A 49,262-nucleotide genomic window follows, 5' to 3' on the forward strand; every position below is an offset into this window, starting at 1 on the left:
AAGGCTAAAAGCTGGGTGGGATGAAAAATATTTATCAAAACTTTTACAGGATAATGATTTTTAATGCGTCTGCCCTGTCAACTGCAATACATAATAGTCATCTAAAAGAAATTAGATTTATGAGCATACTTTATAAAACCACTCGTTTTGCGGATACTTTTACCGGCGACAAAGAAACGAATGTACGGGTACAACTATTATCATGGGACACTTTGGATACCAAAGCTTTTGTTGAATACTTAGCTGACAAAAACAATATCACCAAAGGCGACGCATACAAAAATCTAAGTATGGTACTGGAGGGAATAGAGGCCATTCTGAAAGATGGAAATATTGTCAATCTGGATGATTTCGGCAGTTTTTCTCTGAACGGCAGTTTCTGCGAAGACAAAGAACCAGGTGAAAACCACCGTGCAGAATCCATAGAGGTGAAGAATGTTGTATTCAAAGCTGAAAAACGTTTGAAAAAAGCGATAACAGCAGCCGGATTCGAGAAATATAATCCGGGAAGACACAACAAACGAAAATACTAAAACAACATGGAATACGATAGAATCTACTCCATCCGAAAAGGTGAATACTTTGCGGATGCATTGAAACGTGCCGGCAAAGACTTCATCCCGACCAATTGTATCATTAATAAACTCCTTCCCGGATTGGGAGCTACACACTGCGAATTGACGGCACCCCGAAAGTCTATCATTATTGAGCCCAACGTACCTGTTATTGAGTCTAAAGCAAAGGTACACAAAAACTCATTGGCTATCTATAAAGGAGTCAGCGTCCGGCAAATCACAGACTTTCTGGAGAAGAACCAAGACAAACATTACAAACTGTTGACTACTCCCGAAGGCTTCACCAAAATCAAAGAAGCCATGCTGGCTGTAAATATAGATATGTATACAGAGTGTTTCATCTTGTTTGATGAATGTGAAAAGCTAGTGCAGGACGTGCATTACCGTGATTCTATCCGCGAACCGATGAATGATTTTTTCCATTTTCAGCATAAGGCATTGATTTCGGCCACTCCCATCGTACCCGAAAAAGACAATCGCTTCGACAGTTTCATGCGGGTACTGATTCAGCCGGATTACGAATATCGTCAAAAGCTGAAACTAATCACCACCAACAATGTTCTGGAAACTTTGCAGGAGGTGATTGAAGCGAAGCGCGGCACGGTCTGCATCTTCTGCAACAGTATTGATTCGATAGATAGTTTCTACCGATTGATTCCCGAATTGAACAATGCCTGCACTTTCTGTAGTGAAGACGGACAATACAAACTATGGAAAGGCAACCGACGCAAAAAATCAATGATGATTACTGAACTGGAACGTTACAACTTCTTCACTTCACGTTTCTACTCCGCGGTGGATATCATATGTAAAAACCCGCCACATGTGATTCTCATCAGTGATTTGCATGGCGCAACCCAATCGGTTATCGATCCTACTACCGAAGCCATTCAAATCATCGGACGATTCCGAGGAGGAGTAAATACCGTGACACATATCGCTTCCATCCGCCCGGATCTGGAATGTATGTCAACCAATGAAATTGATAATTGGATACAAGGCGCTTCCCATATCTTCAACGGATGGAAAACTCAACTGGCACAAACCTCCAATATTGGTGAATGTACTCTGTTGCAGGAAGCTATCGGAGAAAATTCATATCTCCCCTATCTGGATGCGAATGGAAAACCTGATCCGTTTCTAATAGCAAATTTATATGAGAAAGAGCAAGTGAAGCGACTATACACGTCCACCGATCTGCTTTGCAGTGCCTATCAACAGACTGATTATTTTATATTCTCTCATGAGGAACGTCTCATGCCGGTTTCGGATAATGAACGTATGGCAATCCAGCATCGCCTGGCAAAAAAGAAACGGGCAGAGTTGATCGTCCGTAAGCTGGAAGAAATGGAGAAGATGAGCCGCACTACTGACAAGAAAGTACAAAAACGCTACCAACGTATGCTGGGAAATCTGCTTACTACGACCAATGACAGGTATATATACGATTGTTTCTGCCGATTTGGAGGAGATTTCATTCGTGAATCTGACTATAATGAGAATAAATTACGGACTGCATTGAATGTAAGCAGTGAGCATACGATTAAACAATCAGGGCAGATGCGTAGCTCTATCCAACGTACTTTTCCCATAGGTTCGGAGCTTTCCGTTCAGGAAGTGAAAAGTATGCTGAAACAAGTATATAAAAAGATGGGACTGAATACGGGACGAGGGATCACAACCAAAGAACTGGAACAATATGCAGAAATAGAAAAAGGATGGAAACACGACAATAGAACAATCAAAATACTGAAATTCAAATAATTGGCAATAAAATGCAGTTTTCCTTCCGAAAAAAGCAGAAACTCCGTATATGTTTCCTGTAAACTTCTCTTATTTTCGGCTATTTTCAGAGATAAGTCATTGATTATATGATCTGCCACATTTTTGTTTCTCCCCGTATAATACTTAAAAGAAAGACGAAAATGTGGCAGAGAGTTTCTTTAAACGTCTGCGGGCAAACAACGCCAGAACAAGTACGAGGCATACACCCAATCCCCATATCCACAACAAGAAATCTCCTCCTTCGGTTTTTCCATAAGAATGCAGACCGCTCAAATAGTAGTTCACCCCAAACCAAGTCATTATAACCGAAAGGACGGCAACAACGGAAAGCAGATTAAAACACCAGGTAGTCTTTCCTTTCAGGAGAGGAATAAAGCGGATATGAAGCACCAATGCATAGACAACGATTGAAATCAATGCCCAGGTTTCTTTAGGGTCCCATCCCCAATATCTGCCCCAGGAGACATTGGCCCAGATAGCTCCAAGAAATGTTCCGGCAGTCATAAAGAACAGACCGAGAATCATTGCCATTTCATTCAGTAGCGTCAGTTCACGGATGCGGAACAAGAGTTTCACCCGGTTGGTGGCGGAAAGTAAACTCATCAATACAAGATTAAACAACCCTGTCAGCGCACAAAGAGCAAAAAAGACGTAACCGATCATAATGATAGCGACATGAGACATCAGCCAATAAGATTGAAGTACCGGGACTAAAGGAGTGATTTCCGGATTCAGGTGATTAAGGCCTGCTACAAAAAGCATGATTCCGCCCAATAGTCCTGCCAATGCGGGAAGAATACGGAATCGGCGGGCAAACAGGAGTCCGCTACCTACCAGCATCCAGGAAGTACATATCATCGACTCGTAAGCATTCGCCCAAGGGGCATGTCCGCAAATATACCAACGTAACAAGACACCTGCCGTATGTGTGAGAAAAGCGATTGTCAGAAGAGCAATCAGAATACTGCTAATTTTTCTTCCCCATTTAAAGTCCGCAATAATCTCTCCGCAGGCAATGAAAAGTAGGATACCACCCAAAATCAAGTAAGCCAGACGACACCAGAAAAATAAATCCAATTGATTATAGAGAAGTTCGGCTTTCACTTTCCGGTTGTCAATAGCGGGGACTTTAGCCTTTGCTTGTTGGTAGACATTCATCATTTCAACTACTTTGTCTGCTTCCTTCCAGTTGTTGGAACGAACTCCATTTCCTAGCTCATAGATATACCAGTCCATGATTTTAGTTACAAATAGAGAATCTTTCCCATGAAAAGCGCTCAAGTCATCACCCGGTGAATACCATTTTCCCTGCAAATCGTTTCCATCCGGAAAAAGCGGTAACAATTGGTGTTGCATGATGCGATATACGATGTTTACCGATTCATCCAGTTTTAATAAATCCGAGTCCAATCGTTTGCGCTCCGTAGCCGGTTTAGCGTAAATTGTGTTCAGTTCATTCGTCAGGATATAGTTACCGTCTGCATTAAATACATCTTGCCAGGCGATGTATTTGCCATCTCTGCCGAAGCGTTGAAGAAGTTCTTTATTATCAACTTTGATAAAAGGAAAAGCTCCCCATTCATCGGGAAAAGAAAGTAGATTCAAAAAGAATTGATCTGAATTAATGCCATTCAGTTTATCGGCTCCATACAATTTGCGTAAAATGGCAGATGTGTAACTGTTGACGGGTTCGAGACGTCCGTTAGGGTTAAGCACCACCAGACTGCCAAACTTTTCGGCATGTGAGGAAGAAACACAAGGTAATTGCGAAACGAGGAGAGATTGTTGTGAAGAGGCAACCGGTTGTTGTGCAGACAATGCCTGCATATTGAAGATACCGGATACAGTCAGAAAGAGCAATAAGCAGAAAGGGGTATTCTTTTTCATTTCTCCCAATTCTTTACGCAACCGCCCGAAACGGGATTTCTTACTGAACAATGTCAAGACAAAACCTACCAGTAAAAGGAAATATCCCGTATATGTAAGCTGCATACCGGGACGGTCATAGCTCACAGATAACACAGTGCCTTGTTCGTCAGAATCGAATGAAGACTGAAACAGACGGTAACCATCCACATCAACCACTTTATTCATTCGTATGGTTGCCTGTAAAGGAGATTCATTTTCTCTCTTAATCACCAGGTCACTTTCATAAGACATCGGACTATGGGAACCCGGATAACGCTGCAACCGGAAATCTTCCAGAGTTACAGAGAAAGGCAGGGAAGCATTTTCCATCCCTGTTCCTTCCTCTTTCATCATGCTATTTGCCGTTTCCCCTTCACGGATATGCATGATACCCGTCACTCCTACATAGTGAGTGACAGCAGCCCCCAACCAGATAAAAAGAAAAGCTCCATGAAAAATCAGACCGCCTTTACTAATTCTCTTAAAATAGCTTCCCTGAAGGAACATAGCCAATAAATTAGCTGCCTGCAACAACTGCAACAGTATAAACCAGGGGGCATAATAAAAAGATTCACGGGCAACGGCAGGACCATAAGAGTTTTCCACTAAAGTGGCTACCGCCAATATCAGGGCATAAAGTCCCGCTAATATGTACATCAATACCGGTGAAGCGATCAGTCGAATCAATTTCATCTGTTTTTCTTTTATAATAAACAATGCTTTTATAAATGAGGCTTTTATAGATAAGCAATTCCTTCAATTTCTACCAGCAATTCCTCTCTGCATACATCCGCATAAAGATATACGATAGGAATGTCCGGACAGAGTTTATCCAAGTCTGCTTTCACAGCTGACGCATCCTCTTCATTCTTGAGATATACACGAAGAAGCCCCAACTTACCGGAATGTTCCGGTAGTTTCTCCCTACCCTCTTCCAAGCCAATCAAATGCTGGATATTTTCAAGAGTGATTTCCGTTTGAGAGAGAACATCTCCGGTCGTTACACTTTCCTCGCCACGGATAGCAGCTGTGCCGGAAATATAAATCACCTCCTGCCGACGGTCGGACAGCGACTTTCCTCTTTCAAATTTAGGAGTTCCCTTCTTCCCATCCGCCCGATGGCTAATCAACACCTCATCCGAATAGACATGAGCAGCCCGTTGCCAGTCGTTATCTAAAGGAGCAATATCCACTTCTCCACTGACAGCATTGAAATCAATCAGAACGCCGCCATGCTGTGTGCCAATCCCCGTTGCCGCCGGATAACCTGATTCCCACTCCGAAGAAGCATAGAACAGGGTACGCACATCATTGAAATCCTGATAACACTGATTGCCATGTGCAATATCCGTGATATTTTCCAGATAATTCCACTGACGGACAATGTCGCCGAAATTCATCTGTTCCGCCTTTAAGATTTCTTCTGCCTTTCTGAAAGCCTGTTCCGATTGTTCGCGAACAGGAAGATTCAAATCATCTGCGTAAAGTCCCCCTACTATTATTTCCCGATAGTGAGGAGTCATGATCCGCAGGTAGCGGACAGAGGAAGAAGTGATTTGTTCCTCTATGGTGACTGCCTCATCCGTAATTTCCACCAACGAATGTACCTCCAATACCAAGTCTGCTACCAAAGGCTTTTGAGCCACCAGCGAAACCACCGGACGGGGAGAAACGAAATGCCGCTCCACCCATTGTTCCAGAAAGGAACGCTGAAACTTGTATTCCTGATTATCCGTACAGCGTGTAAAGAGTACAAGACGGAGCACCCTCTCTTCGCGGACAGCGGATGAAAGTAATTCCTCCGCCATCTGTTCCCAACTGTTTCCTGTCGTTTTATACAAATTACATGTGATTCGATGATACTTCATACTGCAAATTTCAATGTTTTTTCTGATGAACGATACTTATTAATGATAGGAGGTAACACCTGCCGGAACGTCCATGCTATAGACAGATGACATCGTCTTCAGCCCCGGAGTATTCTCCAAAGAATAAAGCACTTTCTTTTGACGGTCTACCAACAACATGTGTACTTTCTCTTTCGGATTCACATGTCCCGTCCAGTTCGTTATCAGGATGCGTCCGTCAGAAAAATACTGAAAACCTCCCAGAAACTTCAACGGTTTTCCGGGAATATCCGCATTCGATAATTCCCAAACAGTCTTTCCATCTGCCGTTACTTCGATAATTCTCGGATTCTGGTCTTTATCTGCTACGGCAATCAGCGTATGTCCGTTGGGCAGACGAGTCAGAGAATGCGGTCCGCCGGGAACATCCAGTTTCCACACCTCTTTGCCGTTCGTGTCATATTCCGTCACACATTGCGGTCCGTAATGTGCTACCAGAAAATGCCCGTTATCCAAGCGACGTGCATTACGCATAAACGCAAAACCTTTCTCTTTCACTCCCTCCGGCAGGATGCAGACTTCTTTCACAATCTTACCTTTAGGAGAGATTTCCAGCATACGTCCCGTGGTACATTCGCCCACAAACGTATTGCCGTTCTTCAACCGCTGACAGGCAAAAACCGGACTTTTAGACTCGTAATGGAAGATTGTATCGTTCTGACGGGTCATTTCGAGTACCCCGTGCCCAGTGGTGAAAAGGATATTGCCATTAGGCAATACCCATAAATCATTAGAATCGGGAGCTTTGTGCTGCCATACAATCTGATTGTTTTCCATCACAAAGACGATTCCCTGTGAATAATCTGTTCCTGCAAACGTCCGGGTCTGTGCCAACAGGGATGCAGAGAACAGAAATGTCAGAATCACAACATATATTCTTGTCATAAATATAAATTCAAAAATAGTTTTATATAAAAGATTTTTCAGGCACGGATTACACGGATTACGCGGATTTTATTTTCTGAATCCAATGATAGTACAGCTTTTAAACCGTGAAATCCGTGTAATCCGTGCCTAAAATCATCAATGAAGTTCACTACAAAGACAGTACGTATTCCTCCAACTCTTCCAGTTCTTTATCAGAAACAGGCTTATGAGGTCCGTGTACCTTTAACATATCTTTCATCGAATAGCTACGACCGTCATACAGATAAGGAGCCGTACGCCAACATTCGTTCAGAGCAGGAACGTCCATAGCCAGTCCTTTATCAGATCCGGTAGTCCAATCCACTTTATACTGCTTCAGATCCGTATAGTATTCTCCGGAGTGGCAACTCGCACAGTTTTCTCCAAATATCTTCTTTCCTCTTTTCGCTTTCGCAGAAAGTTTACCATTCTCAAGATAAGGGCTTGGCAGAGGCTTCAGAGATTTCAGATATTCGTCGATAGATTCGTAGATCTCATCATTTCCCTCCATAAACAGGATATATTTCACTCCCGAACGAACGGCTACTTCGGCATTTTTACGAATACCGGTCGCCATACAAGGCGGAGTCTGATGGGAAAGCAAGAGTGTTTTCGTATTCTTCGGATTACCCATGCCATCATTCAGCAAGTCCCAGTTAAGCCCGTCCATGCGTGCATCATTCGGATGACAGGTTGCACAACTTTGCCAGTTCTGGAAACAAATGGTTGCATCATGGAAGTACATATCTCCCTTACCAACTTTAGTGAATGCCAATGGAGTACCCAGAATCTGCTTCTGCACATTCTTACCGTTCAAATCCATAGACACCAATTCCGACGTATAATAGTTGGCAGTATAAATTTTACCTCCCGTAGCTACGACCGAACGCGGCCCTTTTCCCTGTGTAGGAATGAAGTCACGGATGCCATACAAGAATCCCGCATCATTAGGTATATTGCCCCACGCTTTCATGGAAGGAGTAACCATTTCCCCTTGTTTCGCTTTCCCAAGACGTTCATGCAAAGCAATGCGATCGATACGCACCAATTCCTGACTACCGGCAGCAGCTACTATGATCTGCTTATCATCCGGGGTAACAATTACCGACCACGGATTGGCTGCTCCTTTCTGTGGAGTGTCCAAGATGACGGAAGTGAGCCACTTTCTTGCCTTCAAATCAATGATGGATAATGTATTTGTAGCCATCCATCCTCTATCCAGCTGATTGGTAGGCAACTGATAGCGGGAGATTAAATGAGTGACATACGCAAAAGTATGATTCTTATCCACCGCTACCGACTTCACATCCGTAGAACCGTTCGGCAACATAACACGTCCCGAAACCTTTTTCGAAAGCACATCTACCATATCGAGCTGTACTGCAATCGGATAAGCCGTAGAAGGCATTTCCGGCAGATTATTGGCTATCAGCAGACAGGAATCACCTGCAAAAGCAGCCATCGACACCGGTTCGCGGCCGACAGCTATTTTAGTTTTCACCTTACGGGTGGCCGGATCAATCTCCCAAAGTTCGTTGTTGAACCGCTGCGTCACCCAAAGAGATTTAGACAACGGATTATATAGAATGTCCGAAGGAGTAGCTCCGCTTTTTGTTTTGGATTGTACGGAGAGTTTCTTTCCATCCAGTTCGTACATGGTGCCGTAGTTTCCGTCACATACTACCCAGAGTTTACCATTCGCATCCTGCGTCATGGCATTGACAGGAGACGAGAAAGAGACTTTCTTTTCCATTTTCTGTCCGTCGGACGACATCTTGATGAGTTCACAACCTGCCCTGTTTGTTACAAACAAGGATTTCCCATTGTCTGCCAGAAACAAACGGTCCGGTGAAACCGTCGTTTCCGCTTCTTGCCAAGACGCACAAAGAAATATGGCAGCCATACCAACAGGTATCAATATCTTCTTTTTCATTTTTTCTCTTGTTTAGTTTGAAGGGATTGAATGTATTGACGAATATTCTCCTGATCTTCCGCACGGGCTGCTTCCCGCTTCTTATCATAATAGTTATAGAAGTCGAGATCCTTTTGCGACCAGTTGTTCGCTTCACGGTAGTCTCCGATAAAGGGCACAAGCAAGTCAATCCAGAGAGCTACTTTTCGTATTTCCTGCGGAGTCAGTTTGGTTCCTCCATGTCCGCTTTCCAGACGTTTAATCAGATTGCTCTTGTTGGAACCTGCAAAATAAGGAGGCAACAGCGTAGGTTCGGACAAAGCGCTGATCCAGTTTACTTCCGGATGGTGTGCGTTGCCTCGCCATGCTCCTTCGTCTTTTTTCTTAGTGGCATGCGTCAGGTTCAAATAAGAATCGGTATATTTTCTTTTACTTTGTTTATCCATTACCTTCAATTCACCTTTCAGGCTCATCGGTTGCTTCACTCCATCGTGACAAGAGATACAATGTCTGTCCCAGATAGGTTGAATTTCTTTCAGGTAACTGAAATTGCGTTCGCCCATCTCATCTTCCGGAGCCAATACTTTGACACCTTTGTCCATTGCCATAGATACCGGATGCCCTGCTACGGGAACCGTGTTCTTATGTTCGTGGCATCCTACACAACTCTGCACTTCGTTCGGCTGCAAAGTAGACCAACTACGCATTGTTTGCACTACACGCCCGTTTTCGTCCAATGCCTGGAAATAAAGCGGCCGGCGTGCAGGAACTTTAAAGAATGCGGAACCGTCAGGATATACTTCCGTCACTCCCAACACTCTCTTCACATCCCAGGCGGCATTGCCCACTCCTACCGGAGAACTCATGATAGCTCCTCCACCTTTATCATTACCGTTCACTTCACCTACACCTGCTGCACGGAACTGGATTTCCACCACACGCAACTGTTTGATAGTTCCTGGTTTCACACCTTTCAATCCATTACCCTCGTAGATATTCTGCATATAATATACGCCTTCATTCTTTGTATAATCTACCGAAGATGAACGGCGGAACGGACGTTTACGGGGAGCGACCAACACAGGCTGGTTGCAGGATATGCGTGCGTCGGATACGAGTAATTCACGTTCTCCGTCCGCATTCATCCAATAAACACCAAATTCCATCGGATGTCCGACGTAATAACCCAACGGAGTATACGATATTAAAAATTCCGTCTCGCTCAATGGAAAAGGATGCTGGAACTGATCGGTAAACTTTCCATAACCGTCAATACGTTCCGGTTCCGGCTTATGTACCGGAGCTACGAACATAACACCTTCATTCTCATCACGTCCGGCTTCAGGATCTATGATACCCAGTTTGCCATGTTGAGGAGTATGGTGACCCATAAAAACTCCCATCAACTTACGAGTACCGGGAATCTGACGAATCTGTGCCACCGTTGTCGGAAACCAGCTATTCATTCCGTAATATTCAGCCTGTCCTGTTCCATCGGGATTCATTTGGAACAAAGGCTGCGCCCATATCTGGCCGCGGTCATTGTAATCCCAGCGAGTATAGACCACCCGACCATCATCCAACAAAGTCGGTGTTACCGTATGCACCTGGTCGAAACCGACCTGACGCATATAACGCCCCTCCCTGTCGCAGAGATACATATTGCTGACTTCCGTAAACCAGCAGTCTACCGTACTTCCGCAACGGGTAGAGTTGAACAGGATATTGTCATCCGGCAAGTAAATGCCTTCAATGTCGGCATGTCCTTTTCCGAAAGTCAACTGTTTGATTTCCCGTGTCTTTAAATCCATTTCATACAGATGGAAGTCGTCTTCCTTGCGGGATTTCTTCCAGGAGAAAAGCAGATGCTGACCATCAAAATGAAGATTCGGATCACGCACTACTCCTTCTTCATCTGTCAGCATGGTTTCTACTTCCGCCCAAATTCCATTCATCTTCAATTTCGCCAACGCACCGCCCGCAATGTAGTTGCATTCAGCACGGGCATCCGACACTCCTTCGGTATAAGCAAAGAAAGAGGGACGCAACGTTCTGTACTTTGTAAAAACAATCTCCGGTTTATCTGCAGTGAAGGCTTCCAAACGCTTGATACGTCTTTGTTCACACGCTTTCAGATAAGACAGGAAAGCCGATTCGATGCTTTCCGGTGTATTAATCACGGCAGCTTTGATGTTCAGCTTCTGTAAACGCACGGAAAGTTCCTGATTAAAACTCTTGTTAAACCAGTCTACATCACCCGTTGTTCCATCCTGTAGCCACCAATCGTAATAGACCGGATAGGCACGCCTCAATCTCCGGTGCACGGCTTTTATCTTGTTTTCTGTTTCTTCCTGATTACCTTTCTGTTTTATCGCCTGAATTTCCGCGTATTTCTTCTGAATCTCGACGATAAAACCTTTCGCGTCGGTAGGCTGAGGGGAAGTGTCTTTCGTCTGCCATGCTACGATGGAGAGGAACACACAGCATGCCATCCCACACTTCAACAGCTTCATTAATTTCGATCTTATCATTTTATCTTCTTATTTACCTTAAATTTACCTTCCTGAAAAGAGGACGATTACAAACCTTTCTTCAGTTCCTTATAGGATTCTATAATCTGAATACCGCTTGATGTACCGATACGGGTAGCGCCCGCCTGAATCAATGCCAACGCAGAATCCAGATCGCGAATACCACCTGCTGCTTTCACTCCGATAGTAGGTCCTACCACACGACGCATCAATGCTACATCCTGCACCGTTGCTCCTGCCGTACCAAATCCGGTAGAGGTTTTCACAAAATCCACTCCGGCTTCTTTAGCTATACGACATACGGTTTCTTTCTCTTCATCCGTCAGATAACAAGTTTCAAGAATGACTTTACAGATCACACCGGCAGGTTTGCAGATAGAAACCATGTCTTCAATCTCTTTCTTTACAATTTCAGTCTGTCCTTTCTGTAAAGCACGAACATTAATGACTGTATCTATTTCAGTAGCACCTTTGGCAATGGCATCACGGGTTTCAAATGCTTTGCACTCCACTGTATTCTGTCCCAACGGAAAACCGATAGCGGCTCCTACACGCACTCCCGATCCTTCAAGCAACTTCACACAAATTTCTACTTCCGCAGGATTGATGGCTACCATTGCAAACTGATACTGACGGGCTTCCGCACAAAGTTTCTCAATAGGTGATGCATCACCGAAAGGTTTCAGAAATGTATGGTCGATCATACCTGCCAACTGCTCTACTGATAATTCTGCAATCACTTCGTTTATATTCTTCTTTTCCATTATTTTGAGTCGTTTAATAAGTTATTATAAATATACAGTTTCTTAAAAAATCAATACGCATTTCAATACTTCACCCCGCTTCACGGCAACAAAGGCTTCTTCTATTTCTTCTATCGCAAAGCGATGCGTGATAAAGTCGGATGCAGAAAGTCTGCCCTCTTCAATCCATTGTGCCAATGTGGTCATTGCCGCCTTTTCTTCGGAACGGGTAGGCCATTGATGCATGTGCAGGTCGAAGTTATAAGGAGCTTTCGATAAGTCGAAAGTTGGATTCTTAGTCATAACGCCATAGACACACACATCTCCACCCATCTTCACCAATGGTAATACGGAATTTACGACTACATCCAGTCCTACCGCATCAATGACAGCATCATAAGAGCGATTAGCCGCAGCAATAAATTCCGGAGTACTGATTTCGGCGGGTGTATATCCGTTGTCTGCTCCCATCCGGCGGGCTACTTCCAGTTTAGCGGGAAGCATATCGACAATGTCAATCTGTCCCAGACCGAACAATTTACCCAACTTCACAAAGCTCAATCCTACAGGACCGGAGCCTACTACAATCACCTTTTTCCCCGGAGTCAGATTGAAATCCTTGAAAGCTCCCAACACTTCGCGCCAGGTACAAGAAATGACCGCTTCTTCCGGTTGCACATGAGAAGGAACTGTGTTCTGAATCTCAAAACTGTCCCAGCATCCCTGTTCGGGGGTAGCCAGTCCCTCTTCTTTCAGTACCTCAAAGTCGTTCACTACCACATATTCGCTGAAACCACCCCAGCCGCTATTGATACCTTGCGCGCCAAAATCGGAAATAAGACCGCCAATAGCACGGTCGCCTACCTTAAAGTTACGTACTTTTTCACCGACAGCCACTACAATTCCGGCATTTTCATGCCCCAAAGCCAATGGATAAGTATCCACTCCGGGGAATTTTCCGGCTATCAGTTTACTGTCAGTCGCATTACACAAAGCGACCATTTCCGTTTTCACCAATGCCTGATAAGCATTGATAACAGGAGTTTCCACCTGTCGTATTTCTATTTTGCCAGGAGCCGGCACTATTACTGTTTTCATTCGATTATTAGGTTTTATACAGATTATAATTCAGTTTTTGCAATTTCAGTATACATATCGCACAAGGCGTGATAAGCTTTATCAAAAACAGGCATCCAAGTCTCATACTTCTTCACGTTTTCCTGAATCGGCTGCACGGTCTGTTCAATACGGACAAAGCGGTCTATCACAGAGAAGTCTTTAAAGACTCCCGCACCGATACCTGCCAGAATAGCTGCTCCCATCGAAGTAGCCTCTTCCAGATAATTAGGTACACGGATTTCCGCCTGATAAATGTCTGCCATCATCTGACGCCATACAGGGTTTTGCGCACATCCTCCAATCACCGTCACCTGGTCGATGGGAACGTGTTTGCGGAAGATATTGACGATAAATCCCAAATTGAGAGTAATTCCCTCCATCACAGCACGTAGCATATCACCATGTGTATGCCCCAGCGTCAGACCGATAAATGCTCCTTTGGCATCTACATTCCAACGGGGAGTACGTTCACCAAGCATATAAGGTAAGAATAGGAGTTTATTGGCTCCTATCGGAGAGGAAAGGATCTGTTCGTCAATCAGTTCGAACACGCTACGTCCGAGTTGAGCAGCCAATGCCTGCTCGTGCTGGCAGAGTTGGTTAATCATCCAGTTGTAGGAAGAGCCTGCCGCCTGCATCGTTCCCGACGGATGCAGCATGCCCGGCACTACGTGCGCCCAATTCATGGTGCGGCGTTGTTCGTCTACAATCGGCTTTTCTACTGTCAGAGCTACCCAAGAGGAAGACCCCAGATAGTTGTATGCGCTACCCGGAGCCACACAGCCGACGCCTACTCCGGCACAACTACCATCGCCTCCACCACAGATTACGGGTGTTCCGGCAAGCAGTCCTGTTTCACGGGCAGCTTCGTTGGTCACTTCACCGATCACGTCAATAGACGAACGGACTTCCGGGAATAAGGAAAGATCGAGTCCGGCAGCTTCTATGATTTCTTCACTCCATTGCCAACGGTTCAGGTCGTATGCATTGGTACCCGAAGCATCCGAGGGATCTGTGGCTAGAGTGCCGCAGAGGCGGAAGTTGATATAATCCTTGGCATTCAATATCTTGGCTGTCTGTGCAAAGATTTCCGGTTCGTGCTTCTTTACCCACATCAGTTTCTCAATAGAATAGGAAGCGCTGATCCGGTGTCCCGTGATTTCATAGAAATGAAGCGGGTCTATCTTTTCGGAAAGAATAGTCTCTTCTTCCTGCGAACGCTGGTCGCAATAAAGCATATGAGGACGAAGCGGGTGACCGTTTTTATCCACACAAAGACAACCCATCATTTGTCCGCTAAGTGCCACACCGGCAATATCATTGGGAGATACCAGTTGGAGAAGTGCCTGCGTGGTATCTACAATCGCTTTCCACCAATGGAACGGATTCTGTTCCGCCCAGTTGCCGGAAGCGTAATCTGTAGGGTATGCGGCTGTACGTGAAGCAATCAACAATCCCGATTCGTCGAATAAGGTTGCTTTATTACCGCTGGTACCCAAGTCATGTGCTAATATATACATATATATTCTTTCTTCTTTTCAGTTAATTAATTCAGAGTGCCGCATTCGTGTATCCGGTAAGTCCGACGAAAATACCACCGACGATACCGCCCAGGATAATCACCAGCCAACGGGGAAATGCTTCTTTCATTAGTCCCCCACGCGTGCCTTTCGGTGCGCAAAGTACATCGGCCAGAATGAAGCCCATCGCAATCGCCCATCCCATATCTACCCAGGGAGCACTGCCGCGATTTCCCTGATGAATCAAACTGAATTGCATCGGCAGACCTTCAGCATCATTTAAGAGTCCGGTGGAAAAACCAAATCCGGGCAGTTTGTGATTGACTATCCAAAAAGTACCGATAATAAGGGCGGCCGCCATAAATCCACCTATCGGACCAAAGTCCTTTACTAATTTAGGCCAACTCATCAACACGGTAAAGGTGACGGCAAAAGCTCCGAAAATAGATGTGATGATTCCGGCATGATACATGCCGAAGAATTCATTATAAGTCTGTAACCATTCGCTCATTGTTCTTTCCTCCTTAATTTATCTTCCGGGCACAATCGCACGAACGGATTTTCCATACTAATATTCCTGCCAAGGCACCTCCTATCAGACAACAGATTAAGGTAGGTACTGCATAAAAGAAATTGGTGATATCGCCTTGAAAGCGGACAATTCCCCAGGCAATTCCGGCAGAACCGATACACCAGCCCTGATCCAGCCATATTTTTCCCGGAGGATTCAGAATAGCTCCATGATAATGGTTCATATACCACATAATGCCGATAATCAGTGTGGCTGCCAACCAGCCTCCCATCAGACCGTATGTCTTCCAAAGTTCCGGCCAAATGCCAAATGCAAATCCGCCACAGATAGCAGAGCCGGCAAAGGTCGATAGATATTGTTTCATATAATTGATAATGTGTTTTTTAGGTTTATAATAGTAGTTCGGGGTTGTTTATTTATTCCAAAGACAACTTAGCCAGTGTGAAAGGCTTGTCGTGTTTCGTGTTTACCTTATCCGGTCCGGTCACCAAGTCGAAGCAAGATACAATCACCTGTCCGTTCCATACGATAGGTTCGCCCGGCTGATCCAAACCTCCGTCGCTTCCGTCACAGTCAGGACTTTGAGCAATACGCTGAATTTTTCCGTCTTTATCAATACATGCAACTGCATTTGCCGAGAAATCCGCTACCCAGATTTTACCTTTATCGTCTATACACATTCCGTCCGTGGTACGTAACTGGGTGGTATCTTGCGCCCATACATCATTACTAAGTACATTCCCTTCCACATCCATCTTTATGCGATGAACAGCTCCATCACCGAAGTTCCCTACAAAGAGGTCGCCCGCTTCGTTGAAAACAATTCCATCCAGTCCATATTGCACTTCCGGGTTCTTTGTGATAACGGTGGTAATAAGGTTTTTATCTTCTAATGTATTAGTCACTGCCACATCACGGTCATTCATATCAAAGCAATATACCCCGCTGACCAACAATCCCGAAGGATCTTTTATCTGTGATAATGAACTCTGGGTGACGTACAATTTCCCGTTACGGATACGCAGTCCGTTAGGATGCTCCATACCGGATGCCACAGTGATTGTTTCCTTTAATTGGTCGTTTTCAAACTTCAGACGAAGAACACGTCCTTTATTCTGTGCTTTCTCTGTTCCGCTCCAACCCTGATTGTCGCAAATAAACAGATCACCCTCTTCATTAAAGGCAATCCCCATCGGAGAAGCCCAGCCGGTTTCTTCCAACACCGGAACATCCATCCATTTCGCAATCTCGCCATTTTTAGTGATGCGCATCAGACAAGCAGGCTGCGTGATATCTGCAAAATTCGGACAGGCCAGAATCAAATCTCCATTAGGAGCGATAGCCATTCCATCCGGAGTCGGACAACAATCCGGTAATTTTGCAAACAATTCACTCTTCTGCGGAAGAGCATTCTCACCACTTTTTTGTTTCGGAGAAGTACATTGAATACAAGTTGCTCCTATCAAAGAAGCTGCCACAAGAGATAGTAAATAATACTTTTTCATGGTTAGATAATACAAATGTTTATGTTTATAATTTGAGCCCGTCAGTTCGGTACGCAAACATACTGGTATTTATCAGCAAAGAAGGAAAATGACAAATCAATAAAGGACAAAAATTGTTCAAAATGCTGGGAAAAGAGCCGGTTTGAGCTGTAAATAGAGAGATTACCAATCAATCTCTATTTTTTCAGGCACGGATAACACGGATTACACGGTCTTTAGTGTTGTCATTGCCGCGAAGCAACCGCGTTAATCCGTGTAATCCGTGCCTAAATTATTATATAGACTAATTATGAACACATACTTATATATACCTTATATTATAAAAGCAGTCGGCACTTACTTCCTATGCAATACTCTACTTTCCCCTCCGTTCATGGCTAATTTAGGCTAAAAAGAACATTTTCTCATAAAAAGTTTTTGTAATATCAGAGTTAATCGTATTTTTGTGTACAATTTTGGTGTAGTGATGACAGAAGAAGAAAAAAAGTTATTGAATTCCTTTGAAACGCAACTCCGGCATTTGATTTATTTACACGATGAACTAAAGCGTGAAAATGCCGAGTTGAAGAAGCTTCTCGATAATGAAAAGCTGAAAAACGAGAAGGTACAAGCTCAATACAATGAATTGGAAGTCAGCTATACAAACCTAAAAACAGCTACGGCAATCAGCCTTAACGGCAGCGACGTAAAAGAGACGAAGCTGCGATTGTCAAAATTAGTGCGTGAAGTCGATAAATGCATCGCTTTGTTGAATGAATAAGAAGAAGATGTATGAACGATAAAATAAAGATAAACCTGCAGATAGCAGATTCAAACTATCCGCTAACCATCAACCGTGAGGAAGAAGAAATGGTACGGGAAGCCGCCAAGCAGGTAAATATCAGGCTTAATAAGTATCGGGAGGTTTATAAGAACCTGGAACCGGAGAAAATTATTGCCATGGTAGCCTATCAGTTCTCGTTAGAGAGACTGCAATTGATGCAACGTAATGATACCAGCCCCTATGTGGAGAAGGTAAAAGAACTGACAGAATTGCTGGAGGATTATTTTAAGGAGGAATGAATCCTGACCGGCTATTCACTGATAAGAGATAAAACAACCACGCACTGCACAATATCCAAGCAAAAGTATATGCTTTGATATTTGGCGGTGCGTTTTTATTTATATACTTAAATTAAATGTAGAATGATAGCAATAATAGCAACAGCAATTGCCTGCTTCATCGTAGGAGGAATCCTTTCATATATACTATTCCGGTATGTACTGAAATCCAAATACGATAATGTCCTGAAAGAAGCGGAGACGGAAGCGGAAGTAATTAAGAAAAACAAGCTGCTTGAAGTAAAGGAGAAATTCCTGAATAAAAAAGCAGATCTTGAAAAGGAGGTAGCATTGCGGAATCAGAAGATTCAGCAGGCGGAAAACAAACTGAAACAACGTGAAATGGTTCTTAGCCAGCGTCAGGAAGAAATCCAACGCAAAAAGATGGAAGCCGAAGCTGTAAAAGAGAATCTGGAAGCGCAACTTGTCATTGTCGATAAGAAAAAAGATGAACTCGACAGACTGCAACAACAGGAAATCGAGAAACTGGAAGCAATCTCCGGATTGTCTGCCGAGGAAGCTAAAGAACGTTTGGTAGAATCACTGAAAGAAGAAGCTAAAACGCAAGCACAATCATTCATCAACGACATTATGGATGATGCCAAGTTAACTGCCAGCAAAGAAGCGAAACGGATCGTTATCCAGTCTATCCAACGGGTAGCTACGGAAACTGCCATCGAAAACTCTGTTACGGTATTCCATATTGAATCAGATGAAATCAAAGGACGTATTATCGGACGTGAAGGACGTAATATCCGTGCTTTGGAAGCTGCTACCGGCGTTGAAATCGTTGTTGACGACACTCCGGAAGCAATCGTTCTTTCTGCTTTCGACCCGGTTCGCCGTGAAATTGCCCGCTTGGCACTGCATCAGCTTGTGACCGACGGACGTATCCATCCGGCCCGTATCGAGGAAGTGGTAGCTAAAGTTCGCAAACAGGTGGAAGAAGAAATTATCGAAACCGGTAAACGCACAACCATCGACTTGGGTATCCACGGTCTGCATCCTGAATTGATCCGTATCATCGGTAAGATGAAATATCGTTCTTCTTATGGTCAGAACCTATTGCAGCATGCACGTGAAACAGCCAATCTTTGTGCTGTGATGGCATCTGAACTGGGATTGAACCCGAAGAAAGCGAAACGTGCAGGTTTGCTGCATGATATCGGTAAAGTGCCTGATGAAGAACCGGAATTGCCGCACGCATTGCTGGGTATGAAACTTGCCGAGAAATACAAAGAAAAACCGGATATCTGCAACGCTATCGGTGCTCACCACGACGAGACGGAAATGACCAGCTTACTGGCTCCTATCGTACAGGTATGTGACGCCATCTCCGGTGCACGTCCGGGTGCACGTCGCGAAATCGTAGAGGCTTACATCAAGCGTCTGAACGATCTCGAACAATTGGCAATGGCTTATCCGGGTGTAACAAAGACATATGCTATCCAGGCAGGGCGCGAACTCCGCGTGATCGTTGGTGCGGATAAGATTGACGACAAGCAGACAGAAAGCTTGTCAGGCGAAATCGCTAAGAAGATCCAGGATGAAATGACTTATCCGGGACAAGTGAAGATTACCGTCATTCGTGAAACACGTGCGGTTAGTTTCGCTAAATAAAGCAACTATTCAAAAGAAGATTCATATAAGGGCGAAGAAATTCGCCCTTTTTTAGTACACGACTATGGAAAAGTATCAAATTGAGATTTGTACCAATTCAGTGGAAAGCTGTCTGGCTGCACAGGAAGGTGGTGCCAACCGCGTGGAATTATGTGCCGGAATACCGGAAGGCGGGACAACCCCTTCCTATGGTGAAATAGCCATTGCAAGAGAAGTATTGGCTCATACCCGCCTGCATGTTATTATCCGGCCACGTGGAGGAGATTTTCTTTATTCGGAAATGGAAATCAGAACAATGCTGAAAGACATCGAAATCGCACGAAAATTGGGAGCGGACGGAGTTGTATTCGGTTGCCTGACAGCAGACGGCGAAGTAGACTTAACATCAATGCAGATTCTAATGGAAGCCTCTAAAGGGCTGTCAGTCACCTTCCACCGGGCATTCGACGTATGTCGTAATCCTCAAAAAGCATTGGAGGAGATCATCGAGCTGGGATGCAACCGTATTCTGACTTCCGGTCAGCAACCTACGGCTGAACAAGGTATCGGTCTTTTAAAAGAATTGCAAGGACTGGCTGCGGGAAGAATTACGTTACTTGCCGGCTGTGGAGTAAATGAAAATAATATTGCACGGATTGCGGCAGGAACCGGAATCAATGAGTTTCATTTCTCGGCACGCGAAAGTATTCAAAGTGAAATGAAATTCAGAAATGAAGTTGTCTCAATGGGAGGAACAGTACATATCAACGAGTACGAACGAAATGTGACTTCCGTGCGAAGAGTCAAAGAAACAGTGGAGGCTTTATATAAAGGAATGTAAGTGATCGCCTCTCTACTATATACTAAGAAATGGTGAACATACAGCTTTAAGCCTTTTGTTCACCATTTCTGTTTTGCATTACCACCAGCGGTATCAAGAAAAACTGCTATACCTTTATTTATAAATAAGGAATCACCGTAATATAAATACCTGTAATAATAGCCGAAGTAATTACTCCCGAGATATTAGCTCCCAAGGCATCTCCCAAGACGAATGAGTCCGGATTATCTTTGCTTACAATCTTTTGTGCAACCTTTGCGGTAGTCGGCACACAGCTAACTGCTGCAATACCGATGACCGGATTGTAATTACCCCGTTTAATAATATACATGATATATCCTCCGATTATTCCTCCGATACCGGAAAGTAATAATGCTACAATGCCTAATACTAATAGTTTCAATATCTTCGGATCGAGCAGCAGATGTGCATCACAAAGTACACCCAGCAACACGCCCAACATAAAAGTCGATCCATAAAGCAACGGACCGCTCACAAAATCATAGATGTGTTTCATACCCGACTCACGAACAGCAACCCCCAGGAACAAAGAGAAAAACAAAGGAGAAGCTACCGGGAATAAGAAACAGAGAATAGCACAAAGAACAGCAGAGAAAGCCAGTTTTACTTTAGCATCGTAATTCTTCGGAGCTTTCTTTGTCACCATCTTAATAGCACGGAAACGTTTGGGAACCAACAGCTTCACAAGGTAAGGATAGCCTCCATATGTCAATCCTAAATAAAGATAGGCAACCACCGTAATAGGCACAAACAAATGCTTTGCCAATGCCAGTGAAGTAAACAAGACCATCGGTCCGTCTGCTCCACCTACCATCGCCACTGATGCACTTTCTTTGAGAGTCAGGCCGAAAGCGGAAGCAATAGGAACCGTCAGGAAAGTACCCAGTTCTGCACACAGAGCAAGGAATATACTAGCAAATGGTTTCTGAAGCAAGAATCCGACATCCAGAAGCGCCCCGATACCCATAAAGACAAAGCAGGCTATGAGCCCATTACTAAACGTCAGGGTGTAAACAGGTTGCAGGAAATCTATCTGCATGGTATTCATTAATTGATCCGTATCTGAAAGCATCGGATCGAGAAAGAGGTTACCCAGTGTGCCGTCGGGCATCATCAGTGTTCCGCAGTTGATAGCCACCATTCCGAGTCCCATCGGAATCATCACCATAGGTTCGAGGATACCTTTCCAGCCCAAATAGATCAGTAACAGACCGAGAAGTACCAGAAAAACTCTTGCAGAAGCAAGCACCCATCCGCTTGCCATCATTGTACCAATACCTTGAAATAAGGTAGCAAAATCTATATTTTCCATAAATTAGTTTTCTTTCATTGTTTGTTGTTAGTCAGTTTCTTTGAGTTCTTCTTATTGGCATGTACCTGCTCTTCTTCCCGAAGAAAAAATTCACGGGTATCCTGCGAATAATAATAATTAACCAGATTATTTTCCGAAGCTCCCGGACTCACTCCATGATAATAGCCGGGATAACCAGTAAAGTTCCTGTCAATCCCCCTACTATAGTCTTCACGAGAATCTCCTAAAGCATCTTCATCTACAATAGGTATTTGCCGGACTAATCTTTCCACCTTCTGCCGATGCTGCCGCCAGCGTCGTAGCCGGAGTAGCTCCAAACGGTGGGAACTATAAAAATCAAATGAATCAGCCGCATAGGCAATCAACTTGATGACCGCAGCGACAAAAAAACCGATGAGGAAAGTAAGCCCCATCATCGCAAGAGTAGATAGTAATAAATGAATCATAGTAATATAAAAATTAGGTTGTACAATCATATTCAAAATAAAGAAGAGGCGCCCAATGGTGAAACCATTATAAAATTTAGACACACATGAAAGTTAATCCCACTGGGCATTCCTCATCACCATATAAAAACAATCGGCAGATATTATTTGCCTGAAATCACTTCGGTATATATCCTAGTTTTTATACGACGTAACTCCCGTTTCACAACGGAAAACACAATATTTTAATCCTTAAACACCTTATCATTAGTATTCAGGAGGTATATCATTCAACTGGGCTTTGGTAAATACGGGACCGTCTTTACAGACATACAACTTCCCGACATTACACCGTCCACATTTTCCAACACCACATTTCATCCGGTTCTCCAGGGTGGTATAAATATTCTCATCGGCAAAGCCTAACTTCTCCAATACAGGAAAAGTGAACTTTATCATCACCGGAGGTCCGCAAACTATTGCCACAGTATCTGCACTGGCAGGTGCAGCAGCCTCAAGCACCGAAGGTACAAAACCGACTTTTCCTGTCCAGTCGGGAGTCTCCCCCCCGGGATCAACCGTAGTTATCAGATTGACATCCGGACGTTTTTCCCATTCTTTCAGCTCTTCTTTATATACCAGGTCGTTAACAGACTTGGCTCCGTAAACAATCGTTATATCTTTAAAATCTTCCCGCCTGTCCAATGCATTCCAGATGACGCAACGCATCGGCGGAAGTGCTATACCACCTGCAACGAACAACAGATTCTTTCCTTTCCACTCGTCCAACGGAAATGTGTTTCCGAAAGGTCCGCGAAAACCGACGGTAGCTCCTTCTTCCAGTTTGGCAAGTCCGGTAGTCACCCGTCCTGCCTGGCGGAATGTACACTCGATATATCCTTTACGAGTAGGCGATGAAGCAATACAGAAAGTTGACTCTCCTTCACCAAACGCAGAGTATTCACCAAACTGTCCGGCTTTGAAATGAAAGGCTTCTCCTTCCTTCTCGTCTTTAAATCTTAACCGGAAAGTCTTCACTCCCGGAGCTTCATGGGTTATCTTCTCAATCACCATCAGGTGCGGAAGATATATATTCGACTGCTCATTCATGGCTTGATATTGATATTAAGTGTTCAAGTATATTCATATCTACCGGGCAGGCACGCGAACAACGTCCGCATCCGGTACAACCGGTTTCCTGTATCCGTTCAGGCATATAGGAGAACTTATGCAAAATGCGCTGACGCCAACGGGCGCTTTGTGTCGGACGCGGATTATGTCCGGACGTATGGAGGGTAAACAGCGAAAAGCCGCAAGAATCCCAACAACGGACACGATGGCCGGACGAACCTTTGGCATCTTCCTGAATATCAAAACAGGCACAGGTTGGACAAACATAAGCGCATGCGCCACATCCCAAACAGCGTTCGGACTGTTGTTTCCAAACAGGACTGTCGAATGCTCCCGCCAACTTCTCCCGTACATTATCAACATTGAAACGAATGGGAACGGATGCCAGATATTGTTCCTTATCTATTTCTTCGGCAGGTGTATATTCTTTCACAAAGAATTTAACCAATGCTTTGCCTTTTGCTGTCAAGACTTCCACCAATGCACTCTGATCCGGCAACTCCGTAATCTGAATATCACTGCCGGCAGTATTACCGGGCCCCCCGTGAACGGAAGTACAGAAACATGATTCATCGCATTGTGCACAACTGAAGCTGATTAATGTCATTTTCTCCCGCCGGGCATTATATAGTTTATCTTTATAATCCCAATTAAAAATACCGGAAAGGGGTGCAAACCCTGCCGCATCACAAGGACGGATTTTCCAGAGAATCATTTCGGGAATTGCATTAATATCCGCTTCCTGCAAAGTAGCTTCTTTCCCGTCTTTCTGATAAGAGAACAGTACTTCTGTTTTCGGGAACGCAAAGCGTTTAGCCGACTGAGTAGTCTGCACATAGTCCGTCGCTACCTCATCGTAAGAAGTCACTCTTTTGAAGTCTACTTTATCTCCTGAACGCACAGGAGCAAAAATATGCATTTCCTTTTTCACCATCTGGTGAAACCATTCTTGCAGACTGCTTTTACTGATATGTAGATTTTCCATTACTTTCTTTTAATGTATAAAGTTCTCTTTATCTTCTGCCTTGAAGGTAGAAAGTACATTTCCCGCAGGATTGATAGCACCGGGAGCAACCCCGAACTCGTCCTGAATGTCTTCCATCATACTTTGTGTCATCAAATGAAGAGGAATCCCCACCGGACAAGCTTGCTTACAAGCGCCACAACCGATACAGCGTCCTGCCATGTGCATCACGCGGTTAATCTGCCACTCCATATTTGTCAGCGGAGCAGACCAGGGTTGTACCCACTGCGGACAATTGACCTCCACAATACACCAGCTGCAATAACACAACGGACAGGCAGCCCGGCAAGCATAACATTTGATGCATTTCGACATTTCCCCCATCCAGTATTTCCACCGCTCTTCACGACTCATCTTTTTCAGACGATCAATCAGTTGAAGATTCTCCTCACTAATAGTCAAGGGAAAATCTGCCAGATATGTTTTTATTTCATCGAATCCTTTAAACTGGATAAGTTCTCCATGTCCGTCAACGGTCAGTACCAGAAGATTATCTTCTTTCAACTGGTTTTCGAATGCCAATTGAACAATCGTCCGTAATGCCGGAACCGTAGCTGTTATAGCCACTTTGCCTGTTCCTGTTAATTCCCGTTTTGTCAGATAGACTGCGATATTATTCGTGCAACGGTCGTCCAGTATCAGTCTGTCGGCATTTTCTGCCTGCCGGCAAAAGAGAGGACGTGTTCCGTGATTTCCTTCTTCATAGCCTATCACAAGATTCACTTCTCCTTCTTGTAACAAAGCAACTGCTTTTTCTGTCAGTTTACTCATAGATAGCCTCCTTTTCCAAATAGTCCGAAGCTTTCTGATACTCCAGATAAGGTCCCAGTTCACGGATTCCGGCAACTGTTTCATTCACCAGATCAGCCCACTTGGCTCCCTCCGCCGCCGACACCCATGAATAACGGATACGACGTACATCAATACCCAAGAAGTCGAGCAGTCCGCGGAATACAATCCAACGACGACGTGCGTGGAAGTTTCCGGATGTATAATGACAGTCATTCGGATGACAACCTGAAACGATAATTCCATCAGCACCTCCGGCAAAGGCTTTCAACAGTAACATAAAGTCAATTCTTCCTGTACAGGGGAAGCGGACAATTTCTACATTAGCCGCATACTTCAACCTGCTCGTACCTGTCAGGTCTGCCCCGGCATACGTGCACCAATTACAGACAAAAGCTACAATGCGCGGTTCAAATTCCTGATTATTCTCGATCTTATTTTCGTTCATAGCTTACTCTCTTTTTAATGGTTCAGCAATGCCATCACTTCGGCATAGACCTGTTCATTGGAATATCCTTGTATATCAATAGATTTGGAACGGCAGAAAGCAACACAAGTACCACAACCCTGACAAAGTCCGGGATTTACTTTAGCAACTGTCTTTATTACATTCCCATTCCTGTCTTTTATTTCTTCACGTTCGATAGCCTGATAAGGACAAGCTGTCTGACACATGAAACATCCTACGCAAGTACTGAATAACGGAGGGGCAGTACGATTGACAACGGCTATCAACGGCTCACGAACCAGATTTGCCTGTGAAAACAATCCTGCTACTTTCACAGCGGCTCCCGAAGCCATTCCCACTGTTTCGGGAATATCTTTCGGTGCCTGACAGGCTCCTGCCAGATAGATTCCGGCTGTATTCGTTTCCACCGGTTTCAGTTTGGGGTGAGATTCGGCAAAGAACTGATAAGGGTCATAGGAAATATGCATCTTCTGCGCCAGTTCTTCCGCTCCCTTGTTGGCGACTCCCGCTGTTGCAAGCACTACCATGTCAGCTTCTATCTCGACAGGTGATGCTCCCAACAGGGTGTCTACTCCTTTAACAATCAATTTACCGTTCTTCTCATATATGCGGGCGACGCGACCACGGACGTAATTCACTCCATCCTCTTCAATGGCACGGCGCACAAATTCTTCATAATTCTTTCCTCCGGCACGAATATCCATGTAGAACACGTACGATTCGCCACCATGTACCTTGTGCTGATAAAGCATCGCATGTTTGGCAGTGTACATACAGCATATCTTAGAGCAATAAGGAATTCCTTTGGCCGGATCACGGGAACCGGCACAGGCTACAAATACAATCTTTTGAGGAATCTGTCCGTCAGACGGACGGCGAATCTCTCCGAATGTAGGACCGGAAGCCGATGCCAGACGCTCAAACTGCAATCCGGTAATGACATCTTTGTATTTTCCATATCCATATTCAGGGAAAAAGTCGGTATTCAATACATTGAATCCCGTAGTCACTACAATTGCTCCGACTTCTTCGGTGATAATACGGTCCTCTTGTCCGAAATGGATAGCCCCCGTAGGACATAGCTTTTCACAAACTCCGCATTTACCATTGCGATAATGGGTACAATGTTCTTTATCAATCACCGGTTTATTGGGCACTGCTTGCGGAAAAGGAACATAAATAGCTGTACGCATTCCCAAACCGGCATTAAATTCGCTCGGTATCTTCTTGTTGGGACATTTAGTCGTACAAAGTCCGCAACCGGTACATAATTTCTCATCAATGCTCTTCGCTTTCAGGCGTATACTGGCTTTAAAATTACCGATAAAGCCTTCCACATGCTCCAGTTCGGCATACGTATAAAGAGTGATATTCGGATGCTGCGCTACTTCCACCATTCGGGGAGTAAGAATACACTGCGAACAGTCTAATGTAGGAAAAGTTTCCGAAAGCTGTGACATATGTCCGCCGATGGACGGTTCTTTCTCTACCAGAATGACCTGATGTCCGCAATTGGCGATGTCCAGACTTGCCTGAATTCCGGCAATTCCTCCTCCAATCACCAGTGCTTTTTTGGTGATAGGAACCTGAATGGGGACCAAAGGATGATTCCGCTTTACTTTTTCAACCAGACTTTTGACAATATCGACAGCCTTACGGGTAGTTGCCTCCCCTTTCTCATGTACCCAAGAGCAATGCTCACGAATATTAGCTATCTCGCACAGATAAGGATTCAATCCGGCTTCCGCACATGCCCTCCGAAAGGTAGGTTCATGCATTCGCGGAGAACAGGCAGCAACGACAACGCCATCCAATCCATATTCTTTAATGGCGTTCTTAATCAATGTCTGTCCCGGATCGGAACACATATATTTATAATCGATGGCATAGGCAACGCCTTCCATTTCTTTTGCCGCCTCGGCCACTTTTTCGCAGTCGACAGTTGCACTGATATTTTCACCGCAATGGCAGATAAAAACTCCTATTTTAGACATACTTCCGCCTCCTTCAAATTTACAGCTACAAAATGACGTCCCAGTCCCAATTCCTTGGGAGTCAGTCCGACAGCCAGTCCGATAGCCTGTGTGATATAAAGAACCGGTATGGTAACAGGTTTTGCCAGATAGTGGTTGATAGCAGGGCGACGCATATCCAAATTAGAATGACACATCGGACAAGCCACAATCACGGCTTCCGCTCCCCGGTCGTCAGCATCTTTCAGAATATTTCCCGAGAGACGTCCTACAAGGTCTGTGCGAGAAACGGACAAGCCCGCACCGCAACACTCCGTTTTGAAAGCCCAGTCAATAGGAGTGGCACCAATCAGAGACATGATTTTGTCCATGCTTTGCGGATCTTCCAAACGGTCGAAGTTTAATATTTTATGGGGACGCACCAGCAAGCAGCCATAGTAACAAGCCACTTGATGAGCAAAAGGACGTACTATCTTCTCTTTTAATGCATCCAGCATATATTTCTCTATCATCTGGATGACATTCAATATTTTCACATGACCGAGGTAGCGCATTCCAACTGTAGTCAGTATTTCATCCTTCAATGCTTCATTGTGCATTAATTCGTATTGAGCCACACTCAACCGATTGTAACAGGAAGCGCAGGGGACAACGATTTCTTGAAATCCCTGTTGTTCTGCCAAAGCCAACACACGGGTAGGTAAGGCAAGAGACAATTGTTTGCTCATGGAGTGAGCAGCCGTTGCACCGCAACAGTTCCAGTCTTTCAACTCGATCAGTTCGAGTCCCATCGCCTGTGCCAGTGCTTTGACTGATTCATTATATTCACGAGAAGTTCCGTTTAGCGAACATCCCGGATAGAAACCGATTCTCATAGTTACTTTTGAGTCTTTTCAATGGTTTGTGCAAATATCTTTTTGATCATATTCTCATCTTTTACCCGTTCCGGAAGAAGGTTGAGCTTCCCTTTGACGAACATAACAGGAGCCACATTCAAATCCTGTGTCAAACGTAAGGTACGGGCTTTAAAACCTGCCACCAATCCAACCTCGTAGAGTCTTCCTGTTCTTTTTACTGATTCGAGAAAAGCGGAATGGAAAGCTACAACAGGGCGTGACTCTTTACTAATGCATCCTTCTTGACGGGATTTCTCACGCAGATAGTCCATCACTTCAGGAATGTTTATTTCTTTGGGACACCGGGCAATACAGTTTTCGCAATTCAAGCAAATCCAAATGGCATTGGAACTTAACACGCGACGGTCATTTTGAGCATTTTTTGTCTGCAACAACCGGAGAATATAGCTGGGAGCATAATCCATCTCCTCTGATAACACACATCCGGCCGTACATTTGCCACACTGGTAGCAATAAGACACATCAATACCCGTCTTTTGTTCCAAGTCACAGGAAATACATTCTTTGTTTTCCATGTTGACATGAATAAAATAGATAATAATAAAAATAAAGGAAAGAGTGGCAGAGAGGTATCAGAATAAGACACACCTCACCCAACCAAAAGAAAAGAATATTGTCTAAATGAGAATATGCGCCAATGTGTAGACGTAATACTTACACGAATATTTAGTGTAATTGACATCAAGGTCGGTATGACCCAAACGATTCTCCGGAAGCTGAACATTCAGAGAGCTCAATATCTGTATAATCACAGTATTTGTATTGAACTTCAAGTTCTTGAAAGGAACAATGCTTCTCGGAAAAGAGATATTATCAAAAATGCAGTCACTGACTTTACAATTGGATGTCTCATCAACAAACTGCGAATGCGTTTTTTTACTTGACTTATCGAAGCCGGCAGAAGAGACACAACAACATGACTCTACTTTATATTGCATATCATTAACCCGGATTTCAGTTTCTTTCTGAAATCCCTGCAAATCTTTATCGGAAACATTACTAAATCCCAATACCAGAAATGCGCATGCTAATATGCAAAAAATATACTTAGTCATAATTTGTTGCAAACGTAATCATTCTTTTCCGAAAAAAGCATATTAAGAGCAAGAATTAACGATTATTCATACAGCCTCTTTCCTATAATCCATGTACAACTTTCATCAATTGTTCCCCTAAACCGATTGTATATCCTTGAGAAACAAAGACTATCCTATTAAATGTGTCGGCAATAATAAAGACCGGCAGGATGGAATTATTCAAGTTCATAGCTGCCACAATTTCTTTCCGAATGCTGTCATCAGTATCAATACCGTAAGTGATGGTAGACGGAAGTCCCTTGAATTCGTCAGCATTAAATTTCTTGTATTGTTCTTCCGAAGGGAAAAGAAAGACCATCTTACGCCCCCACTGTTCAAAATCATTGCCTAGAGCGGCTATGTCTCTTAACGCATGATTGGTAGGTTCCTGCCCTGCCCCGAGAACAGCCACCACAAAATAGCCACGACCGCAGGTTTGCAAAATACTTTGCAGCCCGGTGTCACCGACCGGCCGATAGATCGCTTCTGAATTAAAATTGCCGATCACCTGTACCTGATCTTTGCTTTCACGCATCACAAGATCAACTGTCGTTGTCTTACCCGGTTCTATCGTAAAAAACGTAATGTTGGAAAGCACTGCGCCACTTGCCAGACGGGTTCCGGTCACCATCATATAATAGCCTTCATCAAACTCTCTCCCATATCTTAATAAATTATGCCATGTAGTCCCATCCCCCATATCTGTCTCTCCTTCGTCATAATTCAACAACTGGAAGGTACCATCTTTAAACTTGGAAAGAGTGAAATGCGAATAATATTTAGGATTATCTAATGAACGGATAGGCGTATAGGTAGCTTTCAATACTCCTTTTTGGGACAATGCGGATTCTGCTGTCTCGAAATCGACATCTTCCGGAGCAAATTCTTTATTTAAGACCTGTACCTTTCCGGTCACTTCATCAATCCGGGCAGACGCCCATCCCATGCTCCGGCAAGCTGCTACAAAGAAAATATCACGTGACTTTTCATCAGCCACCCGTGCTTTCCACACACCCATCGGAGAGATCGGAATCTGTTGGGAATTCAATTCATTATTGATTTTAATTTCTTTTCTACACCATTCTATTAATACCTTAGGATCACGCTTCATGCTATCGGGAACAGACTGGTAAACAGTTTTTTCAATCGCTTCGCGAAGTACCTTTTTATAAGGAGTCAGCATTTCATTGGCTACACGAGGAGGATTGAGGTACATTCTTTTAAAACGTTCGGTATCTATCTTTTCCCAATCCGAAAGATTCGTTTGCAAATGATCATTCAATACATCCAGAGTTACATCACGGAGGTCTTTTGCCGAAAGACTCTCTAATATCCACATGGCACGTATTTCTTCCCATGAGACAGCATCTTTCTCTTTCCTGACAGGCAAAAGGAAGTCTTTCAATGTTTGGTAGTTTCCGCGCGAAGCAACCAGAAAGTCTGCCAGTTTTTCTTTCTTTTCCGATTGTAAAGCATTTCCATACAGCTTGTCTACCCACTCTTCGGCTTGTTTTTCCGTCATCATTGTTGCCACATACGCATTACGGATGGAGTCTTCTTGCGCCATTCGCCGATCATTCTCTGCACGCTGTTCGGGAGTGACTTCGGGGATATTCGCCCCTTCTACCGGAGGAATAAGATCCATTGGCAAGGAATAAGTTTCCCCTTCTTTCTTATCTAAAGAGAGATGCAATGCATTGTCTTTTCCAAAAGATAATTTAGCATAGCCAAATCGTCCGTCACGGGATGCCCAAACCAGCATATCTCCTTTACCGGCAGTCAGGCTGGCTTTCCCTTCTGCATCTGTATACTTCGTAGCTACTGTATAGAACTCTGCATAATTGTATATCTTAAATTCAACTTTAGCGTCTGCTACCACTTGTCCTTCGGCATCCGTCACCGTCACGATAGCCTTAGCGGTAGGCGCATAATTATCAATCACATTGATTTCCGTATAATTCGGCGTTTCAAGCATCATTTCCTCCGGACCGTTATAACGCCCGAAGACTTTCGTATGCATCAACATTCCCCGACTGGCAGGAGCATTGAACCATCCCAGATTCAAAACCGGCTCCGGCTCACAGGCTCCGAAGAAATACCAATGTCCATCCGCCCATGCTTCCACCCAGGCATGATTATCATCCGTATGCGCCCAACGAGGCGTATACACCTGACGCGCCGGAATACCAACCGCCCGGAGAGCAGCTACCGTAAATGTAGACTCTTCACCACAACGCCCATACGCCGTCTTGACGGATGCCAATGGCGAACTGGTACGCGCATCACTCGGACGATAGACTACTTTCTCATGACACCAGTGATTCACCTCTAATATAGCCTCTTTCATCGGCAGCCCCTTCACCCTGTCTTTCAGCTCGCCATAAAACACACGACGGGAATCGTCCAGATTCTCATTATTCACCCGGATCGGCAAAACAAAATGACGGAACACTTCATCGGGAATCTCCTTTCCCCAAGGCATTTCGCTATGCGTCTGCTTTGACAGCCGGACATTTTCCAGATAATAATCTCCTGAATAGTCCGTCACATCCCCTATCGGCATATAAGCATAGAGAAACATCAATGCTTCGCGCTCGTAGACTGATAAAACAGAATCGGCAAAGATCGCAAATAAATCTCCATGAGGAAGTGCCTGTTTTTTCAGTTCAAAGTCTTGAGCCACTTGATTCCGGTAGGCTTCTTCTTTGAGAAAATGAGCGTTGTTACAAGCAAACAGCACAATTGACAAAATCAGGATGCACAAAAGATGGGTGAATGTTTTCATACGAGTGTTTGGTTTATTCTAATAATAAGGTTGCTGACTGACAAAAATACAAGAATATTTTCTGAAAGCCTAGATAAGTACATAAAAATGTGATAGATAAGAATAATATTGTCATCAACGGAGAATTGCGGGCATTTTGTAACAGGTTTGTAACATGGACCGTGTTCGAACCCTTATAAAAAGAAAATTCAAATGAAAAAGAAGATTTTTATGTTTTACAGCATATAATTCAAAAACAATTCGTATCTTTGCAGTGTTATTAGAGAAAACAAGATGTAAAATCGCTCTTCAAAACGTGGAGGGCAAAAAAAGAGGAAACAAATTATGAAAAAGAATGCAAATGAAAAAATTATGATGTTACAGTACCGTATTAAACGCTATCAAGCAATGGGAAATGGTGCTATGTGTCAAACCTTGAACGGTAAACTTCAAAAACTGCTGTCACAGCAGGTTGTCATGTAAATAAACACACTAATTATAATAAATAGAGCGAGGAACTTTCGAGTATCCTCGCTTTTTTTATACATTTGCAGAAGAAAGATAATAAAACACATTATGAAAAAGCTATTTATGTCGGTTGCGCTGCTTTTACTAGCCGTAACCTCTTTTGCACAAACACCCGGTTATGAATTCACAACCGTTGTATCTCACAAAGCAACACCTGTCAAAGATCAGGGCTCCACAGGAACCTGCTGGTGCTTTGCCACCGCTTCTTTTATGGAGTCGGAACTGCTCCGTATGGGAAAAGGAGAATATGATCTCTCGGAAATGTTTATCGTCCGCCAGAAGTACATGAATCAGATCGAAGACAATTACCTGCGTCGTGGTAAAGGAAGCATTGGGGAAGGAAGTTTGGCACACACTTTCAAGAATGCTTATAAGAAAGCGGGAATCGTTCCGGAAGAAGTATACACCGGACTGCTAAACGACAGCAAAGATCATAACCACGGAGCATTGTCACGTTACCTCAAAGCATTGGTGGATGCAAATATTGCTTCTAAAAAGCGTACTCCGGAATATGATGCGCTCATCAACAATCTGTTCGACATTTATTTGGGCAAGCTTCCTGAAAAGTTTACTTATAAAGGCAAGGAATATACGCCTCAATCTTTCACTGAAAGTTTGGGATTGAATATGGATGATTATATCGAGCTGACCAGTTTCACTCATAAACCTTATTATGAAACCTTCTCACCTGAAGTGCCTGACAACTGGGAGAATCAACCGATGTATAATCTTCCGCTGGACGAACTGATCGGGGCTATTGACTATGCATTGAACAAGGGATATACCGTATGTTGGGATGGTGATGTCAGCGAACAGGGTTTCTCTTTCAAGAACGGAATCGCCATCAATCCGCAAGTAGAGGACGTGAAAGATTACTCAACTACCGATCGTGCCCGTTTTGAAGCTATGCCTAAATATCAGCGTATGGATGAAGTGTTCAAGTTCGAGCATCCTTATCCGGAAATCAATGTTACACCGGAAATCCGTCAGGACGGTTATGAGAAGTTTGTAACGACCGATGACCACCTGATGCACATCACCGGCATTGTAAAAGACCAGAATGGTACTAAATATTATATTACCAAGAATTCCTGGGGAGCAGAAAGCAACAAATCCGGAGGTTATCTGAATATGTCTGAAAGTTATGTACGTGCCAAAACTATTTGTGTCATGGTTCATAAAGATTCTCTGCCAAAGGGTTTGAAGAAGAAACTCGGAATCCAATAAGCCGCTTGGTATCACCCTAAATAGAGGGTTGATTATTCTATGGATGTCTATATATTAAGTATGTGTTCTTAATAATTTAGGCACGGATTACACGGATTAACACGGTTACTTTGTAGCAATGACAATACTTAAGACCGTGAAATCCGTGTAATCCGTGCCTAAAAAAGATAGCAATTTATGAGTGACAGGCACTTACCCACCCTTAGTTTTTATTTTTTTCTCAATGTCACGTCGCTGATTTCTACAACGCCACCTTTGTTTTGTGAAAGAATAGCCAGATAGCAATCTTTCAGAATAGCAGCGTCATCATCCGTGTCAGATACTTCCAAGTCAGCATTTGCCTTCTTGCTGCTAATAGCATTAACCACTTGTCCCATATCATAATAAACCACTACTTTAGTCCATTTATCAGCATCTTTAATCTTAAAGTTATACTGTGCACCCGAAGCATTCGGTTGAGCATCCGCATCATAATCTCTACGCATGAAGAAAGTGGTATTGTACTTACCATTATCGTTCTTTTCTTCATTGGTCTGTTTGATGTATACACCTACCGGAGTACCAGCTTCTTTAGCTTTTGCATAGAAAGTAAGAACATAGATGCCTTTTTCCAAACCATCGGTAATACGTTGTCCCAGAAAAGCCTTGTACCAAGAGATATTTTTTTCGGCACCGGAATTATCAAATTTCATCGCATTCGGATATTTGGCATCTCCCGTTTGTTCCCAAGCAATAGTAGTTACTCCGTCAGCTTCATTATTCAAAATAAACCACTCTCCTGCGGCAGCTTTGTTAGCGTTAGTCACTTTAGTCTTTACTTCGGTAGCGAATTTTTCATTCTTTATCAGGTTCTGTGCACTTACACTTACTCCTGCAATGACCAAAAGGCCGGCAAATAAAACTTTTTTCATCTTACTGTGATTTAAATGTTTATACTTTATTTTTTCTTATTTAAAAGAATCTACTTCATCTTACTTCACTTGTTGGATCACAAATTCATATTTACCAGTCGCTTTCTTTTCTTCTGTCTTTAGTGTGATGCGGTAAATCTCCTTGCCCCATACGTTAGACAGGCGCGGATCATCTAATTTGATTGTTTCCAGTTCTGCTTTAAATTGTGACGGATAATGCATTTCCACCTTTTGTCCCTTCACTTCGATTCGGATTTTCCCTTCAGACGGGAAAGTAACATTGCCCCAAGTTAAGAAATTCAGTTGATTAGGAGCAATAACCTCATCTAATGTATAAGTATCGCCAATAGTTAATTTATTATTATCAAGTGCGTAAGAGCGAATCCAACTTTTCACTTTCGCCTCTGCCGGATAAGCAGTAGCTATATCAGTAGAGAATGTCCGTTTCTTCTCATTGCAAACTGTATTTGTCGCTTTATACTGCTGACCGAATTTTTGCGGTACTCCGTTAATCATCGGCAAGTTGTGATAATTGCTCTGCATGGTCCAGATAGTATAGCGGTCTTTACCGAACGTCTGTTTGGTATAGGTACCTACACCGGCATCAATAATCACGGGAATCGTATTCACGTATAGAGAGAAGGTCCCTACATCATTGTGATTATGACTTTCGTTATTAAATCCGCCTTTAGCGGCAACGAACATACCATTCTTGTTCTTCATATAGCAGAATTCCGTTTCGGGATACCAGGTAACATCCGGCATATCATGTTTCGGAGTTGCTTTTGCGAGTTCATTACAGCAAAGCAGAGACTGGAGCGAACGGAAAGCATCGTTGCCCATGGTGGCATACGGCTTTCTCCCATTCAGCAGGTAAGCGGCAAAATGCATCATTTCATCGCTGTTTACAGCTTTACCGAAACGATAGATTAATAAGGGATCACCTCCTCCTTGTGCCGATGCGTCAGCAAAGTTCACCACCCAGCCATTACCCACGTATGAGCGGGACATATATTCTCCCATCCGGCGAATCATCGGTTCATTGAACAGAGACAGTTTACCACCTGTACCATCGGAGAGTATCTGCAAATAATCATAGAGTTTTCCGGCAGCATGTCCCCAGTAGGATGTACCTTCTTCACAAGCACCGTCAGACTTCACGAAATTGATAAATTTGTCGACTGATTGCATGGAGCGGTAAACGGCTTTTGCCAACTTGTCTTTATTGTTCTCCATCAGGAAGAAACATTGCAGGGCATTTGAGTTACACCAGGGATTCCAGTTGTTGATGATTTCCCCCGGTTTCCAGTTAAAAGCCATCCACCACATTTCATCGTCGTTCATATATGGATCGAGAATACGTTCTTTGATTGCTTTACGCATTTGTAAAGATACCACGGGATTGATTTTGTCGAATGGTTTACGGAAGAAATAGTGTACCCAAGCCATTAAAGCTCCATATCCGCCTGAACCGAGGTCAATAATCTGTTCACGGAAATCGGGCAGTGAACGTTTGCTGCTCTGGCGAGGCAAGTGTGCGGATAAAACCCATGAATTCATTTCACAGCTCATATATGCTCCGTTCAGTAGTTGGTCGATGAAACGTCCTTTTCCTTCAGCCAGTTCGGCGAGCATCAGGGTGTTGAGTGCCTGACGGTTGGCGTCATAAGGAACTTCCATCACTTTCCGGTTACCGCTACGTTCGTACTCCAAATAAGCAGTGGCAGGTATCAGCTGCCATTTATAGTCGAGGAGTTTTTCACCGGCTTCGATGAGGCGTTGTTTGTTAGGTCCCATCAACGAGTCCCAAGCGGCGCGATCTGTATAAGCAGGGTAAGGCACCCAAGCCTGTTTCATTACCAACACGTTTTTCAACGTAGTTTCGTCTGCCGCTTTCTGCAGCATATTGCGTTCGGTATATGCGTTTGCCTTGAAAGAAAGACTTCCCAAAGCTGCTACCAGAAAAACACAAAGCAAATGTTTCATTCGAGTCATGGTATTTTCATTCATTTAAGTATTGCAAAGATAGTGTATCTGATAAAAAATGAGGTGAGCAAATCATACGAACCTAATGACAAAAAAGTACATACTTCAAAATTTGTACTCATAATTGCTTCATTTTAAGCTTTTAGGTTATAGAACAATCGATTTCACTCATATTTAAACAGAGATTTCTTCTCAAAATACAGAGATTCCGTTCCAAGAAAACAGAGGTGCAATTTTAGCTAAACAGCGGCTCTGTCTTCCTTAAACAGAGCCGCTGTTTAGTCCAAATAAAGGCTCTATTTTGACATCCTGTTCTCTTCCCGTTTTTCATACCTTAATCCCAATCGCTAAATTCAAAACTCAACTGTTCCCAAACACCGTGTTGCTCATCGGCTTCTTCTTTCGGATTGGAGACAGAAAGCCCGATGAGACGGATTGGATGTTGTTCATATTCCACACTTTTAAGCAGTTCCTTGGCAAGCGGGAGTACCCGGTCTAAGGTAGTCAGTTCCTGCGATTGAGTAAGGCTTCGGGTGATCTGGCTAAAATCATGAAACTTAATTTTCAAGGTAAGCGTGTTTCCTTTGAAGTCTTTTCGCTGGAGACGTTCAATCAGTTCTACTGCAACGTGATATAATTCGATTATGACCGATGAACGGGCCGAAATGTCCCGTTCCAATGTACGTTCACAGCCGATAGATTTACGAATACGAATTGCTTCGACAGGGCGTTCGTCAATGCCTCGCGAACATTCATAATACAGCGTACCTGCTTTTCCAAAATGACCAGTCAGCATTTCAAGAGAACATTTCCGTAGTTGAAGTCCGTTGTGGATACCCAGCAAATGCATCTTCCTGGCAGTCACAGGTCCCACTCCCCAGAAAGATTCAATAGGAAGACAGGCGATAAAATCAAGAGCTTGTTCCGGGTGAATAGTACATAAGCCGTCCGGTTTGCGATAGTCCGAAGCTATTTTAGCTAAAAATTTATTATAAGATACTCCGGCAGAGGCAACAAGGTTGAGTTGCTCGCGAATCTTCCGCTTTATTTCCTTGGCTATATCCACAGCTAGGGAAATATCTTTCTTGTTTTCAGTAACATCCAGAAAAGCCTCATCCAAAGACAGAGGTTCGATGAGGTCTGTATATTCGTGGAAAATCTCATGTATCTGACGGGAAACGGATTTATAAACATCCATCCTGCCGGGTACAAAGATGAGTTGGGGACAAAGGCGTTTCGCCTTTTGGGAGGACATGGCCGAACGGACACCATAACGCCGGGCTTCATAGCTGGCAGCAGCCACAACTCCCCTCTCTTCAGCATGACCTACTGCCAAAGGTTTGCCACGAAGTTCAGGATTATCACGCTGTTCTACAGAGGCATAGAAGGCATCCATGTCGATATGTATAATCTTTCTCTGCGTCATTCTTTAGGATTAGCAGAGCAAACTTACTACAAATTCCCGAATAATTCCCGCTTATCGGCTCAAGAAATAATACGCTTATGTTTTTTATAGATATAAATCAAAAAACATTTAATATCCTGTTTAATCTACTTCTTATAATGTTATATTTGCATATCGTCTATGAAAAGCATAGACATACCTGATAAGTTTATGCCACCATAGAATCATTTAAGATTATGAAAAACATACTTTTTGGCTTATTAATATCTTGCAGTGTTCCCATATTCGCTCAAAATGGAATCACCTTTAAAGTTGAAAAGCTTTCAAAGCCTGAAGAATTACTCCATTTGAATTCCCAAGACGACATTTATAAAAGTCTTATATTATCGTACATGAACATAGAGCCTTATGAAATAAAAAAGAAGCATATCGAAATTCCTTATCATATCATTGCAAAGAGCCAATCTCCTGACAGTCTGGTATCTTTTGGTCCTAATTCTTTTTTCAACGGTATGTATCAGGCTTATGCAGATCACAGGCCATTTGTTCTGTCCCCAGACATGATTTGGCTACTAATCAGCCAGGGATTTGCCCGGCATATAAATGCCAATCAGGAATCGATGAGAAATGATCTCGTTGACTTCTCCGGCAAACTGTCCTTAATTGTAAGAGCGGACAAGAAACTGGAAGACCCTACTTTTTCATGGGAAGAGATCTTTCCCCAATTCACAAAACAAATATCAGAACACGTCGGTAACCATCTGACTGAGTTGCTTACCTGTAATTTTTCAACAACCACCTCCTTAGAGAAAGTTGCTTCTGAAATAACAATCATGGAAGCTGTGAAGCCATACTTTGAGTTTATAATCATACGCATTGTCTGTGGAATACCTGAAATAACCCTCGAAGGAACTCCGGAGGACTGGGAGAAAGTTCTACAGAAAGCCAGAAGCCTGAAAGAATATAAACTTGAATGGTGGATTTCCGAACTGGAACCTCTTCTGGAAGAATTTGTCAAAGCCTCCAAAGGCCAGGTGGACAAAAGCTTCTGGCGCAATATGTTCAAATATCATTCACAGAAGCAATACGGCGCTCCGAATATTATTGACGGATGGATTGTTAAATTTTTCCCGTATGACAAGAAAGGAAAAAGAAATAATCTGAAACAGCTTGAAGGCAGAAATTGTCTCCCCGACGAAATAGTGAAGGTAGATGTAAAGTATCAGGAAGTATATCCCGATGCCGTCAAAGAGACCCCATTGGAATTTTGGGCAGGTTTCATCGGACTGGAGCAAAATAGTAAGAATTTTGCTCTGCGACCACAAATAGGTTGGATGGTCAGAAAGAAAGACGTTAACAATGACGGATTAAAAAACAAGTTGAGTGCTGACGCCCAAAATGATGGCTGGGGCAGTGGTATTAACATTAGGGTAAAGAAGTTTCCTACTGTCTTGTTAGAACTGAAGGAGATAAAAAGACTGGATATCCAGTTTATCGATAAGATTGATATACCGGATGAAATATCAAAGATAAAAATCAAATCGTTGAACCTATATGGAAAGATAACCAAAGAGGGAATAGAGCGCATTAAAATGCTATTGCCTGATACAGATATAAAGATTAATGGCTCACGAGGGGGAATAAATTCATTGATAGCCCCATAGAAAAGAACACTCAATGTTACTTTTGCAACATTGAGTGTTCTTTTTATAGATACTAATGATCAGTACAAAGTGGAGCTGGAGGTATTGTTGCTTTGATCATAACTGCTTTGATCCGATTACATATATTACTGTATATCAACGCTGTATGTAATTAACCACATCTTTTTATAGCACATAAAATCTTGTATGCTCAAAAAAGGGGGGAATAAGAATTACCCTGTATTCCCCACGATTTTTATTTCTATCTTCGCTGAAAATAAACCTCAAAACAGTAAGACGTATGATAGAAATTAATCACAGTTGTAGAGCATTCCTTAATAATAAGGGACAAGTAGTTATTCGTGTTAGATGGAATAATCGGAAGGACGAAGTTGGTTTTTCTGTTGGTTGTAATGCCGATCCAGACAAATGGGATAAAGAGAACCAAAGAGCTAGGTATAATACTACTCATAAAGTTGGTGGAAAGACGGTGGTAGCTAGAGATATTAACAATCGTATTTCTCAATTTCTAGAGTGCATCGAGGAGTCTTTTACAGAATACAGCTTAAATTCTCAGTTGCCAACCAAAAGGGAATTGAAGGAACTGGTTAATGAGAAGCTGGGACGAATAAAAGAAGAGGTAGTACCAGATAATCCAATAGAGCGGGAAAAGTCTTTTCGTGAAATTTTCAATGACTTTTTAGAAGTTTGCTCCACAGAAAGAAGCTGGAGTGAATCTGTACATCATAAATATGTTCAAGCATGGAATCATTTAAACAGCTGTGATCCCAACATATCTCTAGCGACACTTGATAAGAATAAGATGACAGAACTTAAAAAATGGTATGTAAAAAATGGATATCGTAACCGCACCACTGTAAAACAATTCAGAATATTAAAGTCTTTTCTTAGATGGATTGATGCTAATGGTTATCCGGTAGAGCAAGGAGTACTCAGCTATAAAGTAAACTTAACTGTGACTAAAAAGGAAGTGACTTTTTTGAAATATAAAGAATTACTCCATTTTGCATCTTTCCAATTTCCTAAAAGTAAAGAGTATTTAGATAGAGCTAGAGATATGTTTTGTTTTATGGCGTTTACATCTTTGCGTTATTCTGATTTAAGCGCATTAAAGAGAGCGCATATTTCAAATGGGAATATTGAGATGTATACTCAAAAAACGAATGATAGAATTACTGTTCCTATAATAGAAGATGCTCAAAAGATTATAGATAAATATTCATGGTATCACTCCAAGAACGGTACAATATTCCCTGTTGCTTCGAATCAGAAACTTAATGATTACCTGAAAGAAGCTGCCGAGTTGGCTGGTTTAGATAGAGAGATAGTTGAAACCTACTTTATAGGTACGCAACGGCATGAAGAAATCCATAAGTTTTATGAAACGATAAGCTGTCACGATGGACGTAGAACTTTCGTTTGCTGTTCCTTAGCTTTAGGGATATCTCCGACAGTAGTAATGAGTTGTACCGGACACGCAGATTATGAAAGTATGAAACCGTATATAGAGGTAGCAGACGAAACACAGAAGATGCAAATGGAGAAATGGAATACTCACCAATATAAGTCTGATATCATAGAAAGGCTAGATAAAATGAATCCGGCACAATTGAAAGAACTTTGTGAACATATTAGGAGTATAGCTTAACAAAATTTCATATATTTGAGGCAGCATTCGGGAAAAACGGGTGCTGCTTTTTATTGTAATTGCTTAAATTAATACTATTATGGAAAACGAAAATATCACTTTAAACGAAGCTAGTATTTTCTATAAGAGAATAGACAAGGATACTTATTTAATCGGTAAGGATAAAGATAGTTACGGACAATTTTTAATAGAAGATGCGATCGCTCCATTATTATTCTCTTCGATTAATGAAATCAATAGGAAAAAGATGACAACAGACTCGTTATCTCCAGACCGAAGATTTATTTTTTATTTTTATCTAATGACTTTATATTTTCCAAAATCCATAGCTAGTATCTGGTCTAGTCAGATCCATTCATATTTTGAATATGAATCTAAAACAATTGAGCAAGAATGTCTGAATTTAGATTCTAAAAAAACAGAATTTGCGACAGAATCTTTTTTAAGAATGATTTTCTCTATTATGAATTTGACAGATGCTTTAGATTTTTTGTATCCCGGATGCTTTACGTTTGAAGAAAAAAAATCGTTAGAGAATACATATCAAACAGACCAAAAATCTTTTCCCAAATGGTTTCTTTTTGAATATAGTGATAAAATAAACAATTGGATTAGTGAGATGTTTAAGGCTAAGTTTTTTTATGATGATTATATTAGAAAAAAAATATTAGAAAGAGGATTACCCGTTGTCCATAAAAATGAACAATATGAATTAAACTGGATTTTTATTCAATTTGTGGCTATAGATCGTGTAGTAAGAGAGTTTAGTACTGAATATGAAGAATGGAAAAGTAATATATACACCACTGGTATATTCAATCTAGAGAATGTGATACTAACATATACTTATGCTCTTGATAAACTAAATTGTTTTCGGACATATTATACTTTTTTTGAGAAACGTATATTATCTCCATTTTTTCGCATGATGCATAATAATACGCTAAAAAATGAGGAAAAAGAATGGATTATAAGGAAATTACGAGATTTAGGTATAGATGGCTTTATGCAGGATGAGTATAATATGTATAAACACAAAAACGATGAACATATAATTCACTTTTGTGATATTGTAGATTCTCCATTAACAAATAATGATATTTATCGCTTACCTATGCCAGATGGATTTGATAATAAGAAATTAGTAAAACTTCACCAAGCTTTTTATAGTTATGTTGATGCCGGACAGCCTTTGTGCTTTTTTTTAGGGAGCAGTACATCTAATACTGATACAAAAACTGTATTATGGAATGGTGACCGTCACACCCTTCAAGTTTTTATAAGAGAATTATATGGTAAAGATGCTAAAGGAAAACTTAAAACTGTTCCTGATGGCATATGGAAAATAACCAGTAATATTTTTATGCCGAAAGGGAAAAAGTTAAGTGAGAATACATTAAAAACGGGGAAAATAGGAACAAAACAATTACCGGAAGAGACTAGATTAGAGATAGCGGAGAATATCCAAAAAATAAGAATCTTAAAATGGAAAGATACTAATTGACTCCATTATATAATATTCTATATAACATATATATAACGTTCATATAATTTGCATTATATATCTCATAATCATGGAATTACACTTGCTGTAATTCCATTTTTTTGTGCATATATTTGTGCCAGAAATCAAAACGATCGTAGCAAGGATTTCAATAGAGTAGTAATATAAAATAAATATATAATGAAAACTTTCGAACTAAGAGATAAGCCTCTTTTCCAAGCTACCTTAGGTGATCTGATAGAGGCATTAAATGAAGGGTTTGCTAATGAAGGTAAAGATGGAAGAGCTAACACAAATCCGTCAAGTGAGAAACGGTATGTATATGGTCTATTTGGCATAAGTAAGCTCTTTGGCTGTAGTCAAGCAACAGCTCAAAGAATCAAATCAAGTGGTGTCATCGATGCAGCTATTTCTCAAAATGGGAAGATCATTGTAGTCGATGCAGATCTAGCTCTAGATTTACTAAGAGTGTCTAATAAAAAATGGGGGCGTAAGTACTCCAAGTAATTAACCGGAATAGACAGTTTCGTTGGAAAATATGCCGGCTATTTTCAATGGTGAAGCTGTCTATTCATAAATCAAGAAAAAGCATGAAAGAAAAGAACTGGGAATTACTTGTCTTAAATGAACAGGTAGGACAGATTGGAGAGATTGGTGTAGCTCCAATGGTAACAGTTTCATTAGTGAATGTCCAGCAAGACTCTTTGATAAACAAATCAGAGATGGTCAATGAGGTTCAGCTATGGCTAAATATGCTCAAATATGAGAATAAAATGTAGTGATATAAGATCGATTATAATCAAGTAATCGTGTATGTAACTAATTGAAGTCAAGAAAATTAATATGTGTAAAACGTTTGATTTATTCACTTATATTTGCTCACGAAATTAAAAAAATAACCACTAAAATCTTAGAAAATGGAAGAAGAAAGAAAAACAGTAGGTGCTGTGTTAAATGAGCAGAAAGAACAGAAATCCGCAAAAAAGAATGGTGCAGCTCCTCAAAAAGGTAAGAACGCCTCAGTAGAGTCTCCGAAAGCTGATAAGGAGACTGAACAAGAACCGTTAAAACTCACTCGTGGTCAAATTTTTACTCTCACAACTCTTCTTATATATAAATATCGGTTTGCTCGCATCTTAGTAAACAGGGATATTGATAAGGAGGAGGTAAAAAAGAAGATTGAATCAATCAGAGCCGCAAAGGGTGTTATAACCCCTTTCTTGGTACTTTCGGCTAAGGAATGTATCGAAGCAGGTCTTGATGTAGTGGACTATAATGGCAATGTTATAACCAAGGATACCCCTGATCTTGAACACATTCTAGTGATATTGGATGGTCAGCACCGTTGGGAAGCCATTAAAGAACTTAAAAAGGCTGGTGAGGACTATGAAGCTTACTTTATTCTACCACTTACAGATCAATATGATCTTATGACGATATTAAAGGAGGCGAATACTTCTGTGAATCCTTGGGATGGAATTGATTGGCTAACGATGGCTATCCAGACAGCAAAAGTTCGTGGTCTTGATACTTCCAAGTTGGAATGGCTGAAATCTTTAGCAAATACAGAAAACATTTCTGATTCTGCGGCTTCCTTATTCGTTACTGGGGGTAAAAAGATATACTCAAAAGCCACGATTAAGTCTGCCATTGATTCAAAAGACCCTGATAAATTGGAAACGCTAGTTGATGAGGATGGACTTGACCGTAATAAAAATCTTTATGATGCTGCTATTGCTAAATTGAACATAAAGACAGTTGGCTTGAAAATAACTCCTAAAATGCTATTTAGTTTTGTAGAGCAACTCATTAACAAAAACAAGCCGATTAACGATGCGTATGCTCATGTCATCGAGTTTCTAAATTCTCTTTCAAAAGAGCAGATAGAATCTCTTGATAATGCAAAGAAGACTACTAGCAGGAGCAAAGATCAGGTTATTACAGGTCTTTTCAAGAGTTATTGGAAAGCATTTACCGAGCGAGAAACCTTAAGCTAAAATTGAAAAAATGGAGGGAGGGGTGAGAGACCTCTCTCTTTTAATGAGAATTACGAATTACACTCAAATCATAATTGAAAAGGTTAAACTCTATTTCCTCTCCATAGTGATAAGTTTACCAAAGTGATACGAGAATATAATAAAACAAGGATATGATGACATTACAAGAATTAAAACAAAAAGGATATGTCTTATGTTTGCCGCAAAAGATACGCTTAGACACAGGACTCATAGGAAAACTGACATGCAATCTACATTATAATGCCAACGCACCGATGCTACATGTAATTCCTGCTAAGATATTCTTATCAAGGGGATGGTTGGCTGTAGATGATAACGGAGAATTGATATCTCTTCTTGATACTGATATAGATCGGAAATTAGTATTAATAGAAGATATTAGCTTGTACTTTGCATTGCAACAGACAAGGATACTTGATAGTAATATAGCGGTAGATATACTCACAGAAATGCCAAGAAGTAGAAAATGGACTTTTTAAAGAGATAGCATTATGCCAAAAGTAAGAGACTACAAGGACATAGAAGTTGTGTTCGATCCGTCTGATACAAATTTAACTATTAAACATCAAACCGGAGATGCCATAATTCCATGTAAGGGAGGGGCTTTTATTGTTCCTCTCCCATGTGGAGGTGGAAAGAGTACGGCTACTTGTAATCTGGTTGCCAAGAGATGTGATAAAGGAATCGTAATCTTTGTTGCTACACGTGCCGATGCAAATGATATGAAGAAAAGGCTGGAAAGTCTGTCTCTCCTTGCATTGAAAGACGAAATAGTGATTTTACATCAAGAAGATTATTACTACAGTAGTTACATAGCACATCCTGAACAGGTAACAAAGAAAAAGGTTCTGATTGTTCCCAGTGTTCACCTCTATTTGGATTATCTGCCAGCCCTATTTGCTTATGATAATGAGAAAATAGTTGATATAGCTAAATATACTGGAAACTTAGGAGCATTACTAAAGTCTACCGAAGTACGCAAGTTTTGTATTATAGACGAACAGCCATCCTTTATACAATCCTTTAATACATTTGAACGGCTTAAAATTCTTGCTTATATGGGCAACTTGGGGACATCATCAAAAGGTAGCATCCCCGTTGGAGCAGGTTTATATTACCATTGTTTGGGAATACAGGAAATGAAGGCTGTGAATAGTACATTCTTAAGAAAAACCAACGATCATTTATATAGTACTAAGTCAGCCCTGAATACATATCGAGAGGAAGAGGTATTAGTGTATATCAACCAAAATTATTCAGTTATATGGAATGCAAAAGGGAAGTATTATCCAATATATCACTTTATAAAGGATTGGGTGGTAAAGGGGATGCAGATGAATGTTATCATACTGGATGCTACTGCGGATGTGTTAAGCGATTATAAGAAAACACCTTTTAGGTTGATCCAGAATTCGGGAAAGATGTACTCGTCACCTATAACCTTTCAAGAATTTCCAATGTCCCTTGAAAGATGGTTGTTCGAGAAAGATGTAGACGATAATACAATTCGTGACAGAATACAGGATATAGTTGATGAGTTGGCAGATCAGATACAACAGGCTTCTCCGTTGCTTATTGTCACATGGAAATATATGGTAGCCAGAGACAGTGATCCAGATAAAGAAGATAAGCACCTGAATATAATGACAGTGCTTGAAGAAGAACTAAATAAAAAAGGATTGGCAGGAAAATACAGTATTATCTATCGTGGTTCCGGTCAAGATAAAGCTACCAATGCTTTTAGTAATTATGCAGGCATCTCTTTTGTCGGAGAATGGCGAACGGGCAAATCTGGATTATCCTTGATTAATAAAAACTACGGCATTCATTCGACTGAACGAAGAATAAGAATAGCTGGAATGATCCAAGCTATATGTCGGTTACGGATAAGACAACATAATGGTGATCCGATTCATGTATTCTATTCAGATGATATAGATCCACAGCTAATGAAAGATGTCTTTGATTATTTCAAGGAGAATAGTGATGCGGGGGTAAGCATAAGTGGAATGCCTGTTCTTATGCCAGCGACAAAAAGAACACCTGTATTTCTTAAGAAGGTAGTAGCCTTGTGTGGATATGATCCTAAACTATTGGATACCATAAAGTATTGTAGAACATATACACTTACAATTAGGTTGAAGGACATCCTTGGACTTATCCCTATGAAAGAAAAGAAAGCTCGCTCGTATGATCCGTTAAAAGATACGTTAAAGAAGGAGTATAATATTATCCTCAAAGTGGTACGATAGTAAAAATTCGTTAGGTGGGATATTCTCCTACGATCTACATTACTATTATATAAGAGATTAATAACTTAAATCCCACCTTTTATAATAAATAGAATATGACAGATAAGATAACTTTAATAGAAGGATTATTTAGGCATCAGTATGTCTGTATATCAGAACTACTTGATCTAAAGAATAAAATAGAAACTCCTTATGGATATATAAAGGATATTACTTTAGATATTCAGAGAAATATGGGTAATAAGAAAAAACAAGATTGGTTAAAGAAGAAATTACCTGTAGTTTTGGTTAATGGCATTTTTGGGAAAAGATTAGATACGGCATTATCAGATTATTCTTGCTATATCTGTATAGACTTAGATTATGATCTCCCCAATGAGTTATCGGAAAGAGATTCTGATTGGGTGAAATACACTAGTGATCCCTATGTCAGGATGGCTTTCCATTCCCCAAGAAGAGGAATAAAATTAATTATCCAACATGATTCCCTTGATCCAGCTTTTCATAAAGAACTGTATAGCTCAATCAGTGGGTACTTGGGGAATACGCATATAGATTCTAAATGTGATAATTTGTCACGGGCACATTTCATAAGTTATGATCCAAAGGTATATTATAATGCAGATTCACAGACATACCACTTTGTCCCTGCTTCATCAACAGGCAAGATTACTCCTTATGTGGCATCAAAGACTATAAAAAGTACAGGTACGACATTTTGGAAAAATCTCATGTTACAGCCACCTAAATTTAAGAATCCTGATCAGGCTATAAAGAAAGTACAAGAACTATCGGATAGGTATTTTCCTGTTAGTCGGGGATTTCGGAATTCCAATCTGTTTCGGTTTGCTTGTAAATTACATGACTATGGTGTCTCAAAAGATGATGCTCTTATGTATTTGATGTTGCGTTATGTTGAATCGGACTTTGACGGAACAGAGATTGAAGGGATAGTCGAAAGTGCATATAAATAAAATTAATTGATGCTTGTAAAGTTCTTATTTCTAGTTTACAAAATAGCTAAGTAAGGACTCTCTGCTCAGTGATAGTAAAACAAAAAACTATTAGGATGGTAATCAAGAAAACTTCCTTTCTATCAAACTTGAAAAGAATGAAGCATGTTATCTACTCTTCAACTTACATGCCCTAAAATGATTAATAAAGAGTTATGTTTTACAACTATCTTTTCCCTTTTAACTTCCTTGAAATTATTAGATATCAGCAACCGTCTTAGTTAAAAAATGTCACAAATAAGAAGAGAAAGTATAAATGACAAAATTACAGCACACAAACGACTCGCACATAATCAACTTATAGCATTAATAATAGAAAACAATGGAATGAATTAAGAAAACAATCTTTTTATGCAAAAAAAGATGTTAAATTGATATCTTACATTATGTATATTTGTATATTTGTTGATATAACGTAATATACATATGAGAATCTTACATTTGACAGACTTTCATTATCAGAAAGTACCTAAGTATGACTACGACCAGACAAAGGTTGTAGAAGCTATCGTAAATTCTATTGAGAATAAAAATATTGATTATATTTTTTTTACGGGAGATCTTGTTAATGATGGCAGTTCTTCATCTACTTTTTTAGAAGCTAAAGACTTACTATTAAATCCATTATTACAAAAAACAAAAGATAATGCAGTGTTTTTATGTGCAGGAAACCATGACTTACATAGATATCAAGAAATGCCTGCTATTAAAACTGAAATTG

The 49,262-nt window shown here is 41.7% G+C and carries 43 protein-coding genes; 18 read left to right on the forward strand and 25 right to left on the reverse strand.

From position 1 onward, the window contains the following. The first annotated feature begins 119 nt into the window (after window positions 1–119). A complete protein-coding gene (locus I2I13_RS21400; RefSeq protein ID WP_195650458.1) occupies window positions 120–533 on the forward strand; it encodes an HU family DNA-binding protein in 414 nt (137 codons plus the stop codon). A gap of 6 nt (window positions 534–539) precedes the next feature. After that, complete coding sequence (locus I2I13_RS21405; protein WP_195650459.1) at window positions 540–2,339, forward strand: hypothetical protein; 1,800 nt, start codon at window positions 540–542, stop codon at window positions 2,337–2,339. Window positions 2,340–2,483: 144 nt separating this feature from the next. Here the strand turns inward: I2I13_RS21405 and ccsA are convergent, their stop codons facing one another. The 11 genes from ccsA to I2I13_RS21460 all read right to left on the reverse strand — a co-directional run bounded on the left by ccsA (window position 2,484) and on the right by I2I13_RS21460 (window position 16,943). Further along, window positions 2,484–4,961, reverse strand: a complete 2,478-nt coding sequence (ccsA, locus tag I2I13_RS21410) for a cytochrome c biogenesis protein CcsA (RefSeq protein WP_195650460.1) — start codon at window positions 4,959–4,961, stop codon at window positions 2,484–2,486. A gap of 44 nt (window positions 4,962–5,005) precedes the next feature. After that, window positions 5,006–6,136, reverse strand: coding sequence for a PTS cellobiose transporter subunit IIC (locus I2I13_RS21415; protein ID WP_195650461.1), 1,131 nt, complete (start codon window positions 6,134–6,136; stop codon window positions 5,006–5,008). A 39-nt stretch (window positions 6,137–6,175) separates the two neighbouring features. Then, a complete protein-coding gene (locus I2I13_RS21420) occupies window positions 6,176–7,060 on the reverse strand; it encodes an aryl-sulfate sulfotransferase (protein ID WP_148364431.1) in 885 nt (294 codons plus the stop codon). A 151-nt stretch (window positions 7,061–7,211) separates the two neighbouring features. Beyond that, on the reverse strand, window positions 7,212–9,014 hold the full coding sequence (locus I2I13_RS21425) for a c-type cytochrome (RefSeq protein WP_195650462.1): 1,803 nt from the start codon (window positions 9,012–9,014) through the stop codon (window positions 7,212–7,214). Beyond that, complete coding sequence (locus I2I13_RS21430) at window positions 9,011–11,524, reverse strand: hypothetical protein (protein ID WP_195650463.1); 2,514 nt, start codon at window positions 11,522–11,524, stop codon at window positions 9,011–9,013. The genes I2I13_RS21425 and I2I13_RS21430 overlap by 4 nt, the downstream gene beginning before the upstream one ends. A 47-nt stretch (window positions 11,525–11,571) precedes the next feature. Beyond that, entirely contained in the window at window positions 11,572–12,288 is a 717-nt protein-coding gene (deoC, locus tag I2I13_RS21435; protein ID WP_195650464.1) for a deoxyribose-phosphate aldolase, read from the reverse strand. Window positions 12,289–12,330: 42 nt separating this feature from the next. After that, window positions 12,331–13,365 (reverse strand): zinc-binding dehydrogenase, encoded by a 1,035-nt coding sequence (locus I2I13_RS21440; RefSeq protein ID WP_195650465.1) that lies wholly within the window; start codon window positions 13,363–13,365, stop codon window positions 12,331–12,333. A gap of 23 nt (window positions 13,366–13,388) precedes the next feature. After that, window positions 13,389–14,906, reverse strand: coding sequence for a xylulokinase (gene xylB, locus I2I13_RS21445; RefSeq protein WP_195650466.1), 1,518 nt, complete (start codon window positions 14,904–14,906; stop codon window positions 13,389–13,391). Window positions 14,907–14,937: 31 nt separating this feature from the next. Further along, the gene (locus I2I13_RS21450; RefSeq protein WP_148364425.1) at window positions 14,938–15,417 is read right to left on the reverse strand and encodes a hypothetical protein; all 480 of its coding nucleotides are present in this window, start codon (window positions 15,415–15,417) and stop codon (window positions 14,938–14,940) included. A 13-nt stretch (window positions 15,418–15,430) separates the two neighbouring features. Next, entirely contained in the window at window positions 15,431–15,802 is a 372-nt protein-coding gene (locus I2I13_RS21455; protein ID WP_004325051.1) for a hypothetical protein, read from the reverse strand. A gap of 52 nt (window positions 15,803–15,854) precedes the next feature. Further along, on the reverse strand, window positions 15,855–16,943 hold the full coding sequence (locus I2I13_RS21460) for an SMP-30/gluconolactonase/LRE family protein (protein ID WP_195650467.1): 1,089 nt from the start codon (window positions 16,941–16,943) through the stop codon (window positions 15,855–15,857). Between the two features lie 466 nt (window positions 16,944–17,409). Here I2I13_RS21460 and I2I13_RS21465 point away from each other — a divergent pair, with 466 nt between their 5' ends. The 4 genes from I2I13_RS21465 (at window position 17,410) to I2I13_RS21480 (ending at window position 20,484) form a co-directional block, all read left to right on the forward strand. Then, window positions 17,410–17,703: a hypothetical protein gene (locus I2I13_RS21465; protein WP_074557927.1), complete on the forward strand. Its 294-nt coding sequence runs from the start codon at window positions 17,410–17,412 to the stop codon at window positions 17,701–17,703. Window positions 17,704–17,714: 11 nt separating this feature from the next. After that, window positions 17,715–18,005, forward strand: a complete 291-nt coding sequence (locus I2I13_RS21470; protein WP_074557855.1) for a cell division protein ZapA — start codon at window positions 17,715–17,717, stop codon at window positions 18,003–18,005. 123 nt (window positions 18,006–18,128) lie between these two features. Continuing rightward, window positions 18,129–19,664, forward strand: a complete 1,536-nt coding sequence (gene rny, locus I2I13_RS21475) for a ribonuclease Y (RefSeq protein WP_074557854.1) — start codon at window positions 18,129–18,131, stop codon at window positions 19,662–19,664. Between the two features lie 64 nt (window positions 19,665–19,728). Next, entirely contained in the window at window positions 19,729–20,484 is a 756-nt protein-coding gene (locus tag I2I13_RS21480) for a copper homeostasis protein CutC (protein ID WP_074557852.1), read from the forward strand. Window positions 20,485–20,602: 118 nt separating this feature from the next. Here I2I13_RS21480 and I2I13_RS21485 read toward each other — a convergent pair whose 3' ends face one another. From I2I13_RS21485 to I2I13_RS21535, 11 genes are all read right to left on the reverse strand, one after another. Next, window positions 20,603–21,817, reverse strand: coding sequence for a sodium ion-translocating decarboxylase subunit beta (locus tag I2I13_RS21485; RefSeq protein WP_148364422.1), 1,215 nt, complete (start codon window positions 21,815–21,817; stop codon window positions 20,603–20,605). Between the two features lie 14 nt (window positions 21,818–21,831). Further along, window positions 21,832–22,263 (reverse strand): hypothetical protein, encoded by a 432-nt coding sequence (locus I2I13_RS21490; RefSeq protein ID WP_074557926.1) that lies wholly within the window; start codon window positions 22,261–22,263, stop codon window positions 21,832–21,834. A gap of 246 nt (window positions 22,264–22,509) precedes the next feature. After that, window positions 22,510–23,352, reverse strand: a complete 843-nt coding sequence (locus I2I13_RS21495) for an FAD/NAD(P)-binding protein (protein WP_148364421.1) — start codon at window positions 23,350–23,352, stop codon at window positions 22,510–22,512. Next, window positions 23,345–24,358, reverse strand: a complete 1,014-nt coding sequence (locus I2I13_RS21500) for a 4Fe-4S dicluster domain-containing protein (protein WP_195650468.1) — start codon at window positions 24,356–24,358, stop codon at window positions 23,345–23,347. The genes I2I13_RS21495 and I2I13_RS21500 overlap by 8 nt, the downstream gene beginning before the upstream one ends. A 9-nt stretch (window positions 24,359–24,367) precedes the next feature. Further along, window positions 24,368–25,168 carry a 4Fe-4S binding protein gene (locus I2I13_RS21505; RefSeq protein WP_195650469.1) on the reverse strand — a complete coding sequence of 267 codons (801 nt, stop codon included), beginning with the start codon at window positions 25,166–25,168 and terminating at the stop codon, window positions 24,368–24,370. After that, window positions 25,161–25,634 (reverse strand): hydrogenase iron-sulfur subunit, encoded by a 474-nt coding sequence (locus tag I2I13_RS21510; RefSeq protein ID WP_074557844.1) that lies wholly within the window; start codon window positions 25,632–25,634, stop codon window positions 25,161–25,163. Before I2I13_RS21510 ends, I2I13_RS21505 begins: the two co-directional genes overlap by 8 nt. Before the next feature lie 14 nt (window positions 25,635–25,648). Next, window positions 25,649–27,649: a CoB--CoM heterodisulfide reductase iron-sulfur subunit A family protein gene (locus I2I13_RS21515; protein WP_195650470.1), complete on the reverse strand. Its 2,001-nt coding sequence runs from the start codon at window positions 27,647–27,649 to the stop codon at window positions 25,649–25,651. Next, a complete protein-coding gene (locus I2I13_RS21520) occupies window positions 27,637–28,503 on the reverse strand; it encodes a CoB--CoM heterodisulfide reductase iron-sulfur subunit B family protein (RefSeq protein WP_148364419.1) in 867 nt (288 codons plus the stop codon). The genes I2I13_RS21515 and I2I13_RS21520 overlap by 13 nt, the downstream gene beginning before the upstream one ends. Before the next feature lie 2 nt (window positions 28,504–28,505). Beyond that, window positions 28,506–29,060 (reverse strand): 4Fe-4S dicluster domain-containing protein, encoded by a 555-nt coding sequence (locus tag I2I13_RS21525; protein ID WP_195650471.1) that lies wholly within the window; start codon window positions 29,058–29,060, stop codon window positions 28,506–28,508. Between the two features lie 102 nt (window positions 29,061–29,162). Next, window positions 29,163–29,600, reverse strand: coding sequence for a hypothetical protein (locus I2I13_RS21530; RefSeq protein WP_148364417.1), 438 nt, complete (start codon window positions 29,598–29,600; stop codon window positions 29,163–29,165). 82 nt (window positions 29,601–29,682) lie between these two features. Further along, entirely contained in the window at window positions 29,683–32,406 is a 2,724-nt protein-coding gene (locus I2I13_RS21535; RefSeq protein WP_195650472.1) for a transglutaminase domain-containing protein, read from the reverse strand. A 324-nt stretch (window positions 32,407–32,730) separates the two neighbouring features. On the opposite strand from I2I13_RS21535, the gene I2I13_RS21540 reads away from it, so the two are divergent. Together I2I13_RS21540 and I2I13_RS21545 are read left to right on the forward strand one after the other, a co-directional pair. Continuing rightward, on the forward strand, window positions 32,731–32,868 hold the full coding sequence (locus I2I13_RS21540) for a hypothetical protein (protein WP_167511728.1): 138 nt from the start codon (window positions 32,731–32,733) through the stop codon (window positions 32,866–32,868). A gap of 93 nt (window positions 32,869–32,961) precedes the next feature. Then, a complete protein-coding gene (locus I2I13_RS21545; protein WP_148364415.1) occupies window positions 32,962–34,140 on the forward strand; it encodes an aminopeptidase C in 1,179 nt (392 codons plus the stop codon). A 209-nt stretch (window positions 34,141–34,349) separates the two neighbouring features. On the opposite strand, the gene I2I13_RS21550 is transcribed toward I2I13_RS21545, so the two are convergent. The 3 genes from I2I13_RS21550 to dinB all read right to left on the reverse strand — a co-directional run bounded on the left by I2I13_RS21550 (window position 34,350) and on the right by dinB (window position 38,463). Further along, window positions 34,350–35,051, reverse strand: a complete 702-nt coding sequence (locus I2I13_RS21550) for a DUF4627 domain-containing protein (RefSeq protein ID WP_074557373.1) — start codon at window positions 35,049–35,051, stop codon at window positions 34,350–34,352. A gap of 60 nt (window positions 35,052–35,111) precedes the next feature. Next, window positions 35,112–37,046 carry a heparinase II/III family protein gene (locus tag I2I13_RS21555; protein WP_195650473.1) on the reverse strand — a complete coding sequence of 645 codons (1,935 nt, stop codon included), beginning with the start codon at window positions 37,044–37,046 and terminating at the stop codon, window positions 35,112–35,114. 325 nt (window positions 37,047–37,371) lie between these two features. Beyond that, complete coding sequence (gene dinB, locus I2I13_RS21560; RefSeq protein ID WP_148364413.1) at window positions 37,372–38,463, reverse strand: DNA polymerase IV; 1,092 nt, start codon at window positions 38,461–38,463, stop codon at window positions 37,372–37,374. Window positions 38,464–38,678: 215 nt separating this feature from the next. On the opposite strand from dinB, the gene I2I13_RS21565 reads away from it, so the two are divergent. From I2I13_RS21565 to I2I13_RS21610, 10 genes are all read left to right on the forward strand, one after another. Further along, window positions 38,679–40,106: a DUF4419 domain-containing protein gene (locus I2I13_RS21565; RefSeq protein WP_195650474.1), complete on the forward strand. Its 1,428-nt coding sequence runs from the start codon at window positions 38,679–38,681 to the stop codon at window positions 40,104–40,106. 280 nt (window positions 40,107–40,386) lie between these two features. Further along, on the forward strand, window positions 40,387–41,754 hold the full coding sequence (locus tag I2I13_RS21570) for a site-specific integrase (protein WP_195650475.1): 1,368 nt from the start codon (window positions 40,387–40,389) through the stop codon (window positions 41,752–41,754). Between the two features lie 79 nt (window positions 41,755–41,833). Beyond that, window positions 41,834–43,258, forward strand: coding sequence for a hypothetical protein (locus I2I13_RS21575; protein WP_118036712.1), 1,425 nt, complete (start codon window positions 41,834–41,836; stop codon window positions 43,256–43,258). A gap of 180 nt (window positions 43,259–43,438) precedes the next feature. After that, window positions 43,439–43,765 carry a DUF3853 family protein gene (locus I2I13_RS21580; protein ID WP_061474004.1) on the forward strand — a complete coding sequence of 109 codons (327 nt, stop codon included), beginning with the start codon at window positions 43,439–43,441 and terminating at the stop codon, window positions 43,763–43,765. Between the two features lie 83 nt (window positions 43,766–43,848). Then, window positions 43,849–44,037 (forward strand): hypothetical protein, encoded by a 189-nt coding sequence (locus I2I13_RS21585; RefSeq protein ID WP_022471604.1) that lies wholly within the window; start codon window positions 43,849–43,851, stop codon window positions 44,035–44,037. Window positions 44,038–44,175: 138 nt separating this feature from the next. Then, on the forward strand, window positions 44,176–45,255 hold the full coding sequence (locus I2I13_RS21590) for a hypothetical protein (RefSeq protein ID WP_122201300.1): 1,080 nt from the start codon (window positions 44,176–44,178) through the stop codon (window positions 45,253–45,255). A gap of 152 nt (window positions 45,256–45,407) precedes the next feature. Then, complete coding sequence (locus tag I2I13_RS21595) at window positions 45,408–45,755, forward strand: hypothetical protein (RefSeq protein WP_061474000.1); 348 nt, start codon at window positions 45,408–45,410, stop codon at window positions 45,753–45,755. A 12-nt stretch (window positions 45,756–45,767) separates the two neighbouring features. Next, window positions 45,768–47,528, forward strand: coding sequence for a hypothetical protein (locus I2I13_RS21600; protein WP_195650476.1), 1,761 nt, complete (start codon window positions 45,768–45,770; stop codon window positions 47,526–47,528). 95 nt (window positions 47,529–47,623) lie between these two features. Beyond that, on the forward strand, window positions 47,624–48,502 hold the full coding sequence (locus I2I13_RS21605; RefSeq protein WP_195650477.1) for a BT4734/BF3469 family protein: 879 nt from the start codon (window positions 47,624–47,626) through the stop codon (window positions 48,500–48,502). Window positions 48,503–48,967: 465 nt separating this feature from the next. After that, window positions 48,968–49,262, forward strand: a 295-nt coding sequence (locus I2I13_RS21610; RefSeq protein ID WP_195650478.1) for a metallophosphoesterase, incomplete at its 3' end; no start/stop codon positions are given.

It is taken from the genome of Bacteroides sp. D55t1_190419_B8 (assembly GCF_015558905.1).
Classification (GTDB): domain Bacteria; phylum Bacteroidota; class Bacteroidia; order Bacteroidales; family Bacteroidaceae; genus Bacteroides; species Bacteroides vicugnae.

Bases quoted from the DNA above. Each gene is read 5' to 3' on its own strand.
- I2I13_RS21400 (WP_195650458.1), top strand. From the start codon at position 120: ATGAGCATACTTTATAAAACCACTCGTTTTGCGGATACTTTTACCGGC.
- I2I13_RS21405 (WP_195650459.1), top strand. From the start codon at position 540: ATGGAATACGATAGAATCTACTCCATCCGAAAAGGTGAATACTTTGCG.
- ccsA (WP_195650460.1), bottom strand. From the start codon at position 4,961: ATGAAATTGATTCGACTGATCGCTTCACCGGTATTGATGTACATATTA.
- I2I13_RS21415 (WP_195650461.1), bottom strand. From the start codon at position 6,136: ATGAAGTATCATCGAATCACATGTAATTTGTATAAAACGACAGGAAAC.
- I2I13_RS21420 (WP_148364431.1), bottom strand. From the start codon at position 7,060: ATGACAAGAATATATGTTGTGATTCTGACATTTCTGTTCTCTGCATCC.
- I2I13_RS21425 (WP_195650462.1), bottom strand. From the start codon at position 9,014: ATGAAAAAGAAGATATTGATACCTGTTGGTATGGCTGCCATATTTCTT.
- I2I13_RS21430 (WP_195650463.1), bottom strand. From the start codon at position 11,524: ATGATAAGATCGAAATTAATGAAGCTGTTGAAGTGTGGGATGGCATGC.
- deoC (WP_195650464.1), bottom strand. From the start codon at position 12,288: ATGGAAAAGAAGAATATAAACGAAGTGATTGCAGAATTATCAGTAGAG.
- I2I13_RS21440 (WP_195650465.1), bottom strand. From the start codon at position 13,365: ATGAAAACAGTAATAGTGCCGGCTCCTGGCAAAATAGAAATACGACAG.
- xylB (WP_195650466.1), bottom strand. From the start codon at position 14,906: ATGTATATATTAGCACATGACTTGGGTACCAGCGGTAATAAAGCAACC.
- I2I13_RS21450 (WP_148364425.1), bottom strand. From the start codon at position 15,417: ATGAGCGAATGGTTACAGACTTATAATGAATTCTTCGGCATGTATCAT.
- I2I13_RS21455 (WP_004325051.1), bottom strand. From the start codon at position 15,802: ATGAAACAATATCTATCGACCTTTGCCGGCTCTGCTATCTGTGGCGGA.
- I2I13_RS21460 (WP_195650467.1), bottom strand. From the start codon at position 16,943: ATGAAAAAGTATTATTTACTATCTCTTGTGGCAGCTTCTTTGATAGGA.
- I2I13_RS21465 (WP_074557927.1), top strand. From the start codon at position 17,410: ATGACAGAAGAAGAAAAAAAGTTATTGAATTCCTTTGAAACGCAACTC.
- I2I13_RS21470 (WP_074557855.1), top strand. From the start codon at position 17,715: ATGAACGATAAAATAAAGATAAACCTGCAGATAGCAGATTCAAACTAT.
- rny (WP_074557854.1), top strand. From the start codon at position 18,129: ATGATAGCAATAATAGCAACAGCAATTGCCTGCTTCATCGTAGGAGGA.
- I2I13_RS21480 (WP_074557852.1), top strand. From the start codon at position 19,729: ATGGAAAAGTATCAAATTGAGATTTGTACCAATTCAGTGGAAAGCTGT.
- I2I13_RS21485 (WP_148364422.1), bottom strand. From the start codon at position 21,817: ATGGAAAATATAGATTTTGCTACCTTATTTCAAGGTATTGGTACAATG.
- I2I13_RS21490 (WP_074557926.1), bottom strand. From the start codon at position 22,263: ATGATTCATTTATTACTATCTACTCTTGCGATGATGGGGCTTACTTTC.
- I2I13_RS21495 (WP_148364421.1), bottom strand. From the start codon at position 23,352: ATGAATGAGCAGTCGAATATATATCTTCCGCACCTGATGGTGATTGAG.
- I2I13_RS21500 (WP_195650468.1), bottom strand. From the start codon at position 24,358: ATGGAAAATCTACATATCAGTAAAAGCAGTCTGCAAGAATGGTTTCAC.
- I2I13_RS21505 (WP_195650469.1), bottom strand. From the start codon at position 25,168: ATGAGTAAACTGACAGAAAAAGCAGTTGCTTTGTTACAAGAAGGAGAA.
- I2I13_RS21510 (WP_074557844.1), bottom strand. From the start codon at position 25,634: ATGAACGAAAATAAGATCGAGAATAATCAGGAATTTGAACCGCGCATT.
- I2I13_RS21515 (WP_195650470.1), bottom strand. From the start codon at position 27,649: ATGTCTAAAATAGGAGTTTTTATCTGCCATTGCGGTGAAAATATCAGT.
- I2I13_RS21520 (WP_148364419.1), bottom strand. From the start codon at position 28,503: ATGAGAATCGGTTTCTATCCGGGATGTTCGCTAAACGGAACTTCTCGT.
- I2I13_RS21525 (WP_195650471.1), bottom strand. From the start codon at position 29,060: ATGGAAAACAAAGAATGTATTTCCTGTGACTTGGAACAAAAGACGGGT.
- I2I13_RS21530 (WP_148364417.1), bottom strand. From the start codon at position 29,600: ATGACTAAGTATATTTTTTGCATATTAGCATGCGCATTTCTGGTATTG.
- I2I13_RS21535 (WP_195650472.1), bottom strand. From the start codon at position 32,406: ATGAAAACATTCACCCATCTTTTGTGCATCCTGATTTTGTCAATTGTG.
- I2I13_RS21540 (WP_167511728.1), top strand. From the start codon at position 32,731: ATGAAAAAGAATGCAAATGAAAAAATTATGATGTTACAGTACCGTATT.
- I2I13_RS21545 (WP_148364415.1), top strand. From the start codon at position 32,962: ATGAAAAAGCTATTTATGTCGGTTGCGCTGCTTTTACTAGCCGTAACC.
- I2I13_RS21550 (WP_074557373.1), bottom strand. From the start codon at position 35,051: ATGAAAAAAGTTTTATTTGCCGGCCTTTTGGTCATTGCAGGAGTAAGT.
- I2I13_RS21555 (WP_195650473.1), bottom strand. From the start codon at position 37,046: ATGACTCGAATGAAACATTTGCTTTGTGTTTTTCTGGTAGCAGCTTTG.
- dinB (WP_148364413.1), bottom strand. From the start codon at position 38,463: ATGACGCAGAGAAAGATTATACATATCGACATGGATGCCTTCTATGCC.
- I2I13_RS21565 (WP_195650474.1), top strand. From the start codon at position 38,679: ATGAAAAACATACTTTTTGGCTTATTAATATCTTGCAGTGTTCCCATA.
- I2I13_RS21570 (WP_195650475.1), top strand. From the start codon at position 40,387: ATGATAGAAATTAATCACAGTTGTAGAGCATTCCTTAATAATAAGGGA.
- I2I13_RS21575 (WP_118036712.1), top strand. From the start codon at position 41,834: ATGGAAAACGAAAATATCACTTTAAACGAAGCTAGTATTTTCTATAAG.
- I2I13_RS21580 (WP_061474004.1), top strand. From the start codon at position 43,439: ATGAAAACTTTCGAACTAAGAGATAAGCCTCTTTTCCAAGCTACCTTA.
- I2I13_RS21585 (WP_022471604.1), top strand. From the start codon at position 43,849: ATGAAAGAAAAGAACTGGGAATTACTTGTCTTAAATGAACAGGTAGGA.
- I2I13_RS21590 (WP_122201300.1), top strand. From the start codon at position 44,176: ATGGAAGAAGAAAGAAAAACAGTAGGTGCTGTGTTAAATGAGCAGAAA.
- I2I13_RS21595 (WP_061474000.1), top strand. From the start codon at position 45,408: ATGATGACATTACAAGAATTAAAACAAAAAGGATATGTCTTATGTTTG.
- I2I13_RS21600 (WP_195650476.1), top strand. From the start codon at position 45,768: ATGCCAAAAGTAAGAGACTACAAGGACATAGAAGTTGTGTTCGATCCG.
- I2I13_RS21605 (WP_195650477.1), top strand. From the start codon at position 47,624: ATGACAGATAAGATAACTTTAATAGAAGGATTATTTAGGCATCAGTAT.